49 protein-coding genes, 2 tRNA genes and 4 pseudogenes (2 of these 55 running past the window's edge) are annotated in these 57224 nt (G+C 70.2%); 29 read left to right on the top strand and 26 right to left on the bottom strand.

Annotation, left to right across the window (positions count from 1 at the left end; translation table 11 throughout):
- The 3 genes and pseudogenes from AB0I98_RS09175 to AB0I98_RS09165 all read left to right on the top strand — a co-directional run.
- Window positions 1-966, top strand: the 3' end of a protein-coding gene (locus AB0I98_RS09175; RefSeq protein WP_362937563.1) for an ABC transporter permease. Its footprint begins 1581 nt before the window's first position; only the last 966 of its 2547 coding nucleotides appear in the window; the start codon falls outside the window, past its left edge; its stop codon occupies window positions 964-966.
- Between the two features lie 29 nt (window positions 967-995).
- Window positions 996-2381 carry a penicillin-binding transpeptidase domain-containing protein gene (locus tag AB0I98_RS09170; protein ID WP_362937560.1) on the top strand — a complete coding sequence of 462 codons (1386 nt, stop codon included), beginning with the start codon at window positions 996-998 and terminating at the stop codon, window positions 2379-2381.
- A 113-nt stretch (window positions 2382-2494) separates the two neighbouring features.
- A pseudogene (locus AB0I98_RS09165) lies at window positions 2495-3364 on the top strand (MFS transporter); the annotation flags it as partial.
- Window positions 3365-3508: 144 nt separating this feature from the next.
- Here AB0I98_RS09165 and AB0I98_RS09160 read toward each other — a convergent pair.
- The 7 genes from AB0I98_RS09160 to galU all read right to left on the bottom strand — a co-directional run bounded on the left by AB0I98_RS09160 (window position 3509) and on the right by galU (window position 9161).
- Window positions 3509-3582 (bottom strand) — tRNA-Ala (locus tag AB0I98_RS09160).
- A 127-nt stretch (window positions 3583-3709) separates the two neighbouring features.
- Window positions 3710-4993 carry a gephyrin-like molybdotransferase receptor GlpR gene (gene glpR / locus AB0I98_RS09155; protein ID WP_362937557.1) on the bottom strand — a complete coding sequence of 428 codons (1284 nt, stop codon included), beginning with the start codon at window positions 4991-4993 and terminating at the stop codon, window positions 3710-3712.
- A 184-nt stretch (window positions 4994-5177) separates the two neighbouring features.
- Entirely contained in the window at window positions 5178-5813 is a 636-nt protein-coding gene (locus AB0I98_RS09150; protein WP_362937554.1) for a GNAT family protein, read from the bottom strand.
- Between the two features lie 20 nt (window positions 5814-5833).
- On the bottom strand, window positions 5834-6340 hold the full coding sequence (locus tag AB0I98_RS09145; RefSeq protein WP_362937551.1) for a MogA/MoaB family molybdenum cofactor biosynthesis protein: 507 nt from the start codon (window positions 6338-6340) through the stop codon (window positions 5834-5836).
- On the bottom strand, window positions 6337-6849 hold the full coding sequence (gene moaC, locus AB0I98_RS09140; RefSeq protein ID WP_362937548.1) for a cyclic pyranopterin monophosphate synthase MoaC: 513 nt from the start codon (window positions 6847-6849) through the stop codon (window positions 6337-6339). Before moaC ends, AB0I98_RS09145 begins: the two co-directional genes overlap by 4 nt.
- An 84-nt stretch (window positions 6850-6933) precedes the next feature.
- On the bottom strand, window positions 6934-8253 hold the full coding sequence (gene glp / locus AB0I98_RS09135) for a gephyrin-like molybdotransferase Glp (protein ID WP_362937546.1): 1320 nt from the start codon (window positions 8251-8253) through the stop codon (window positions 6934-6936).
- Window positions 8254-8258: 5 nt separating this feature from the next.
- Window positions 8259-9161 carry a UTP--glucose-1-phosphate uridylyltransferase GalU gene (gene galU, locus AB0I98_RS09130; protein ID WP_362937543.1) on the bottom strand — a complete coding sequence of 301 codons (903 nt, stop codon included), beginning with the start codon at window positions 9159-9161 and terminating at the stop codon, window positions 8259-8261.
- A 132-nt stretch (window positions 9162-9293) separates the two neighbouring features.
- Here galU and AB0I98_RS09125 point away from each other — a divergent pair, with 132 nt between their 5' ends.
- Window positions 9294-9875, top strand: coding sequence for a 5-formyltetrahydrofolate cyclo-ligase (locus AB0I98_RS09125; protein WP_362937541.1), 582 nt, complete (start codon window positions 9294-9296; stop codon window positions 9873-9875).
- A 61-nt stretch (window positions 9876-9936) separates the two neighbouring features.
- Here AB0I98_RS09125 and AB0I98_RS09120 read toward each other — a convergent pair whose 3' ends face one another.
- Window positions 9937-12729 carry a penicillin acylase family protein gene (locus AB0I98_RS09120; protein WP_362937538.1) on the bottom strand — a complete coding sequence of 931 codons (2793 nt, stop codon included), beginning with the start codon at window positions 12727-12729 and terminating at the stop codon, window positions 9937-9939.
- 244 nt (window positions 12730-12973) lie between these two features.
- On the opposite strand from AB0I98_RS09120, the gene AB0I98_RS09115 reads away from it, so the two are divergent.
- The 6 genes from AB0I98_RS09115 (at window position 12974) to mscL (ending at window position 18710) form a co-directional block, all read left to right on the top strand.
- On the top strand, window positions 12974-14512 hold the full coding sequence (locus AB0I98_RS09115; protein ID WP_362937536.1) for a potassium/proton antiporter: 1539 nt from the start codon (window positions 12974-12976) through the stop codon (window positions 14510-14512).
- Between the two features lie 234 nt (window positions 14513-14746).
- Window positions 14747-16039 carry an MFS transporter gene (locus tag AB0I98_RS09110; RefSeq protein WP_362937533.1) on the top strand — a complete coding sequence of 431 codons (1293 nt, stop codon included), beginning with the start codon at window positions 14747-14749 and terminating at the stop codon, window positions 16037-16039.
- Between the two features lie 67 nt (window positions 16040-16106).
- On the top strand, window positions 16107-16433 hold the full coding sequence (locus AB0I98_RS09105) for an FmdB family zinc ribbon protein (RefSeq protein WP_328362960.1): 327 nt from the start codon (window positions 16107-16109) through the stop codon (window positions 16431-16433).
- 107 nt (window positions 16434-16540) lie between these two features.
- Entirely contained in the window at window positions 16541-17374 is an 834-nt protein-coding gene (locus AB0I98_RS09100; protein WP_362937530.1) for an S-methyl-5'-thioadenosine phosphorylase, read from the top strand.
- Window positions 17375-17543: 169 nt separating this feature from the next.
- The gene (locus AB0I98_RS09095; protein ID WP_362937527.1) at window positions 17544-18113 is read left to right on the top strand and encodes a hypothetical protein; all 570 of its coding nucleotides are present in this window, start codon (window positions 17544-17546) and stop codon (window positions 18111-18113) included.
- Between the two features lie 138 nt (window positions 18114-18251).
- Window positions 18252-18710, top strand: a complete 459-nt coding sequence (gene mscL / locus AB0I98_RS09090; protein WP_362937525.1) for a large conductance mechanosensitive channel protein MscL — start codon at window positions 18252-18254, stop codon at window positions 18708-18710.
- A gap of 100 nt (window positions 18711-18810) precedes the next feature.
- On the opposite strand, the gene AB0I98_RS09085 is transcribed toward mscL, so the two are convergent.
- Window positions 18811-18993 carry a hypothetical protein gene (locus AB0I98_RS09085; RefSeq protein ID WP_210576529.1) on the bottom strand — a complete coding sequence of 61 codons (183 nt, stop codon included), beginning with the start codon at window positions 18991-18993 and terminating at the stop codon, window positions 18811-18813.
- A gap of 137 nt (window positions 18994-19130) precedes the next feature.
- On the opposite strand from AB0I98_RS09085, the gene AB0I98_RS09080 reads away from it, so the two are divergent.
- From AB0I98_RS09080 to AB0I98_RS09065, 4 genes are all read left to right on the top strand, one after another.
- Window positions 19131-20369, top strand: a complete 1239-nt coding sequence (locus AB0I98_RS09080) for a low temperature requirement protein A (protein WP_362937522.1) — start codon at window positions 19131-19133, stop codon at window positions 20367-20369.
- A 40-nt stretch (window positions 20370-20409) separates the two neighbouring features.
- Window positions 20410-21435: a P1 family peptidase gene (locus AB0I98_RS09075; protein ID WP_362937519.1), complete on the top strand. Its 1026-nt coding sequence runs from the start codon at window positions 20410-20412 to the stop codon at window positions 21433-21435.
- Between the two features lie 198 nt (window positions 21436-21633).
- Complete coding sequence (locus tag AB0I98_RS09070; RefSeq protein WP_362937516.1) at window positions 21634-22869, top strand: Ig-like domain-containing protein; 1236 nt, start codon at window positions 21634-21636, stop codon at window positions 22867-22869.
- Between the two features lie 186 nt (window positions 22870-23055).
- On the top strand, window positions 23056-23802 hold the full coding sequence (locus AB0I98_RS09065) for a DUF6227 family protein (RefSeq protein WP_362937513.1): 747 nt from the start codon (window positions 23056-23058) through the stop codon (window positions 23800-23802).
- A 126-nt stretch (window positions 23803-23928) separates the two neighbouring features.
- Here AB0I98_RS09065 and AB0I98_RS09060 read toward each other — a convergent pair whose 3' ends face one another.
- The 4 genes from AB0I98_RS09060 to AB0I98_RS09045 all read right to left on the bottom strand — a co-directional run bounded on the left by AB0I98_RS09060 (window position 23929) and on the right by AB0I98_RS09045 (window position 29801).
- Window positions 23929-26037: a fructose-specific PTS transporter subunit EIIC gene (locus AB0I98_RS09060; RefSeq protein ID WP_362937510.1), complete on the bottom strand. Its 2109-nt coding sequence runs from the start codon at window positions 26035-26037 to the stop codon at window positions 23929-23931.
- A gap of 328 nt (window positions 26038-26365) precedes the next feature.
- The gene (pfkB, locus tag AB0I98_RS09055; protein ID WP_362937507.1) at window positions 26366-27313 is read right to left on the bottom strand and encodes a 1-phosphofructokinase; all 948 of its coding nucleotides are present in this window, start codon (window positions 27311-27313) and stop codon (window positions 26366-26368) included.
- Window positions 27310-28071, bottom strand: a complete 762-nt coding sequence (locus AB0I98_RS09050) for a DeoR/GlpR family DNA-binding transcription regulator (protein ID WP_301981732.1) — start codon at window positions 28069-28071, stop codon at window positions 27310-27312. The genes pfkB and AB0I98_RS09050 overlap by 4 nt, the downstream gene beginning before the upstream one ends.
- Window positions 28072-28286: 215 nt before the next feature.
- A complete protein-coding gene (locus tag AB0I98_RS09045; RefSeq protein WP_362937505.1) occupies window positions 28287-29801 on the bottom strand; it encodes an MFS transporter in 1515 nt (504 codons plus the stop codon).
- A 62-nt stretch (window positions 29802-29863) separates the two neighbouring features.
- Between AB0I98_RS09045 and AB0I98_RS09040 the strand changes: the two genes are divergently transcribed.
- The gene (locus tag AB0I98_RS09040) at window positions 29864-30829 is read left to right on the top strand and encodes a WYL domain-containing protein (protein WP_362937502.1); all 966 of its coding nucleotides are present in this window, start codon (window positions 29864-29866) and stop codon (window positions 30827-30829) included.
- Between the two features lie 66 nt (window positions 30830-30895).
- Here the strand turns inward: AB0I98_RS09040 and AB0I98_RS09035 are convergent, their stop codons facing one another.
- Both AB0I98_RS09035 and AB0I98_RS09030 read right to left on the bottom strand, forming a co-directional pair.
- Complete coding sequence (locus AB0I98_RS09035; RefSeq protein WP_362937757.1) at window positions 30896-31543, bottom strand: TetR family transcriptional regulator; 648 nt, start codon at window positions 31541-31543, stop codon at window positions 30896-30898.
- 465 nt (window positions 31544-32008) lie between these two features.
- Window positions 32009-33004 (bottom strand): sigma-70 family RNA polymerase sigma factor, encoded by a 996-nt coding sequence (locus AB0I98_RS09030; protein WP_362937499.1) that lies wholly within the window; start codon window positions 33002-33004, stop codon window positions 32009-32011.
- A 196-nt stretch (window positions 33005-33200) separates the two neighbouring features.
- Here AB0I98_RS09030 and AB0I98_RS09025 point away from each other — a divergent pair, with 196 nt between their 5' ends.
- Entirely contained in the window at window positions 33201-33719 is a 519-nt protein-coding gene (locus tag AB0I98_RS09025) for an N-acetyltransferase family protein (RefSeq protein ID WP_362937496.1), read from the top strand.
- Window positions 33720-33744: 25 nt separating this feature from the next.
- Here the strand turns inward: AB0I98_RS09025 and AB0I98_RS09020 are convergent, their stop codons facing one another.
- Window positions 33745-34536 carry a class III extradiol ring-cleavage dioxygenase gene (locus AB0I98_RS09020; RefSeq protein ID WP_362937493.1) on the bottom strand — a complete coding sequence of 264 codons (792 nt, stop codon included), beginning with the start codon at window positions 34534-34536 and terminating at the stop codon, window positions 33745-33747.
- A 131-nt stretch (window positions 34537-34667) separates the two neighbouring features.
- Between AB0I98_RS09020 and AB0I98_RS09015 the strand changes: the two genes are divergently transcribed.
- A complete protein-coding gene (locus AB0I98_RS09015) occupies window positions 34668-35195 on the top strand; it encodes a MarR family transcriptional regulator (RefSeq protein ID WP_362937490.1) in 528 nt (175 codons plus the stop codon).
- Between the two features lie 128 nt (window positions 35196-35323).
- On the opposite strand, the gene AB0I98_RS09010 is transcribed toward AB0I98_RS09015, so the two are convergent.
- Entirely contained in the window at window positions 35324-36865 is a 1542-nt protein-coding gene (locus AB0I98_RS09010; protein WP_362937487.1) for an MFS transporter, read from the bottom strand.
- 137 nt (window positions 36866-37002) lie between these two features.
- Window positions 37003-37650 carry a TetR/AcrR family transcriptional regulator gene (locus tag AB0I98_RS09005; RefSeq protein WP_362937484.1) on the bottom strand — a complete coding sequence of 216 codons (648 nt, stop codon included), beginning with the start codon at window positions 37648-37650 and terminating at the stop codon, window positions 37003-37005.
- A gap of 254 nt (window positions 37651-37904) precedes the next feature.
- Here AB0I98_RS09005 and AB0I98_RS09000 point away from each other — a divergent pair, with 254 nt between their 5' ends.
- The 6 genes from AB0I98_RS09000 to AB0I98_RS08975 all read left to right on the top strand — a co-directional run bounded on the left by AB0I98_RS09000 (window position 37905) and on the right by AB0I98_RS08975 (window position 44873).
- Window positions 37905-39209, top strand: coding sequence for a M6 family metalloprotease domain-containing protein (locus AB0I98_RS09000; RefSeq protein WP_362937481.1), 1305 nt, complete (start codon window positions 37905-37907; stop codon window positions 39207-39209).
- 184 nt (window positions 39210-39393) lie between these two features.
- Window positions 39394-41079 (top strand): IclR family transcriptional regulator C-terminal domain-containing protein, encoded by a 1686-nt coding sequence (locus AB0I98_RS08995; protein ID WP_362937479.1) that lies wholly within the window; start codon window positions 39394-39396, stop codon window positions 41077-41079.
- A gap of 173 nt (window positions 41080-41252) precedes the next feature.
- A complete protein-coding gene (locus AB0I98_RS08990) occupies window positions 41253-42257 on the top strand; it encodes a sugar ABC transporter substrate-binding protein (RefSeq protein ID WP_362937476.1) in 1005 nt (334 codons plus the stop codon).
- Window positions 42258-42471: 214 nt separating this feature from the next.
- A complete protein-coding gene (locus tag AB0I98_RS08985) occupies window positions 42472-43443 on the top strand; it encodes an ABC transporter ATP-binding protein (RefSeq protein ID WP_362937473.1) in 972 nt (323 codons plus the stop codon).
- Window positions 43440-44291: an ABC transporter permease gene (locus tag AB0I98_RS08980; protein WP_362937470.1), complete on the top strand. Its 852-nt coding sequence runs from the start codon at window positions 43440-43442 to the stop codon at window positions 44289-44291. Before AB0I98_RS08985 ends, AB0I98_RS08980 begins: the two co-directional genes overlap by 4 nt.
- 509 nt (window positions 44292-44800) lie before the next feature.
- Window positions 44801-44873 (top strand) — tRNA-Arg (locus AB0I98_RS08975).
- Between the two features lie 264 nt (window positions 44874-45137).
- Here AB0I98_RS08975 and AB0I98_RS08970 read toward each other — a convergent pair.
- Window positions 45138-45497, bottom strand: a pseudogene (locus AB0I98_RS08970) (hypothetical protein); the annotation flags it as partial.
- 32 nt (window positions 45498-45529) lie between these two features.
- Here AB0I98_RS08970 and AB0I98_RS08965 point away from each other — a divergent pair.
- Window positions 45530-45772: a hypothetical protein gene (locus tag AB0I98_RS08965; RefSeq protein WP_362937467.1), complete on the top strand. Its 243-nt coding sequence runs from the start codon at window positions 45530-45532 to the stop codon at window positions 45770-45772.
- A gap of 336 nt (window positions 45773-46108) precedes the next feature.
- On the opposite strand, the gene AB0I98_RS08960 is transcribed toward AB0I98_RS08965, so the two are convergent.
- From AB0I98_RS08960 to AB0I98_RS08950, 3 genes are all read right to left on the bottom strand, one after another.
- Window positions 46109-46873: an IclR family transcriptional regulator gene (locus tag AB0I98_RS08960; protein ID WP_362937464.1), complete on the bottom strand. Its 765-nt coding sequence runs from the start codon at window positions 46871-46873 to the stop codon at window positions 46109-46111.
- A gap of 143 nt (window positions 46874-47016) precedes the next feature.
- The gene (locus AB0I98_RS08955; protein ID WP_362937461.1) at window positions 47017-47658 is read right to left on the bottom strand and encodes an NAD(P)H-dependent oxidoreductase; all 642 of its coding nucleotides are present in this window, start codon (window positions 47656-47658) and stop codon (window positions 47017-47019) included.
- 80 nt (window positions 47659-47738) lie between these two features.
- Window positions 47739-48260 (bottom strand): SDR family oxidoreductase, encoded by a 522-nt coding sequence (locus AB0I98_RS08950; protein WP_362937754.1) that lies wholly within the window; start codon window positions 48258-48260, stop codon window positions 47739-47741.
- 333 nt (window positions 48261-48593) lie between these two features.
- Between AB0I98_RS08950 and AB0I98_RS08945 the strand changes: the two genes are divergently transcribed.
- Window positions 48594-49031, top strand: a complete 438-nt coding sequence (locus tag AB0I98_RS08945) for a MarR family transcriptional regulator (RefSeq protein WP_362937458.1) — start codon at window positions 48594-48596, stop codon at window positions 49029-49031.
- 250 nt (window positions 49032-49281) lie between these two features.
- Here the strand turns inward: AB0I98_RS08945 and dmpG are convergent.
- From dmpG to AB0I98_RS08925, 4 genes and pseudogenes are all read right to left on the bottom strand, one after another.
- A pseudogene (gene dmpG, locus AB0I98_RS08940) lies at window positions 49282-50301 on the bottom strand (4-hydroxy-2-oxovalerate aldolase).
- Window positions 50302-50303: 2 nt separating this feature from the next.
- Window positions 50304-50684: pseudogene (locus AB0I98_RS08935) on the bottom strand (acetaldehyde dehydrogenase (acetylating)); the annotation flags it as partial.
- 76 nt (window positions 50685-50760) lie between these two features.
- The gene (locus AB0I98_RS08930) at window positions 50761-52044 is read right to left on the bottom strand and encodes an MFS transporter (protein WP_362937456.1); all 1284 of its coding nucleotides are present in this window, start codon (window positions 52042-52044) and stop codon (window positions 50761-50763) included.
- Between the two features lie 290 nt (window positions 52045-52334).
- Entirely contained in the window at window positions 52335-53276 is a 942-nt protein-coding gene (locus tag AB0I98_RS08925) for a LysR family transcriptional regulator (protein ID WP_362937453.1), read from the bottom strand.
- A 130-nt stretch (window positions 53277-53406) separates the two neighbouring features.
- On the opposite strand from AB0I98_RS08925, the gene AB0I98_RS08920 reads away from it, so the two are divergent.
- The 4 genes in view from AB0I98_RS08920 to AB0I98_RS08905 are tightly spaced (at most 23 nt apart) and all read left to right on the top strand, a layout consistent with a single transcriptional unit that may run on beyond the window.
- Window positions 53407-54405: a fumarylacetoacetate hydrolase family protein gene (locus AB0I98_RS08920; protein WP_362937450.1), complete on the top strand. Its 999-nt coding sequence runs from the start codon at window positions 53407-53409 to the stop codon at window positions 54403-54405.
- Complete coding sequence (locus AB0I98_RS08915) at window positions 54402-55373, top strand: cyclase family protein (RefSeq protein WP_362937448.1); 972 nt, start codon at window positions 54402-54404, stop codon at window positions 55371-55373. The genes AB0I98_RS08920 and AB0I98_RS08915 overlap by 4 nt, the downstream gene beginning before the upstream one ends.
- A gap of 23 nt (window positions 55374-55396) precedes the next feature.
- Window positions 55397-56518 carry an FAD-dependent oxidoreductase gene (locus AB0I98_RS08910; RefSeq protein WP_362937446.1) on the top strand — a complete coding sequence of 374 codons (1122 nt, stop codon included), beginning with the start codon at window positions 55397-55399 and terminating at the stop codon, window positions 56516-56518.
- Window positions 56515-57224, top strand: partial view of an amidohydrolase family protein gene (locus AB0I98_RS08905; protein WP_362937443.1) — the 5' portion only. Its footprint extends 367 nt past the window's final position; 710 of the gene's 1077 nt are visible here — the first part of the coding sequence; its start codon is at window positions 56515-56517; its stop codon lies beyond the right edge, outside the window. Before AB0I98_RS08910 ends, AB0I98_RS08905 begins: the two co-directional genes overlap by 4 nt.

Raw genomic sequence — 57224 nt, 5'->3', positions numbered from 1 at the left:
CTGGACGCGGCGACCGTGCGGCGGCTTCGGGAGGTGCCCGGGGCCGAGGTGTCCCCGGTCGCGTCGAGCGCGGTGTACGTCCTCGAGGACGGCGTCGCCCTCATCAAGTCCGAGGCCCACGCGGTCGATCCACACCGACTCGCCGCCACCGCACGCCTGCCACTCACCGACGGCCGCGTCACCGACCTCGACGACGACTCGATCATCGTCAACGAGGAGTGGTCCCAGCACCGAGTCGGCGAACACGTACCGGTCTGGCTCGGCGACGGCACCCGACGGTCCCTGCGGATCGCCGGGGTAATGCCGGTGGGGACCGGGGACAACGGGGTCTACGTCACGGCGGCGAACGCGCCGGGGGCGGTGGTGGAACGGGTGGATGTGCGGGTGCGGGAGGGGGCGGACAGGGCGGGTGTGGCGGGGGCGTTGCGGGAGGCAGTGGGGTTGCGGGAGACGGTGGGATTGCCGGAGGCAGTGGGCGGCCGAAGGCACGCGGCGCACGCCGACGTCGTCACCTCCGACGACTGGCTCCGGACGGCCTTCCCCACGACCGGCCTCGCCGACACCGACCGAACCACCCGTCTCGGCATCCTGCTCGTCCTCGGCATCGCCCTCCTCTACACCGGCATCTCCCTCGCCAACACCCAGATCATGGCGGCCTCCGACCGCGCACGAGAGCTGACAGCACTACGCCTGGCCGGCGCCACCCGCACCCAGGTGCTGCGCCTGGTCGCCGCCGAGGCCCTGACGGTCGTAGCGATCGGCGCTCTCCTGGGCCTCCTGGTGACCACCCTCAACCTGCTCGGCATGTGGAGCGCCCTCACCCTGCAGTCCGTCTGGTCGCCGATCCGACTCCCCTGGGCAGAACTCGGCACGGCAACGGGCGCCTGCGCCCTGCTGGCTGTGGCATCCGCGGTACTCCCGACGGCGGTCGCACTGCGCCCCCGCTCAAGACGAATACGTCACTGATTCCGGATCAGTTCTCTACCCTGTCCTTCATGCACTCGACAATCAGGGGGGCGCTCAGCGTCTCGGGTGTTCTCGCCGTGCTGGCCGCTCTCTCGAGCGGCTGCAGCAATGGCGGCGCACAGACTGACTCCGCCGACAAGCCCAATGCCAAGCCACACCGCGGCCTTGGCAACATCCTCGTCGGGGGTCAGCCCGTCACAGGTTCGAAGGCCACTGGCAACAAGAAGGTGCCCTACCAGCGCACTTACACCGACGGCGCGCTCTACGCGCCGGTCACCGGCTATCGGTCGATGGGGTACGGCAGCGCGGGACTGGAGGCCGTGTACGGCGATGTCCTGGCCGGCACCGCGTCCGGTACCGCATCGGGCGACGTCGTGACGACCATCGATCCCAAGGCCCAGAAGGCCGCATTCGACGCGCTGGGTGACCGACAGGGCGCCGCGGTGGCGCTCGACGCCGAGTCCGGGAAGCTTCTCACGGTGGTCAGCACGCCCTCGTACGACCCGGCGACGTTCAGCGGACATCGGCCGGCGGACGAGAAGGCGTGGAAGGCGGCCAACGCCGACGAGCGCTCCCCCATGCGCAACCGGGCTCTGCGCCAGGCAAGCGCCCCGGGCGGGACCTTCAGCATCGTCGTCGCGGCCGCCGCGCTGGAGGCAGGGCTGTACAAGACGGTGGACGACAGGACCAACAGCCCCCTCCCCTACGTACTCCCCCTGACGACGACCTCTGTGACCGGCGCGTCCCCCCAGTGCAAGGACGCTTCGATCAGGCAGGCGCTGCGCCACTCCTGCGACAACGTCTTCGCCAAGATCGCCGCCGACCTCGGTGCGGCCAGGCTCCGGTCGACGGCGGAGAGGTTCGGCTTCAACGACGACAGCCTGGCCGTGCCCGTGAAGGTCTCCAAGAGCAGCTATCCCCAAGGGGACGTGTCAGCCCCTGAAGCAGCGCTCACGGGCATCGGACAGGGCACGCTCACGGCGACTCCGCTGGAGATGGCGAGGGTCGCGGCAGTGATCGCCAATGGGGGACGGCTGGTAGCCCCCCAGATGGTGGAGCGGGTGGAGAAAGCCGACGGCAGCACTGAGAAACCCAAGACCTCGGGCGGCCAGGTCGAACAAGTCGTCTCCCGCGATACAGCCGATGCACTCCGGTCGGCGCTCAGGACCGCGGCCAGCGACGTGCTGTCCCAGGGCTCGGAGGGGACGGAGTCCGGCATCGGCGGAAAAACAGGACAGGTCACGGAGACTCAGAACTCTGCCACCTCGTGGTTCACCGCGTACGCAGACGGGGCAAACGGACGGCGGATCGCTGTGGCTGCCTGCGTCGAGGGCCCTCCCCCCTCCGGAGAAGGAGAGAAGGGCACCGAGCAGGCGGTTGCGGTAGTCGAAGAGATTTTGGCGAGTATGTCCTGACTACGGGGAGTCTCCGCCCTACGAAGCCTGCACGCGTTCCCGAGCCAGGACTCGGGAAGCCGCAGTTCGCCACTGAACGGGGATATTGGCCCCCTCGATCGCAGCCCGGCCCCATGACCTGCTGCACCACGCTGATCGGCGACTACTACAGCGGCCGGGTACGGGACCGCTACCTCGCCCTCCAGACCATGTGCGCCTCCGCCTCCGCGACCGCGTTCTTTGTCATCGGCGGTGCCGCGGGGTCGGCCGGCTGGCGGACCCCGTTCTGGATCTACGCCGTCAGCCTGCTCATCGCCCCGCTCATGGCCATCGGGCTGCCGAAGCCGACCACGGCCACCGGTGCCGCCGCCGAGGACGGGGATGGAGACGGGGAGAGCACGGACACCGCGGTCGCCCCGAAGCGCCCCTTCCCCTTCCGGCAGTTGGCCGGGATCTGCGGACTCACCGTGTTCGGGGCCCTCGTCTTCTACACCGTCCCGGTGGAGATGTCCTACCTGCTGGACGACCTCGGCGTGACGGCGACCAGCGTGATCGGGCTGGCCACAGCCATCGCCAGCGCCGCCACCGTGGCCGGCGCGATCACCTTCGCCAAGCTGCGCGGGGCCCCGGGGCCCCGGCTGCCACTCGTCTTCGCCCTGTGCTCGGCCGGGTTCGCGGTGATGTGGCTCGCGGACAGCGCGCCGCTGCTGATCGTCGGCGCCGTACTCAACTGCCTCGGCACCGGTCTTCTGCTGCCTTCCCTGCTCACCATCGCCATGTCCAAGCTGGACTTCGCCGACCGCGGCCGTGGCACCGGCCTGTGGACCGCGTCCTTCTTCATCGGCCAGTTCATCTGCCCGCTGGTACTGATCACGGCCGAGTCCGCCCTCGGCACCCTGGCCGCCGCCGTCGGCCTGCTCGGCCTGACCTCGGCCGCCGTCGCGGCAGCCCTCTTCCTGACCGCCCGGCGCAGGACCGCGGCCGTCGCACCGTTGCCCCAGTAGCAGGAGTAGCAGGAAGCCGCCCGCGACGCCTTCACCCCGAACAGGCTCGACCAAGCCCGGAAAACGACGAAGATCCCGACCGATCATGAAGATCAGCGGGATCTCGTCAACTACTCCCGAGCGAACTCAAGAACAGTCGTGCGGTGGACCTGAGGGGATTCGAACCCCTGGCCCCCTCGATGCGAACGAGGTGCGCTACCGGACTGCGCCACAGGCCCTTGCAACGAGTGAAACCTTAGCACCCCGATCCGGATGCTTGGAAATCCGTTCCTTGGCCGGTCGAAGGAGGGGGACAGGGCTGGTGGGGCGGGTGGGAGGTGGTGACGTCGGGCGGCGGCGCGTGGGCTACTCGTTCGCCGCGCGCGGCCGGTCCCCGTCCTCGTACTGGTCGAACAGCGGCGTGCGCCCCCGCTCCCGTGCCCGGCGGGCGGATGCGGCGCGGCGGGCGTCGCTGCGGCCGCCTTCTTCTTCCTTGCCGTCCGTGTGGGCGCCCGTCTCGTCGTGGTCGGCGGCCTCGCGTACGGCGGCGGAGTCGGCGCTGTTGCCACGCTCCCGCGTGCCGGCTCCCGCCTCGCCGTCCCGGGCGACCGAGCTGGAGCGTGCCGAGCTCCATGCGTCCGGTGCGCCGAGGTCCACGCCGGCGGTGGCTCGCGGAGCGACCGGCGCTGTCACATAGGTAGGCAGCGGCACCGGTACCGGGTCCCAGCTGTCGCCCTGGCCCGGCCGCCGTTGCCGCTCGCGCTGCTGGTCGACCCACTCGGCGTGGTCGGTCTGCTCGACGAGGGCGCGGCGGTCGGCGGCGAGAGCCGAGAGGCCGGCGTCCTGCTCCGGCTTGGGCCTTTCGTCGTGCTCGTCGGTTCCCGTGCCCGCGCCGGCTTCGGCGGAGGTACGCCGACGCGGCTGGCGGCTGCGCTCGCGCAGTCGCTGCGCCGCGGCCTCGGCCCGGCGCCGGTCCATCTGGTAGGCGAAGCGGCGGCGTTCCTGGGCGCGGAGATACACGATGTACGCGCTGAGCATCACGGCGGGCACGCCGGGCGCCCAGAGGAACGCGAGCCCGCCGACCGCGGCGACGATCGCACCGAGGGTGAAGGCGAGGAAGAGGACCACCGTGGTGCGCCGGCGGCGCGCGAGGACCTTCGAGCGCCGAGCCCGTGCTTCGGCCGCCTCCGCGTCGGGGGTGCGCCGGGCGGCCGGAATCCGCTTGCGCGGCGGCGCGGCGGCGGGGTCGGGCGCGGGCTTGGCTTCGGGCGCGGATGCGTGGGTGGATTTGGGCTCCGGCGCGGGCGCCTGCTCGCGCGCCGGTTCCGAGCGCCCTTGGGCCGGTGCCTGAACCGCCGCGCGCGCCTGTGGGCGGCTCGGTGGCATGGCGAAGGCCCGGACGTCCACCGAATCGGTGACCGTGCCCGGGTCGTCGGCGCTGGGCTCCCCCTCGTCGGCGGAGCGCGCCCGCAGGTCCTTGGCGTATCGGCGCTCCATCGCCGCCCGTCCGGACAGCAGCCGGATGGCGGTGCTGAAGCGTTCCGTCGGACGGGCCTCGTTCAGCTCGTCCTGCCTACGGAGCCACATCGGCACCAAGTAGGCGGCCCAGGCCCCGACAATGACTGCGTAGATGAGGCCGCTGCTGCTCACGCCTCACACGGTAGAGGGGTTTGCGTGAGGCCATCTGCCAATTGAGCCGGTGTGTCGCACGATCTGGCTGATATTTCGAACTTTTTTTGTGACCGATGCGATCAGCAGGCCGCTGAGGGTGCGAATTTATTGCCTTGAGCCGGTCATCGGGCGAACAATTTCGAACACTTATTCAATTTCCGGGCTAGGCGGGATTCCCCTGGGTGTTCTGCGGGTTCGTACGCGGCGCTTTCTGCGAGCGCGACCGGCGCCAGCGGCTCAGCAGCCCTTCGGGCACCTCTTCCGCAGTGAGCGCGAAGACGAGGTGGTCGCGCCAGGCTCCGTCGATGTGGAGATAACGCGGACGCAGGCCCTCCTCGCGGAATCCGAGTTTCTCCACGACCCGGCGGCTGGGCCCGTTCTCGGGGCGAATGCAGACCTCGATGCGGTGCAGACCAACGGTCCGGAAACAGTGGTCCACGACAAGCGCCACAGCCGTCGGCATCACCCCGCGTCCTGCCACGTCCTCGTCCACCCAGTAGCCGATGTGCCCCGAGCACATCGAACCCCAGGTGATCCCGGCGACCGTCAACTGCCCCACCAGCCGCCCCTGGTACTCGATCACGAACGGCAGCATCCGGCCCGCGTTCGCCTCGGACCGCAGATGGCGCACCATCTGGCGGTAGGTCGGCCGGTGCGCGATCGGCCCGGTCGGCGTGGGCGGCGGAATCGTCGCCTCCCAGGGCCGCAGCCAGTCGCGGTTGCGCCGGTTGACCTCACGCCAGGCGCGCTGGTCGCGCAGCTTTATCGGCCGGAGGACGACATCGCCGTCCACCAGCACGGCCGGCCAGGATGGGCTGTTCAGCTCGCACCCCCACTACCGGCGCCGGGTCTGGGGTGGTCCCCGCCGCGGATCTGGTCGACGGCGTGCGCCAACAGCGGCTGCAGGACGGCCAGTCCGTCCCTCACCCCGCCGCTGGACCCGGGCAGGTTCACGATCAGCGTCCGCCCCGCCACCCCGGCCAGACCGCGGGAGAGCGCCGCCGTCGGCACCTTCTCCCGTCCGAACGCGCGGATGGCCTCCGCGATGCCCGGCACCTCGTGGTCGATCACCCTGCGGGTCGCCTCGGGTGTGCGGTCGGTGGGCGAGATGCCGGTGCCGCCGGTGGTGACGATGGCGTCATAGCCGGCCTCGACGCCCGCGCGCAGGGCGGCCTCCACGGGGTCGCCGTCGGGGACGACCTGCGGGCCGTCGACCGCGAAGCCGAAGCCCTTGAGGCCCTCGGCGATCAATGGACCGCCCTTGTCCTCGTAGACCCCGGCGGCCGCCCTGTTGGAGGCGGTGACCACAAGAGCGCGATACGTCATGCCCGGCTCCAGTCGCCCGACTTGCCGCCCGTCTTCTCCTCCACCCGTACGTCCGTGATGACCGCTCCCTTGTCGACCGCCTTGACCATGTCGATCACGGTGAGCGCGGCGACGGAGACCGCGGTGAGCGCCTCCATCTCGACGCCCGTGCGGTCCGTCGTCTTCACGGTGGCCAGGATCTCCACGGCGTCGTCCGCGACCGACAGATCCAGTTTCACACCCGACACCGACAACGGATGGCACAGCGGGATCAGATCCGGCGTGCGCTTGGCGCCCATGATGCCCGCGATCCGCGCGGTGGCCAGGGCGTCCCCCTTGGGAACCCCCTCGCCGCGCAGCAGCTCGACCACGCGGGGTGAGACGAGGACACGGCCGCTGGCACGGGCGGTGCGCGCGGTCACGTCCTTCCCGGATACGTCGACCATGCGCGCGGCGCCCGCGTCGTCAATGTGCGTCAGTCGGTCCTGCACAGAGGGTCCGGGGGTCTCCCCCCGGGAAGGCACAGTCATGGCGTGTGGCGCTCCCGGTCCGGGCCCGCCGCAGTACGGCGCCGGGCCAGTTGTGCGCGACACGGTACCCCCAACCTGGGGCGCTCAGCGGAGCAGGACCACCTCGACCTCGGCGCCGGGCTCGACGGACTCCACGTCCTCGGGGACCACGATCAGCGCGTCCGCGTGTGCGAGGGCCGCGACCAGGTGGGATCCGGCCCCGCCGACGGGGGTCACCTCGCCGTCGGCGTACGTCCCGCGCAGGAACTGTCTGCGCCCCTTCGGCGAGGTCAGCGCCTCGTCCGCGGTGAGCGTGGCCCGGGTGGTGGGCCGGTGGACGTCGTCGAGGCCCATGAGGGTGCGGATCGCGGGGCGGACGAACAGCTCGAAGGAGACGTACGACGACACCGGGTTGCCGGGGAGTGCCAGCAGCGGTGTGTGGTCGGGGCCGATGGAGCCGAAGCCCTGGGGCTTGCCGGGCTGCATGGCGAGCTTGCGGAAGTCGATACCGCTGCCCGCCTCGTCCTCGTCCCCGACGTGCGACAGCGCCTCCTTGACGACGTCGTACGCGCCGACGCTCACCCCGCCCGTGGTGACCATGAGGTCGGCGCGGACGAGCTGGTCCTCGATGGTGGACCGGAGCGTCTCGGCGTCGTCCGCGACGGCGCCCACCCGGTAGGCGATGGCGCCGGCGTCGCGGGCGCAGGCGGTGAGGGCGAAGCTGTTGGAGTCGTAGATCTGGCCGCTGCCGAGCTCCTGGTCGGGCTGGACGAGTTCGCTGCCGGTGGACAGGACGACGACGCGCGGGCGCGGGCGCACGCGTACCGAGCCGCGTCCGATGGCGGCGAGCAGCGCGATCTGCGGTGGGCCGAGGACGGTGCCGGCTTCCAGGGCGCGGTCGCCGGCCTTCACATCGCTGCCCATCGCGCGTACGTGCGCGCGTGCCTCGGCCGGCCGGTACACCTGCACCTGCCCGTCGGCGCCCGCGGGGGCCAGGCTGCGTGCGCGCATCCCCGTCACCGGGCCCTCGCCGAGGCCTCCGTCGGTCCACTCCACGGGGACGACGGTCTCCGCGCCGGGCGGCAGCGGGGCGCCGGTCATGATGCGGGCGGCCTGGCCGGGCCCCACCTGGAGCAGCTCGGCCTGGCCCGCCGCGACATCCCCGACGACCTCCAGGACCGCCGGGAACTCCTCGCTCGCGCCCGCGACATCCGCGACCCGCACCGCGTACCCGTCCATGGAGCTGTTGTCGAACGGCGGCAGGGACACCGGCACCGTGACGTCCTCGACCAGGACACAGCCCTGGGCATCGAGGAGTTGCAGCTCGATGGGTTCCAGGGGGCGGACGGTGGCGAGGATGTCCTCCAAGTGCTCGTCCACCGACCAGAGGTGGTCCTGACCGGCGGTGCGGGGCGCGGCGCTCAACGTTGCTACATCTCCTCGGCTACGTAACTGCGAAGCCAGGTCCGGAAGTCCGGGCCCAGGTCTTCACGTTCGCACGCGAGTCTGACAATGGCACGCAGATAGTCACCGCGGTCGCCGGTGTCATAGCGGCGGCCCTTGAAGACGACGCCGTGCACCGGGCCGCCGACCTTCTCGTCCTGCGAGAGCTGCTGGAGGGCGTCGGTGAGCTGGATCTCGCCGCCGCGACCGGGCTCGGTCTTGCGCAGTATGTCGAAGACGTGCGGGTCGAGGACGTAGCGGCCGATGATGGCGTAGTTGGACGGAGCGTCGGCCGCGGCCGGCTTCTCGACCAGGTCCGACACCTTGACGACGTCGCTGTCCTCGGTGGTCTCCACGGCCGCGCAGCCGTAGAGGTGGATCTGCTCGGGCGCGACCTCCATGAGCGCGATGACGCTGCCGCCGTGCTGCTCCTGCACCTCGACCATCCGCTTGAGCAGCGGGTCGCGCGGGTCGATCAGGTCGTCGCCGAGGAGGACGGCGAAGGGCTCCTGGCCCACGTGCGGGGCCGCGCAGAGCACGGCGTGGCCGAGGCCCTTGGGGTCGCCCTGGCGCACGTAGTGCATGGTGGCGAGGTCGCTGGACTCCTGCACCTTGGCGAGCCGGCCGGCGTCGCCCTTCTTCTGAAGGGCCGATTCCAGCTCGTAGTTGCGGTCGAAGTGGTCCTCGAGGGGGCGCTTGTTGCGGCCCGTGATCATGAGGACGTCATCGAGGCCCGCGGAGGCGGCCTCCTCGACCACGTACTGGATCGCCGGCTTGTCGACGACCGGCAGCATCTCCTTGGGAGTGGCTTTGGTGGCCGGCAGGAACCGGGTTCCGAGGCCCGCTGCGGGAATGACAGCCTTGCTGATCCTTGGGTGCGACTGAGTCATGCCCGCAACCTTATCCGGTGCCTTTGTGGAGAATCTGTGGCTCCGGTTAATTGGCTCTCATATGAGCGCAATAGAAGGGTACGGGTGCGACCTTTGAGTCACATCGGACGTCCGGCTGAGCCTGACAAGCGAATGTTGCGGCGAGGGTTCATCTCGGTGAGAAGCAGGTTGACCGCGGATGACCTGCGGGAAGCCGCCGAGGCTCTGGGCGAGCGCGCGCTCGAGCTGCCCGAGTTGGCACAGGCCCGCACAGTGGCGGCGTACGTCTCCGTCGGGAGCGAACCCGGAACGCTCGCGCTGCTGGACGCGCTGCGCGCGCGGGGCGTACGTGTGCTGCTCCCGGCGCTCCTGCCGGACAACGACCTGGACTGGGGCGCGTATTCCGGAGCGGACTCCCTCGCGCGCGTCCAACACGGCGGCAGAATGGCCCTCTTCGAACCCACCGGGGAACGGCTGGGCCCGGACGCGGTGACCGGCGCCGACGTCGTCCTGCTGCCCGGCCTGGCCGTTGACGCGCGCGGCATGCGGCTGGGGCGCGGCGGGGGATCGTACGACCGGGTCCTCGCCCGCCTGGAGAGCGCGGGCGCGCATCCGGCGCTGGTGGTGCTCCTGTACGACTCGGAGGTAGTCGAGCGGGTGCCCGCGGAGGCTCACGACCGGCCGGTGCACGCGGTGGTGACGCCGTCGGGCGTACGTCGCTTCAGTCGGCCGTGAACAGGACGCCCATGAACAGGAAATGCCCCTCCACGCGCGCGTGGAGGGGCATTTCAGTGCCTCAGGGCTTCAGCACCAGCGTGTCACTGGTGTTCTCCTCGACCGCCTTGTCCGAGAAGGACCAGTCCAGCAGTTCGCCCTTGGCCCATTTGTTCGTCTGGTCGGTGTAGTGGGAGCTGTAGGCATGCCCTGACGCGCCGGTGAGGTTGATCCACTTCGACTTGTCGAGGTCGCCGAGGTTGACCACCATGCGCATCGACGGCACCCAGATGACGCCGTAACCGCCGGCGGCGTTCCAGCCGGTCGCGTTGACCGTCGCCTCGCCGCCGCTGAGCCTCCAGGGGCCGCGGTTGAGGGCGTACTGCAGGAAGCCGGGGCCTTCGGTGCCCAGGGTCTGGTTCTTCAGGAACAGGCGGTGCAGCCGGCCCCAGTTCCAGGTGTCGATGTCCTTTCCGAGCTTGGCGGTCAGCTCCCAGCGGGCGTCGATCATGGCGCGCTCGAACAGCTTGTCGCGGTTGTCGGCGGCCGGGCGGGTGCCCGAGCGGGGCGTCTTCCACCAGTCGCTGTCCGGGTCGTCCATGAGGCTCCGAACGACCTCGAACCAGCGGTCACCGCCATCCGGCTGCGCCTGGTCGGCTTCGCGCTGGCCGCACTCGCGCACCTTCTCGGTCTCGTCCGCGGGGCCGGTGGTGTTGACCGGGTCGACCCACAGGCACTGGCCCTCGACGCGCAGTTCCTTGGGCAGCTTGTTGCCGAAGGCGAGCTTGAGGATGTTGCGCCAGACCGCGTTGAAGTAGGCGGCCGCCGCCGAGTCGGCGTCCTGGGTGTAGTCCCAGCCCTCGAGGAGCTTCTGGGCCTCGCGGACGTCCTTGTCGGCGATGTCGATCTTCAGCAGTTGGGGCACGAGCAGCTTGGCGATCTCACTGCTGTTGTCGAGCTGCATCTGGCGCATGTCGTCGGTGGAGATCTTGCCGCCGTCGTCGATCTTCGACTGGATCAGGTCGGTGATCCGCTGGCTGCGGGCGCCGTAACCCCAGTCCGTGGTCAGCGTGTAGGGGTAGTCCTGATCGACGACGGCCTGGTTGGCGGTGACGATGTAGCCACGCTTCGGGTTGAGCTCGAAGGGCAGTTCGTCCTGGTCGACGTAGCCGGTCCATTCGTACTTGGAGTCCCAGCCCGGCGCCGGGAGCCTGCCGTCGTCGTCCTTGTCGCGCGCGGGGATCTTTCCGGGCAGCGTGTAGCCGATGTTGCCCTGGGTGTCGGCGTAGACCAGGTTCTGCGAGGGCACCTCGAACAGCGCGGCCGCCTCGCGGAAGTCGTTCCAGTCGGCAGCCTTGTCCATGGCGAAGACGGCGTCCATGGTGGTGCCCGCGTCCAGGGCGGTCCAGCGCAGTGCGATGCCGTAGCCGTCCCCGCGGTCGGGGGCCGCGGCGTCGACGGTGGCCTTCTTGCCGACCTTCACCAGCTCGTCGTCGCGGTCGGACAGCAGCGGCATCCCTGGCAAGGTCTCTCCGCCCTTGATCTTCTCGTCCTGGGTCTCCCGGACGATGATCTTCTTCGATGCGCCGCCGACGACCTTGATGGTCTCCTCACGCGAGGAGAACGGCTTGACCGTGCCGTCGAACAGGTAGCCGTTGCCAGTGAGTTTCTGCAGGTAGAGGTCGGTGACGTCGACGCCGGAGTTGGTCATGCCCCAGGAGATGTTCTGGTTGTGGCCGATGACGACGCCGGGCATGCCCGCGAAGGTGTAGCCGCTGACGTCGTACTGGCACTTGCTGGAGACGGTGCGGCAGTGCAGGCCCATCTGGTACCAGACGGACGGCAGCGAGGCCGACAGGTGCGGGTCGTTGGCCAGCAGCGGCTTGCCGGTGATGGTGTGCTCGCCGGAGACGGCCCAGGCGTTGGAGCCGATGCCGTTGCCGTTCACGCCGACGGCCGTGGGGAGGTCGTCGAGGACGTCGTAGAGGCCCGTCAGCTGGGTCTGGAGGGCCGAGGAGGCCGTGCCCGAGGAGGACTGGCCCGTCGTGCCGCCCGTGGACGTTCCCGACGCGCCGCTCGCGCTGTCGCTCTGCTCGAAGGTCGCCGTGAGGTCGTCGTACTGACCGTCCTGGACGATCGGCTTGTTCCGGCCGTACGGGTAGGCCGGGTACAGGTCGTCGATCTGCTTGGGGCCCAGGCGGCTGGTCATCAGGGCGCGGTCGATCTCGTCCTGCATGTTGCCGCGCAGGTCCCAGGCCATCGCCTTCAGCCAGGCCACCGAGTCGACCGGGGTCCACTTCTCGGGCTTGTAGTCGTTGCTGAACCCGAGAGCCGCGTACTCCAGGGAGATTTCCTCGCCTTCCTTGCCCTCCAGGTAGGCGTTGACTCCCTTGGCGTACGCCTGGAGGTACTTCTTCGTGGCGGGCGACAGCTTGGTGTCGTACTCCTCCTTCGCCACGCGGTCCCAGCCCAGGGTGCGCAGGAACTCGTCGTTGTCGACCTGGCCCTTGCCGAACATCTCCGACAGGCGGCCGGAGGTCATGTGCCGGCGCACGTCCATCTCGTAGAACCGGTCCTGCGCCTGGACGTAGCCCTGCGCCATGAACAGGTCCTCGTCAGAGGAGGCGTAGACCTGCGGGATGCCATTGCCGTCACGCTTGACGTCGACCGGTGCCGACAGGCCGTCGAGCGAGATGGAACCCTTGGTCTGCGGGAAGGAGGCACGGACGGTGCTGATGGACCAGTAGCCCCCGTAGGCAACACCTCCGACGAGGGCCAGCACGAGGACGAGGACGATCAGACGGCCTCTGCGCCCCTTCTTCCTCCGAGACTTGCCGGGCTGCTGACCCGATGAGGCGGTGGTATTGGGGGGCATCGCTGTCCTTGCTGTCCTTACGCGAGCGGCAGGGCCGGCTGTCCTTTTGAATGAGCGCTGGAGCAACCATAGGCGCAGGGCCCGGCGCCCCTTGACGCGGAGTGGGGAACCGGGACGGACGGGCGTTCGATCTCACCCCCGGAACGTCAAGAAATCGTCAAGAGTTAGGTAAGGTAACGAAGTACTTGGGCGCGAAGCACCATGCCTTCGTGTCAGATGTACATGAGCCCACGCCCACGCGCGCGTGCCGTGCGTGAGCAAGGAAAGGGAACGGCCGCTGACAGTCCACGATCTCAACGAACTTCTGCTCGTCTGCTCGCTCGTCCTGCTCGTCGCCGTCGCAGCGGTCCGGATCTCCTCGCGCAGCGGGCTCCCCGGCCTGCTCGTCTACCTGGGCATCGGCGTCCTCATGGGCCAGGACGGCATCGGCGACATCCACTTCAACGATGCCGAGCTGACGCAGGTGATCGGCTATGCGGCGCTGGTCGTGATCCTCGCCGAGGGCGGTCTCGGCACGAAGTGGAAAGAGATCAAGCCCGCGCTGCCGGCCGCCACCATGCTGGCGCTCGTCGGGGTCGCGGTCAGCGTCGGGATCACGGCGACGGCCGCGCACCATCTCATCGGGCTGGAGTGGCGTCAGGCACTGATCGTCGGCGCGATCGTGTCGTCGACGGACGCGGCGGCCGTCTTCTCGGTGCTGCGGAAAATCCCCCTCCCCGCGCGCGTGACGGGCACGCTGGAGGCCGAGTCCGGCTTCAACGACGCCCCCGTGGTCATCCTGGTGCTCGCCTTCTCCACGGCGGGACCGATCGAGCACTGGTATGTGCTGGTGGGCGAGATACTCCTGGAGCTGGCCATCGGCGCCGCCATCGGTCTCGCGGTGGGCTGGCTGGGCTCCTGGGGGCTCAGGCATGTGGCGCTGCCCGCCTCCGGCCTCTACCCGATCGCCGTCATCGCCATCGCCGTCACGGCGTACGCGGCGGGCGCCATGGTCCACGGCAGCGGCTTCCTCGGTGTGTATCTCGCCTCGATGGTCATGGGCAACGCGAAGCTGCCGCACTGGCCCGCCACGCGCGGTTTCGCCGACGGGCTCGGCTGGATCGCGCAGATCGGCATGTTCGTCCTGCTCGGCCTGCTGGTCACCCCGCACGAGCTGGGCGACGACATCGTGCCCGCGCTGGTCATCGGACTGGTGCTGACCATGGTGGCGCGTCCGCTGAGCGTGGTGCTGTGCCTGGTGCCGTTCCGGGTGCCATGGACGGAGCAGACACTGATGTCCTGGGCCGGGCTGCGCGGCGCCGTGCCCATCATCCTGGCGACAATCCCCATGGTGGAGGGCGTCGAAGCCAGCCGCCGCATCTTCAACATCGTCTTCGTCCTGGTCGTCGTCTACACCCTGATCCAGGGGCCGACGCTGCCGTGGCTGGCCCGCAAGCTGCATCTGGGCGATGAGACCGAGGCCGCCGACCTCGGCATCGAGTCGGCGCCGCTGGAGCGGCTGCGCGGGCATCTGCTGTCCCTGTCGATCCCCGAGGGGTCGAAGATGCACGGCGTGGAGATCAACGAACTGCGGCTGCCGGCCGGGGCCGCCGTCACGCTTGTCGTACGCGACGGGAAATCGTTCGTACCACTGCCGACGACCGTGCTGCGACGCGGGGACGAACTGCTCGTGGTCGCCACCGACCCCGTCCGGGACGCGGCGGAGCGGCGGCTGCGGGCGGTGGGGCACGGCGGCAAGCTGGCCGGATGGCTGGGGACCAACGGCGACAACAATCACAGGTGAACGCCACTATGGTGCTCACTTTCACAGGTGCGCCACTCACTGATCCCTGTACGATGAAGGCGCACTTTGATCGAACCAACTCTGTCTGACGCAGAGCTGGCGCGACCGTATGGCGGCCGTGACGCCCCCCGCAGTGGGCGCCGGTATCTACCGCAGTTCCGCGCAAGAGGACAGCTCTCGGCGCCGCCCCCCACCTGCGGGGGCGCGCTACCAGGCGGCAGAAAGGCACGGGCCGTGGCATCCACGGTCACCACCGAGCCGTCGAAGAACTCGCCGGCCTCCTCCCGCCCGGGCTACGGGCAACTGCTGCGTACCCGCGGCGCCTGGACGTTCCTGCTCCCCGGCTTCGCGGCACGCCAGCCGTTCGCGATGCTCACCCTCTCCATCGTGCTGCTCGTGCAGCACACCACCGGCTCGTACGGCGCCGCGGGCGCCGTCGCGGCGGCCACCGGTGTCGCCATGGCCGTGTTCGCCCCCTACAGCGGGCGCCTCGCGGACCGCTACGGACAGCGGGCCGTGCTGGTCCCCGGCGTGCTGGTGCACACGCTGTCGGGCCTGACCCTGACGGCCCTCGCGCTCACGGACGCCCCGCTGTGGGCACTGTTCGCGGCGGCCGTGCCCACCGGCGCCTCCGTGCCGCAGATCGGGCCGATGGTGCGGGCTCGCTGGGGCGTGAAGCTCCAGGACTCGCCCCTGATGACGACCGCGGCGGCCTTCGAGTCCGTCACCGACGAGCTGACCTTCGTCGTCGGACCGCTGCTGGCGACCGCCCTGTGCACGGCCGTCGACCCGGCCGCGGGCCTGGTGACCGAGGCGGCACTGACGCTCATCGGCGGTCTGCTGTTCGCCGCGCAGAAGAGCACGCAGCCCCGCGTCACGGTGAGCGGGCACGCGCGCGTGGAGCACGTTTCCGCGCTGCGCATCCCTGGAGTACGTGTTCTGATCGTGACGTTCCTCGGCATCGGCGCCGTCTTCGGCGGGATGCAGGTCTCGCTGGCCGCGTTCAGCGAGTCGATCGGCGAGCCCGGCCTGAACGGCGTCCTGTACGGCGTCTTCGCCGCGGGCAACATGCTCTCCGGCCTCGTCTGCGGCGCGATCGCCTGGAAGGTCGCCCCGCAGCGCCGCCTCGTGGTCGCGTACGGCGCGCTCGCGCTGACGGCATCCGGCCTGTGGGCCGCGCACTCCGTGCTCGTCCTCGCGGGCCTTGGCCTGCTCGTGGGCATGTGCATCGCGCCCGCGCTGATCACCGGCTACACGCTGGTCGAGGGCCTGGTCCCGGCCGGCGCCCGCACCGAGGCCTTCACCTGGCTGACCGGCGCGGTGGCCCTCGGACAGGCGGCGGCCGTCACGGTCGCCGGACAACTCGAGGACCGCTTCTGGGACGGTGCCGGATTCCTCGTGCCGATGGGCGGCACCGTGCTGGCCCTGGCGACGCTTATTGCGCTGCGCTCGAGGCTGGCGACGCGGCCCCGCAGCCGCACCGTCGCACGTGGCGTCGGTCACCGCACACCGGTCGCAGTGGACTGATCCCGCGGAATACGTCACTATGGACCGTCGTTAGCACTCATCGAGTGAGAGTGCCAGGAGGAAGACAGTGCCCACCTACCAGTACCAGTGCACCGAGTGCGGCGAGGGCCTCGAGGCGGTGCAGAAGTTCACCGACGATGCCCTGACCGAGTGCCCCAGCTGCCAGGGCCGCCTCAAGAAGGTGTTCTCCGCGGTCGGCATCGTCTTCAAGGGCTCCGGCTTCTACCGCAATGACAGCCGTGGCTCCTCGTCGAGCAGCGCCCCGGCATCGTCGAAGCCGTCGACGTCCTCCTCGGACTCCTCGACCACGTCGTCGTCCTCGGACACGAAGTCGTCGAGCACCGGCACCTCGTCGAGTTCCGGCACCTCGTCCAGCAGCAGCTCCGCCGCGTAGGCGCGCAAAGCCTCGCTCACCGGACCCTGTCGTCGTACGACGGCAGGGTTCCCGGCTTTTCCGGAGCCCCTCTCTGCGCCCGGCCGGGGCCAGCTAGTGTGCTGGTCATGGCCAACGCAGAGATCGGTGTAATCGGGGGCTCCGGCTTCTATTCGTTCCTCGACGACGTGACCGAGATCCAGGTGGACACCCCTTACGGTGCGCCCAGTGACTCGCTCTTCCTCGGCGAGATCGCCGGGCGGCGGGTCGCCTTCCTGCCCCGGCACGGACGCGGCCACCATCTGCCGCCGCACCGCATCAACTACCAGGCCAACCTGTGGGCACTGCGGTCGGTCGGCGTGCGTCAGGTCCTCGGCCCGTGCGCGGTGGGCGGCCTGCGCCCCGAGTACGGACCCGGCACGCTGCTCGTGCCGGATCAGCTGGTCGACCGTACGAAATCCCGGGCGGGGTCGTACTTCGACGGGCTTCCGCTGCCCGACGGGACCCTGCCGAACGTGGTGCATGTGTCCCTGGCCGACCCCTACTGCCCCACCGGGCGGACGGCGGCGCTGAAGGCGGCGCGGGGGCGCGACTGGGAGGCGGTGGACGGCGGCACGCTGGTGGTGATCGAGGGGCCGCGCTTCTCGACCCGTGCCGAATCGTTGTGGCACCGGGCGCAGGGCTGGTCCGTGGTGGGCATGACCGGGCACCCCGAGGCGGCGCTGGCCCGTGAACTCGAGCTCTGCTACTCGTCGTTGACCCTGGTCACCGACCTCGACGCGGGCGCCGAGACCGGCGAGGGCGTCTCGCACGACGAGGTTCTGCGGGTGTTCGCGGCGAATGTGGACCGGCTGCGGGGCGTGCTGTTCGACGCCGTCGCCGCGCTGCCCGCCACCGAGGAGCGGGACTGCCTGTGTACGACGGCGCTGGGCGGGATGGATCCGGGGTTTGAGCTGCCGTAGCGGAGGGGGCAGCGTGCTCAAGAGGGCGGACTGAAGGGCGGAACTTCCCGTTCGGGTGAGGGAGTTGTCCACAACCGGCCAGTAGCGCACGGGCCTCAGCGAGCGGCGGCGCAAAGCCTCATCGTGGCGGGGAAAGCCGATTCCTCGTCACGCACAGGTGGTGGTCCGCATGTCCTTCGCACCTTCTCCCTCTCCCTCGTCCTCTTCCTCTCCGTCCTCTCCCTCTCCGGTTTCGCCTCGTCCGCTCGGCACCGACGCTCCCGCCACCTGCGAGGTGCCGCACTTCGCTCCCGTCCGGGTGCGCGGTGGTCGCGGTCAACTGGGCCGTCTCGTACGGCACCGGAGGCGGGCCGTGGCAGCCGGGCTCGCCGTCACCGCGGCGGCGCTCGTGGCGGCGGGCCCGCGGGAGGCCGACCGGGCGCGCGGGCACCCGGTGTCCGAGCCGGTACGTCAACACCGCACCGTCGAGCGGGTGTCCGCGCCGGTGCGGATCGCCGACGGAGAGACGGTCAGGCTGCTGCGGCCCGGCGACCGGGTCGACGTCATCGCCGCCGAGGAGACCCCCACGGGCGGTGAAGCACGTGTGGTCGCTCGCGGGGCGCGGGTGACGAAGGTGCCCGAGCCTGTGGACTTTGCCGGTGAGAGCGGGGCGTTGGTCGTTCTGTCGGTACCGCGGTCCACGGCGGCGGGTCTCGCCGGTGCCAGTGCGACGGCGCGGCTGGCGGTGACGCTGTGCTGAGCCGGGTGGTTCGCCTTCTGCGCACGCTGGTGTCAAGTCGCTCGTTCAAGCTACCCAACTGGACATGGCGGCCTCGGGCTGACGTAGGTTGCGGATCGTTTGATTCCACAGCCTGTGTGCGCGAGGAGAGGCTCCCCGGTGAGCGAGAAGAAGGAACCGAGCATCTGGGAGGGCTTCAAGACCTTCCTGATGCGCGGGAACGTGGTCGACCTGGCGGTCGCGGTGGTCATCGGTGCCGCCTTCACCAACATCGTCAACGCGGTGGTGAAGGGGCTCATCAACCCGCTGGTCGGAGCGATCGGCACGAAGAACCTCGACAACTACAGCTCTTGTCTGAGCGACAACTGCCAGGGCGATCAGGGCATCCGGCTGCTGTGGGGCTCGGTCCTCGGCGCGACGCTGAGCTTTGTGATCACCGCGGCGGTCGTCTACTTCCTGATGGTGCTGCCGATGGCGAAGTACCTGGCCCGCCTGGAGGCCCGCCGGAAGGCGAAGGAGGGCACGCACGAGGTCATGGAGGTGACCGAGTTGGAGGTGCTCAAGGAGATCCGCGACGCCCTGGTCGCACAGCGCGGGTCGGGTCACAACGAGCCGTAGCGGCAACGGTAGGGCCGCGACCAGCGGTGACCGCGGAGGTTCGGGAGGTCCGGCGGGCGAGGGCCTGCCGGACCCCGGGGGCCTGCTGGACCCGTCGGACTCAGAGGTGGTGCGGCGGCTTCTCGTCCAGGAAGCGCTTGAGGTCGGCCGCGCTGCTGCCGTCGGCGCCGGGCCGCTCGCCCCAGCCGCGGTCCGTGTCGTCCGCGGACTGCTGGTCCAGCGGGTCGTCGAAGATCAACGCGGGCTTCGGGGCGGGCTGCTCGGGGTCGGGGCCGGTGCTCATGCCTTCAGGGTACGGCCGCGGGCGGCCGCTTCCGCCCGCGCCTCGGCTGACCTGGTCTTTCACCGGCTCTCCGGGGCCCCCGGTTCTTGTGAGGCCTTCACAAGAATTTCGGCGGGTTATCTGCTGTGCTTGGACTCATGACATCCAGCCCGACTCCGGCATCCACCTCCCCCGACCCGCCAGAACGCCGACGACCGCTGCGCAGCCTCACCGCCCGCGGTCGCGACGAGGCGCACCGGGTCGCCACGCCGCTGGAGCTCTTCTTCGACCTGTGCTTCGTCGTCGCCATCGCGCAGGCGGGCCTCCAACTGGTGCACGCCGTCGCCGAGGGGCATGCGGGCGAGGGGATCCTCTACTACGCGATGTCCTTCTTCGCCATCTGGTGGGCCTGGATGAACTTCACCTGGTTCGCCTCGGCGTACGACAACGACGACGTGCTCTACCGGGTCGTCACCCTGATCCAGATCGCGGGAGTCCTGGTCCTGGCGGCCGGGGTCTCCCGGGCCTTCGAGGACCACGACTTCCTGGCCGTCACCCTGGGCTACGTGATCATGCGGCTGGCCCTGGTGACACAGTGGCTGCGGGCCGCGCAGTCGGCCGACGGCCCGGAGAGAACGACGGCCCGGCGGTACGCCGGCGGGGTGCTGTTCTGTCAGATCGGCTGGCTGGTGCTGCTGGCCGTGCCCGGCGACGCCCTGCCCTGGGGCTTCCTGGTCATGGCGATCCTGGAGATGTGCGTACCGCCGTACGCGGAGAAGGACTTCACCACGTCCTGGCATCCGCACCACATCTCCGAGCGATACGGGCTGTTCACCATCATCGTGCTGGGCGAGACGATCGCGGCGGCCACGATCGGGGTGAAGACCGGAATCGACGAGAACGACGCACTGGGCGAACTGGTGCCGATCGCCGCGGGCGGGCTGCTGATCATCTTCGCGGCCTGGTGGATCTACTTCGTGGTGCCGATCCACGGCCATCTGCGGAACAACGGACAGGCGTTCCTGTGGGGGTACGGGCACTACCTGATCTTCGCGTCGGCGGCGGCGATCGGCGCCGGCCTGGAGGTGGCGGTCGAGCAGTCCGTCGGCAAGGCGCATATCTCCACGCTGGCGGCGTCGGCCGCGGTGACACTGCCGGCGGCGCTGTATCTGCTGACGGTCTGGGCGCTGCATTCCCGCCACTTCAAGGTGGGCATCGCCCAGCAGTTGGTACTGCCGACGGCCGCCCTGCTGGTGATCCTCTGCACCTTCCTGGGCGACTGGGCGGTGCTCGCGGCAGGCGTCGTGATGGCGCTCACGGTGGCGACCGGGGAGACGATGACGGCGCGTCTGAGCGCGCGGGAAGGCAGGGAAAGCGCGACGACCCCGGCGGCGTGAACCGGCCGCGGGTGCGGACGCACGGGCGAGACTGGGTCCCATGACAGTTGACGCATTGACGGACGTGGCCGGTGTGCGGGTGGGACACGCGACGCGTACCGGCGGCGGTTGGCTCACCGGCACCACGGTGGTCCTGGCCCCGGAGGGCGGGGCCGTCGCCGCGGTGGACGTGCGCGGCGGCGGGCCCGGCACCAAGGAGACCGACGCGCTGGACCCGCGCAACCTGGTGCGCAAGGTCGAGGCGATCGTGCTGACCGGGGGCAGCGCGTACGGGCTCGACGCCGCGTCCGGCGTGATGGCCTGGCTGGAGGAGCGGGGGCGCGGGGTACGCGTGGGCGCCGATTCCACGCATGTCGTGCCGGTGGTGCCCGCCGCCTGTGTCTTCGATCTGGGGCGGGGCGGCGACTTCCGGGCCAGGCCGGACGCGAGCACCGGCCGGGCCGCGGTCGAGGCCGCCGCGGGGAGCGAGCCCGGCGCGCGGGTGGCGGAGGGATGCGTGGGCGCCGGTACGGGCGCCACGGTCGGTCCGGTCAAGGGTGGCATCGGCACCGCGAGCACGGTCCTCGACTCCGGGATCACGGTCGCGGCGCTGGTGGTGGCGAACGCGGCGGGTTCGGCGGCGGATCCGGAAACGGGGGTGTTGTACGGGGAGTTGTTCCAGGGGCGGGTGAGCTACCCGGAGGCGCGGGTCCACGAGGCCGCGCGCCGGCGGCTCGCCGAGATCGCGGCCAAGAACGCGCCCCCGCCGCTCAACACCACGCTCGCGGTGGTGGCCACGGACGCGGACCTGTCGAAGGCGCAGGCCCAGAAACTGGCCGGCACGGCGCACGACGGCATCGCGCGCGCCGTGCGGCCGGTGCATCTGCTCAACGACGGGGACACGGTGTTCGCGCTGGCGACAGGAGAGCGCGCCCTGGACGCCGAGCACCCGCTCGCCCTGAACGAGGTGCTCGCGGCGGGCGCGGACACGGTGACGCGGGCCATCGTACGGGCCGTGCGCGCCGCCGAGTCGGTGGACGGGCCGGGCGGGACGTGGCCGTCGTACCGGGAGCTGTACGAGCGGTGACTCCGAGGGCCGTCCAAGAGGCGACTCCGGCAGTCGTTCCAGAGGCGACTACGACAGCTGACTGAGAGGTAACTCACAGGGCAGTACGCGGGATTGTCCCGGTTCTGTCACGTGATGGCGTTCACGGCGCTCGACGGGAACCCGACCGGGGGCCGATCCCCTCTTTCTCCACGGACTGGAGCGGATCACGCACATCACATGAACCTGGAGCAGCTAGTGACAACGCCGGACATAGCAGCACGGCGCGCACTGGGGGCCAGTGCCGTCCTGATGGTCGGCGCCCTCACTCTCACCGCGTGCGGCGGCAGCGCGAACGCCAGCAACGACGGCAAGGGCGGCGAGGACAACCCGAAGACGTCCACCGCGAAGATCGTCATCTCGGCGAAGGACGGCTCGACGAGCGCGTCGATCAACACGACCGGCGTGAAGGTGAGCGACGGCAAGCTGACCGACGTGAAGATGACGGTCGCGGGCGCGGGGACGGCCGTACCGGGAGAGATATCCGCGGACGGCTCCGTCTGGAAGCCGAAGGAGCAGCTGGAGCGGGGGACGAAGTACCAGATATCGGCGACCGCCAAGGACTCGAAGGGCAAGACGGCCGCCGCCAACTCCATCTTCACCACGGTCAGTTCGGCGAACAGCTTCATCGGGACGTACACGCCGGACGACGGGAAGACGGTCGGTGTCGGGATGCCGGTGTCGTTCAACTTCGACAAGGTGATCAGCGACAAGAAGGCCGTGCAGTCGCACATCACCGTGACGTCGAGCAGCGGGCAGAAGGTGGTCGGGCACTGGTTCGGGGCGCAGCGGCTCGACTTCCGGCCCGAGGAGTACTGGAAGGCCGGTTCCAAGGTCACGATGAAGATCGACCTGGACGGCGTGGAGGGCGCGAACGGCGTCTACGGGGTACAGAAGAAGACCGTCACGTTCACCATCGGCCGGTCGCAGGTCTCCACGGTCGACGTCAACACGCAGACCATGACGGTCGTACGGGACGGCAAGACGATCAAGTCCGTGCCGATCTCGGCGGGCAGCGCCCAGAACACCACGTACAACGGGCAGATGGTGATCTCGGAGAAGTTCACGCAGACGCGTATGAACGGCACGACGGTCGGCTTCGGCGGTGAGTACGACATCCCGGACGTGCCGCACGCGATGCGACTGACGACGTCGGGCACCTTCATCCACGGCAACTACTGGTACAACAAGGGCAATCCGCCCTTCGGGCGTGAGGGCACCAGTCACGGCTGTGTCGGTCTCGCGGATGTGCAGGGCGCGCAGGGAGACACCCAGGCCAAGTGGTTCTACGACAACTCGCTGGTCGGGGACGTGGTGATCGTGAAGAACTCCCCCGACAAGACGGTGGCGCCGGACAACGGGCTCAACGGCTGGAACATGACGTGGAGCCAGTGGCTCGCGGGAAGTGCCGGCTGACCACGGCGGGCGGCATAACTTGTTGCTGACCAGCCTGTTTTGACGGAGCATCGGGCCGCGTGGGAACTTCCCACGCGGCCCACGCGTTTTCCGTGCGCACGTTTTCTCGGTTCCCGGACATGATGTCCGACCGAGGGGCTACGGTATGCACCCACAAGGTGACATGCAGCAACGCCGGGAGAAACCTTGAGCGTTCCGTACGAGACGGCAGCGTACGAACCACCCGAGTCGCCCGAGTCTCCGGAGGAGCACCTCGCGCGACTCCTCGGCCGTGCCCTGAACTCCTTCGAGCTGCCCGACGAGACCATACGGCGGCTCGACTGCGCGCTGGCGCACGACAGTTCGCTGCACTCCGCGCACCACAGCGCGGGACTGCACCGCGAGACGTACCGGCACACCTGGCTGCTCGCCGACGGCTCCGCGCTCACCCTCTGGGAACTCGTCCACAACACCGCCCCGGGCCGCGACCCGCAGCACGAGGTGTACGTCGACGAGGAAGAGCTGCGCGCCGCCACCGCCCGGCTGCCGCTGCCTGCGGACGCCCCGGACTTCGAACTGCCGGTGACGGTGCAGCTGTCCCCGATCCCGGTGCCCCGGCACACGTACATGCACGACGACTCGGCGGACCACGTGCGCCGGCTGCTGCGCCGCGCGGAGAACCCGGACCGGCCGGGAGCGGACACGGCCGCACTGCTGACCACGGCCTTCGCGTACCAGATCACCCAGGCCTTCGGCCGCCCGTGCCGCGCGGGCCGCGCGGGACTGGGTTACGCGCTGTACGAGCACGCGTTCCTGCTGCACGACGGCGAGGAGATCTCCCTCTGGGAGGTCGAGCACACGGCGACGCCGGACGGCCGGCACATGTGCGAGGTCTACGTCACCGAGGACGCGGCCCGCGACGCGATGGAGCGGCGGGCGGCGCGGGTCTCCTGAGGCACGACGCGGGTCTCCTAAGTCACGTAACGCGTCACACGTGTGCGGTCGGCCGCGAGCCTCCGGAGAGGACCGCGGCCGACCGCACCGTGCCGTGTGCGCCGCTACACCGCCGCTACCCCGCCGTTACGCCGCCACCGGCTGCTTCGCCTCCGCCGGTGCCGTGGGCGCGCCCGCTGTCTCGGCGGTCACTGTGCCCGGGACCGTCTTGCGCAGGCCCTTGAGGATGATCACCAGGGCGGTCGTGACGCCCACGCCCGCGGCGACGGCAACCAGGAAGAGGAACGGGTTGCCGATCAGCGGGACCACGAACATGCCGCCGTGCGGGGCGCGCAGCGTGGCGTGGAAGGCCATCGACAGGGAGCCGGTGACCGCGCCACCCACCATGGACGCGGGGATCACGCGCAGCGGGTCGGCCGCGGCGAACGGGATCGCGCCCTCGGAGATGAAGGAGGCGCCCAGGACCCAGGCGGCCTTGCCGTTCTCGCGCTCGGTCGGGGTGAAGAGCTTCGCCCGAACCGTCGTCGCCAGTGCCATGGCCAGCGGCGGGACCATACCGGCCGCCATCACGGCCGCCATGATCTTCATCGCGGAGTCGCTGGGGCTCGCGACCGCGATGCCCGCCGTGGCGAAGGTGTACGCGACCTTGTTGACGGGGCCGCCGAGGTCGAAGCACATCATCAGGCCGAGCAGGGCGCCGAGCAGGATGGCGTTGGCGCCGGAGAGCCCGTTCAGCCAGTCGGTCATGCCCTTCTGGGCCTCGGCGATGGGCTTGCCGATCACCACGAACATCAGGAAGCCGACGATCGCCGAGGAGATCAGCGGGATCACCACGACCGGCATGATGCCGCGCACGGCCGCGGGGATCTTGACCCTCTGGATGGCCATCACCACGCCACCGGCGATCAGACCGGCGGCCAGACCGCCGAGGAAGCCCGCGTTGATGGTGAGGGAGATCGCACCGCCGACGAAGCCGGGCACCAGGCCCGGCCGGTCGGCCATGCCGTAGGCGATGTAGCCGGCCAGGACCGGGACGAGGAACTGGAAGGCCACGCCGCCGATCTGGAAGAGCAGCGCGCCCCAGCTGTCGACCTGGCCCCAGTCGAAGTGCTCCATGACCGACGGCGCCTTGTTGACCTCCCAGCCGCCGATCGCGAAGCCGAGGGCGATCAGCAGACCGCCCGCGGCGACGAACGGGACCATGTAACTCACGCCGGACATCAGCCACTTGCGCAGCTTGGTGCCGTAGCCCTCGCCGGAGTCACCGGCGCGATCGACCGGCGTGCCCGCGCCGGAGGACGCCGCCGCGGTCTTCTCACCGCGCGCCGCCTTCCCGCGCACCTCGGTGATCAGCTCGCCGGGCCGGTTGATGCCCGCCTTCACGCCGACGTCGACGGTCGGCTTGCCGGCGAAGCGGTCCTTCTCCCGTACGGGTACGTCGTGGGCGAAGATCACGCCGTCCGCCGCCGCGATGACCGCCGGATCGAGCCGGGTGAAGCCGGCCGAGCCCTGCGGCTCTACGACGATCTCGACGCCCGCCTCGCGGCCCGCGTTCTCCAGCGACTCGGCCGCCATGTAGGTGTGCGCGATGCCGGTGGGGCAGGAGGTGACGGCGACGATACGGAAGGGGCGCTCGCCGGAGTCGGACGAGGTGGCCGGCTCCGTGCTGACCGCTGCGGCGCCGACGGAGGCCGCCCCCGGCGCCGCAGCGGTGTCTTCGGAGGCGCTCTCAGCGCCGTGCGCGCCCCCCACGCCCTCGGACGCGCCCTCCGCGCCACTCGCCACCGCCGGCACCTCGTCCCCACGGATCAGCGCCGCCGCCGACTGCGCATCGCCCACCGACCGCAGCGCGTCCGTGAACTCGGTGTTCATCAGCTGCCGGGCCAGCGACGACAGGATCGTCAGGTGGGCGTCGTCGGCGCCGGCCGGCGCGGCGATCAGGAAGATCAGGTCGGCCGGGCCGTCCGCCGCACCGAAGTCGATGCCGTCGGCGCTGCGCCCGAAGGCGAGCGTCGGCTCGGTGACGTGCTCGCTGCGGCAGTGCGGGATGCCGATGCCGCCGTCGAGGCCGGTCGGCATCTGCGCCTCGCGGGCGGCCACGTCGGCGAGGAAGCCCTCGAGGTCGGTCACCCGGCCCTGGGCGACCATGCGCTCGGCGAGGGCTCGGGCCGCCGCTTCCTTGGTATCGGCGGACAGGTCGAGATCGACCAGGTCCGCGGTGATCATGTCGCTCATCGCGGGCTCCTTCGCACGCGTATCGCCCGGGGACTGCGGTGGGCGCTTCTGGGGACGGGGATGCTGTGGGGGGCTTCGGGGGGTGCGGAGGCGGGGCCGGGGAAACCCCGCCTCCGCCGGTCGGCAGGGCGGCTCAGGATGCCCTGCCGACCGTCGGCTGCGGCGAGTAACGGGGTGCTTCGCCGCTTCAAGGCCGGTCCATACGGTGTCGCCGATGACGCCATAGCCGGAGCCAAAGCCGTGGATGTAGCCCTAGCCGCAGCCGCCATCGTCGTAAAAGTCATCAACGCGGCAAAAGTCGTGAGCGGCATGAAAGACATCACATCGGTCATGACACCGGCTCCTTCAGTACGCGGTCCACCGGCACCTCGGCCGTGACCGTGACCGCGGCCGGGTCCAGGTCGCCCGGTGTCGGCATCACGCTTCCGGGCAGCTGGACGGCGGCAGCACCGTGTGCGACGGCGGAGGCGAGGGCCTCCGGGCCGCTGCCGCCTGCGATCAGGAACCCGGCGAGCGAGGAGTCGCCGGCGCCGACGTTGGAGCGCACGGCGTCCACGTGCGCGCTGCCGAACCAGGCGCCCGCGCTGTCCACGAGCAGTTGCCCGTCCGCGCCCAGGCTCGCCAGCACGGCCCGCGCGCCCATCTCGCGCAACTCCTCGGCCGCCTTCACCGCGTCGCCCACCGTCGCCAGCGGGCGTCCGACGGCCTCCGCGAGTTCCTCGGCGTTCGGCTTCACGACGTCGGGCCGCTCACGCAGCGCTGCCAGCAGGGCGGGCCCGGAGGTGTCCAGCGCGATCCGTGCGCCCATGGCGTGCGCCCGCGCAACCAGCTCGGCGTACCACGACGGCGCGAGCCCCCGCGGCAGGCTCCCGCAGCACGCGATCCACGCGGCGTTGTGCGACTGCCTGCGCACCGTCTCGAAGAGCAGCTCCTGCTCCTCGGCCGACAGCTCCGGACCCGGTGCGTTGATCTTCGTGAGCACTCCGTCCGCCTCCGCGAGCGCGATGTTCGAGCGGGTGGGCCCGGCGATCGGGACCGGCGCGACCTCGATGCCCTGCGCGTCCAGCAGATCCGCCACGAGCGCGCCCGGCGCACCACCCAGGGGCAGCACCGCCACCGTGCGCTGCCCGGCTGCCGTGACGGCGCGCGAGACGTTCACGCCCTTGCCGCCGGGGTCCATGCGCTCGCCGGTGGCGCGGATGACCTCGCCGCGCTCCAGCGAGGGGACCTCGTAGGTGCGGTCGAGGGACGGGTTGGGGGTGACGGTGAGGATCATGCGCGCACTACTTCCGTGCCGCCGCGCTCGATCGCGGTGGCGTCTTCGGGGCTCAGCCCGCTGTCGGTGATCAGCAGGTCCACATCGCTCAGGTCGCCGAACCGGGCGAAGTGCTCCTGGCCGTGCTTGGAGGAGTCGGCGAGCAGCACCACGCGGCGGGCGGCGGCGAGGGCCGCGCGCTTGACCGCGGCCTCGGCGAGGTCGGGGGTGGTCAGACCGTGGTCGGCGGAGAAGCCGTTGGCCGCCACGAAGAGGACGTCCGCCCGGATCTCGCCGTATGCGCGCAGCGCCCAGGCGTCCACGGCGGCGCGCGTACGGTGCCGTACGCGCCCCCCGACGAGATGGAGCTGGATGCCGGGGTGGTCGGCGAGGCGGGCCGCGATCGGCAGGCTGTGCGTGACGACGGTGAGGGACGCCTCCAGCGGGATGGCCGCGGCGAGCCGCGCCACCGTCGTACCGGCGTCGAGGATCATCGTGCCCTCGGTCGGCAGCTCGGCGAGGGCCGCCTTGGCGATGTGGTCCTTCTCGTCGGCCGCGGTGGTCTCGCGCTCGGCGAGGTCCGGCTCGAAGTCGAGACGTCCGGCCGGGATGGCCCCGCCGTGCACCCGGCGGACCAGGCCGGCGCGGTCGAGGGCCTTCAGATCGCGCCGGATCGTCTCGGCCGTGACCTGGAACTCCTCGGCCAGCGACACCACGTCCACGCGCCCGCCGTCACGGGCGAGGCGGAGGATCTCCTGCTGCCGCTCCGGTGCGTACATGCCCGTTCACCTCCGACTCATGCCCGACCTTGTGGTTTCAGTCGGAGGCTACGCCCGGATTTCCGGAAAGTAAACAGGGTCGGACCTGATTCGGGCATGAACGGACTTCCCCCCTTGTCGCATGTGACATAGCACTAAGCCATATGTGACATAGCACTAGGAGGGGCCCGGCGCCGACAGCGACACCGAGCCCCTCCGACCGGACAACCTCCCACCTACGACACCAACTCGGGCTCCCGCTCCGTCACCCGCACCTCGGCCTCCGCCCCCTCCACATGCTGAGTCGGCCGCTTCGGCAGCGCGAACATCAGCAGGAAGATCGCGCCCATCACCGCGGCCACCCACACCAGCGCGTACTGGAAGGCGTCCACGAACGCCGGGCCCACCTCGGCCGGCACCAACTGCTCGCTGATCCGCCCGAAGAACACGACCGACACCAGCCCGAGCCCCAGCGCGTTCCCCATCTGCATCACGGTGTTGATCAGCCCCGACGCGGAACCGGCGTGCTCGCGCGGCACCTCCGACAGCACGGCGTCGGTCAGCGGGGCGAAGATCAGGCCCATGCCCGCGCCCATCACGATCAGGGGCAGCGCCATCTGCCAGGAGGCGATCCCGAGGCCGTACCGCTCGGACTCCCACAGGTAGAGCAGGACACCCGCCGCCATCGTCAGCGCGCCCGCCTGAAGCACCTTGCGCCCGAAGCGCGGGACCAGCTTCTGCACCGACATCCCGGCCGCCACCGACACCGCGATGGAGAACGGCACACCCGTCAGCCCCGCCCGCAGCGGGCTCCAGCCCAGCCCGGTCTGCATGTACAGCGTCCACACCAGGAAGAAGACACCGAGACCGATCCCGAACACGGTCTGCACGGCGATACCGGCCGCGAAGCTCTTCACCTTGAACAGCGACAGCTCGACCAGCGGGGAGCCGTCCCGCGCGGTCTTCCGCTTCTCGTACGCCACCAGCGCCGCGAACACGACGAGCGCGCCCGCCATCGACACGTGCCCCCACAGCGGCCAGCCCAGCTCACGGCCGCGGGTCAGCGGGTAGAGCAGCATCAGCAGACCCAGCGTGACCAGGCCGACGCCGGCGAGGTCGAGCTTCAGCGCCCGCGGCGCCTTGGACTCGGTGATGAAGCGGCTGCCGAGGATCAGACCGATGATGCCGACCGGCAGGTTGATCAGGAAGATGGGCCGCCATTCGAGCCCGAACAGGTTCCACTCGGTCAGCAGCGCGCCCAGCAGTGGACCGGAGACAGCTCCCAGACCCACGATCGCGCCGAACAGCCCGAACACCTTGCCCCGCTCGTGCGCCGGGAACGTCGCGTGCACGATCGACAGCACCTGCGGCACCATCAGCGCCGCCATCGCGCCTTGCAGGATCCGCGCGGCGACCAGCATCTCCGGGTTCGCCGCGAAGCCGCACAGCGCCGACGCGAGTGTGAAGCCGCCGATGCCGACGAGGAACACCCGCTTGCGGCCGTGAATGTCGCCGAGCCGTCCGCCGGTGATCAGGCCCGCGGCGAAGGCCAGCGCGTAACCGGCCGTTATCCACTGGATCTGGCTCCAGGAGGCGCCGGCTTCCTGCCGGATCGACGGGATGGCGATATTGACGATCGTGACGTCGACGAGGTCCATGAAGGCCGCGGTCATCACGATCGCGAGGGCGAACCAACGGCGGCGGTCTGCCGGAGCGGCCGGCACCTGCGGTGAGGTCTCGGTGGAAGTCATGACCTCAAGTTAGAACCGCAGTAGGTCAGATCATGTCCTAGTTCTGCGGCATCCTCGAACTCATGACGACAGACACTCCGGCCCGGCTCCTCCAGCTGCTCTCCCTGCTCCAGACGCCCCGCGAATGGCCCGGCGGCGAGCTCGCCGACCGGCTCGGCGTCTCCCGCCGCACGGTCCGCAGGGACGTCGACCGGCTGCGCGAACTGGGCTATCCGGTACAGGCGACCATGGGCGCCGACGGCGGCTACCGGCTGGTCGCGGGCAAGGCGATGCCGCCGCTCGTCCTCGACGACGAGGAGGCGGTGGCGATCGCGGTCGGGCTGCGGGCGGGCGCGGGGCACGCGGTGGAGGGGGTCGACGAGGCCTCCGTACGGGCGCTGGCCAAGCTGGAGCAGGTGCTGCCGTCCCGGCTACGGCACCGCGTCTCCACCCTCCAGGCCGCGACCACACCGCTGACCAGCGGAGACGGGGCGAGCATCGCCCCCGAGACGCTCACCGTGATGGCGTCGACCGTGGCCGGGCGGGAGCGGCTGCGGTTCGCCTACCGGGCGAAGGACGGCACCGAGTCGCGACGGCTGACCGAGCCGTACCGGCTGGTGTCGACAGGACGCCGCTGGTACCTCGTCGCCTACGACCTCGATCGCGCCGACTGGCGTACGTTCCGCGTCGACCGCGTGAGCGAGCCCTTCGCCACCGGCGCGCGGTTCGCTCCGCGGGAGCTGCCGACGGGGAGTGCGGCGGAGTACCTGCGGCAGTCGATCCGGGGCCAGCAGGACACCTACGCCTTCATGGCCACGTTCGCCGACTCCGCCGAGGCGGTGGGCGCACGGCTGCCGGCCTGGCTCGGGCCACCCGAGCCACTGGGCCCGGACCGGTGCCGGCTGCAAGCCACCACGAGCGATCCGGTGGAGTGGCTGGCGGTACGGCTAGCGATGCTCGGAGTCGACTTCACGGTACAGGCGCCCTCGGAACTCATGGAATGCGTAAGGGAGTTGGGCGGACGGCTGAGCCGGGCGGGCGGGGCGTGAAGCGCCCCGAAGGGGCGCGGGGAACTGCGCGACCAGCCACGACGGCGCCGCAGACGAACAAACGGCCTACCAAAACCCCCGCACCGCCTCCAAGTTCCGCAACGCCAACGCGGCCGGCCCCTCCGGCCCCGTCGCCGGCGCCTCGCCCGACGCCCAGGACTCGACCGCCACGCGCACCGCCGCGCCGGCGACGGCAGCGGCGTAACGGAGTTCGGGGGACATCACAGGGCGCTCGGCAACGTTGTCGTCACCCTCAGCCACCGCTGGGCCCCCGGCAACCCCACCCCGCTCCCCCAGCACCACAGCCAGCGACGTCTCCGACGCCAGACACACCTCGCCCCACACCTTCCGCAGCGCGGGGCTGGTCATGGCCAGGCGGACCAGCGTGCGCACCCACTCCCAGGACGCGGCGGAGACCCCCGTACCCGGCGTCAGGGTGTGCCGTACGGCGTGTTCCAGGGCCTCGGGGAGCGGTAGTTCGGCCGGAGCCTCCCGTACCGCCTCGGCCCAGCGTTGGGCGCCCGTGGTGTAGAGCGGGGCGACGGCCTCCTCCTTGGTCGCGAAGTAGCGATAGAAGGTGCGGGGCGCGATGCCCGCGGCCTGGGCGATGTCCTCGGCGCGGGTGGCCCGCAGACCCTGGGTGACGAAGAGACGGGCCGCCACCCTGGCGATCTCCATCCGGGTCTCCGCCTTGCGTCGCTCGGTCAGCGACATCGGCGCGGGCCCGGAGGGCGCTGTGGACGCGGCCCGGTTCTGTGCGGGGGTGGGACTGCTCACACTCGGCAGGCTATGCCCCTGTGACACAATCTGCCATTCGGCGGGCCACCCCGTGGTTCAGGTACGGGGTGGCCTGCCGTCCAGCATGCCCTGGCGGGGGGAGGCCGGGGCAGAGCCGGGCCCCGGCGCCCGGGGGGAGGGGCACCGGAACCCGGCTCGGGGAGAGTCCCGGCGCCGGGGGGAGGGCGTCGGGACTTGGTTCAAAGGGGGTCGCTGGTCTTGTTCCCGCGACCCCGCGGGTTGAAGCGGCGTTAAACACGCCATGTTTGCGCGGTCTTTCGCCACCAGCGCACGCGCCTCCCAAGGCCGTACGCCTCCCAGCCCACGCAGCGTCCCACGCGCGCCGGACTCGAAACAGTCTGTCCTACAGGTCTCTTACAGGTCTCTTACGCCGCAGCTCTCTTACGCCGCCGCGTCGAACCCGGTCTGGCGCGCCAGCTTCTTCAGCTCCAGCAGGGCGTGCTTCTCGATCTGCCGGATCCGCTCGCGGGTGAGGCCGTGCTCCTTGCCGACCTCCGTCAGCGTGCGCTCCCGGCCGTCCTCGATGCCGTACCGCATCTTGATGATCGAGGCGGTGCGCTGGTCGAGGCGGCTGATCAGCTCTTCCAGGCCCTCGCTGCGCAGCAGCGTCAGCACCGACTGCTCGGGCGAGACCGCGGAGGTGTCCTCCAGCAGGTCGCCGAACTGGGTGTCGCCGTCGTCGTCCACCGACATGTTGAGCGAGACCGGGTCGCGGGCCCAGTCCAGGACGTCCGTCACGCGCTCCGGCGTCGAGCCGAGCTCGGCGGCGATCTCGGCGGGCTCCGGCTCGCGGCCGTTCTCCCGGTTGAACTCGCGCTGGATGCGGCGGATCCGGCCCAGCTCCTCCACCAGGTGGACGGGGAGCCGGATGGTGCGGGACTGGTCGGCTATCGAGCGGGTGATGGCCTGGCGGATCCACCAGGTCGCGTACGTCGAGAACTTGAAGCCCTTGCGGTAGTCGAACTTCTCCACCGCGCGCACCAGACCGGCGTTGCCCTCCTGGATGAGGTCCAGCAGGGGCAGGCCGCTGCGGGGGTAGCGGCGGGCCACGGCGACGACCAGGCGGAGGTTGGAACGGATGAAGACGTCCTTGGCCCGCTCACCCTCGGCGACCAGTGCCTCGAGCTCCTCGCGGGTGGCGTCCACCTGGGACTCCGCCTCGCCGTCGAGGACCTGTCGCGCGAACACACCCGCCTCGATGGTCTGAGACAGCTCGACCTCCTTGGCGGCGTCGAGCAGCGGTGTACGCGCGATCTCGTCGAGGTACATGCCGACCAGGTCGCGGTCGGCGATCTCGCCGCCGTGGGCGCGAACACTGCGTGCCGCGTCGGTCCCGCCCTTGGCGGACTGACGACGGGCGACGGCACCGGTTGCCATGCGTGCTCCCTTGCGATGGTGAGGTCAGCGGGTGGTCCCTTGGATGCCCGGTTCTACGCCTCGGGTGACTCTTCTGTTCACTCCTCGGGTGCCCTGCATCCGATGGAAACAACGACTGGAATCAGGACAGAATTCCCAACCCGCCCCTCTATTTTTCTGATCATGCAGTACCCTGTGCCGCCACATAGGAGGCGTGATGTCGTCGGAACGTACAGAGGTGCAGGTCAGGCCGGGAGTCGAGAGCGACCTCGAAGCCCTCACCGACCTCTACAACCACTATGTACGTGAGACGGCCATCACATTTGACACGGCTGCCTTCACTCCGGAAGAGCGCCGCCCTTGGCTGCTCTCCCACCCTGAAGACGGCCCGTACCGGCTGAAGGTTGCCGCGGCGGTGGACTCACAGGAAATTCTGGGCTACGCCACATCCAGCCCTTACCGTGCGAAGCCCGCCTACGCGACCTCCGTCGAGGTCACGGTGTACGTCGCCCCCGGCGCGGGCGGCCGTGGCATCGGCACGCTCCTCTACAAGGCCCTCTTCGACGCGCTGGCCGGCGAGGACCTGCACCGGGCCTACGCGGGCATCGCCCGGCCCAACGAAGCGTCCACGCGGCTGCATGAACGCTTCGGATTCCGGTACGTCGGCACGTACCGCGAGGTGGGCCGGAAGTTCGGCCGCTACTGGGACGTCGCCTGGTACGAGAAGGATCTGTAGGCCACGCAGGCCACTCGGACCGAGGTCACCCGAACTGAACGGACCGCTTCGCCATTCCCATCCAGAACCCGTCGATCACCGACTTCTGCGCCTCCAACTCACCGGCCGCGTCCGCCGCGCCCAGCGTCACGAACAGCGGGGCGAAGTGCTCGGTGCGCGGATGGGCGTAGCGGCCGGCCGGAGCCTTGTTCAGGAAGTCCAGCAGGGAGTCCACGTCATGGGACTCCAGCGCGCGCCGGCCCCAGTCGTCGAACTCCGAGGACCAGCGCGGCACTCCCCCGCCGGTGTGCCGCAGCGCGGCCAGGTTGTGGGTGAAGAAGCCGGAGCCGACGATCAGTACGCCCTCGTCGCGCAGCGGCGCGAGTGTGCGGCCGATCTCCATGAGCCGGACCGGGTCGAGGGTCGGCATGGAGACCTGAAGGACCGGGATGTCGGCCTCGGGGAACATCTCCACCAGCGGGACATAGGCGCCGTGGTCGAGGCCGCGGTCCGGGACGTCCTGTACGGGCATGCCCGGCGCGCGCAGCAACTTCCGTACGGACTCGGCGAGTTCGGGGGCGCCCGGGGCGTCGTACCGCACCTGGTAGTAGTGCTCGGGGAAGCCCCAGAAGTCGTAGACGAGCGGGGCCGGTTCGGTGGCGCCGAGGGCGAGCGGGGCCTCCTCCCAGTGGGCGGAGACCATCAGGATCGCCTTGGGGCGCGGCAGGTCGGCGGACCAGGCGGCGAGTTCGCCGGGCCAGATCGGGTCGTCCGCGAGCGGTGGGGCGCCGTGGCTGAGATACAGGGCGGGCATGCGCTCCTGAGTGGCGGCGGACATGACGGCGACTCCCTCCGGAGAAGTGCTGCGAACTGCTGCTCGAAGCTATTGCTTAAAATCTAAAACATCCCTTCTGAATCCTACGCCTCGTTTGTTTAACCTTCAAGGAGAGCCCTCGTACAGTGGAGTACATGAACACGGCACCCGCATCCACCGAAGTAGCGCCCGCAGCCGAGGAGCCCCGCTGGCTCACCGCTGACGAGCAGCGCACCTGGCGCTTCTACCTGCACGCCACCACGCTTCTCGAGGACCACCTCGACCGCCAGCTCCAGCGTGACGCGGGCATGCCGCACATCTACTACGGCCTTCTGGTCGCCCTTGCCGAGTCCCCCCAGCACCGGTTGCGGATGACCGAGCTGGCCATGAATGCGAAGATCACCCGGTCCCGGCTCTCCCACGCCATCGCGCGTCTGGAGAAGAACGGGTGGGTACGGCGGGAGGACTGCCCCTCCGACAAGCGGGGGCAGTTCGCGGTGCTGACGGAGGAGGGCGCGGAGGTGCTGCGCCGCACCGCGCCGGGTCATGTCGAGGCCGTACGCCAGGCCCTGTTCGACCGGCTCACCCCGGAGCAGCAGAAGTCCCTCGGCGAGATCATGCAGATCATCGCGGAGGGACTGCAGCCGAGCGAGGCGGGGGCAGATCTGCCCTGGCTCCGCTGAGCCACAAAAGGGTGCGGACCTGCCCCCGGCTCCGGTGCGCGGAGTCGGGGGCAGGTCCTGGGAGTCGTACGTACGAGAGCGTCCCCTCCCCCGTACGTACGAGTCGGTCCCGAAGGGGTGTCGTCGGCTCAGTGGGCGACGACGGGTACCGCCACCTCATCCTCGACGCCTTCGGCCGATCCGGCCACCGCAGAGGTGTCGGGCTTGCCGGCGTTGACGAGGACCATGACGAGGACCGCGGCGAGGACCAGCATGCCGACGGCGAACCAGATGGCGTTGGTGTAGCCGTGCACCTGACCCTGCAGTTGGACCAGCTGCTGCTGGGAGCTGGAGGTCGCCGAGCCGATGTGGTCCGCGATGTAGGTGGTCGTGGCCGACGCGGCGATCGTGTTCAGCAGAGCCGTACCGATCGCGCCGCCCACCTGCTGCGAGGTGTTGACCATCGCGGAGGCGACACCGGAGTCCCGGGGCTCGACGCCCAGGGTGGCCAGGGACATGGCCGGCATGAAGGCCGTACCCATACCGAGACCGAGCAGCAGCATCGCCGGCAGGATCGTCGAGTTGTACGACGAGCCGATCTCCAGCTGCGTCATCAGGAGCATGCCGATCGCGGCGACCAGGAAGCCGGGGCCCATCAGCATCCGCGCCGGGACGCGGGTCATCAGACGGGTACCGATCTGGGTCGAGCCGACCATCATGCCGACGATCATCGGCATGAAGGCGAAGCCGGTCTTGATCGGCGTGTAGCCCTTCACGATCTGCAGGTAGTAGGTGAGGAACAGGAAGGTGCCGAACATCGCGATGATCGCGATACCGAGCGAGAGGTAGATCCCGCCGCGGTTGCGGTCGGTGATCACGCGCAGCGGCAGCAGCGGGGCCTTGACCTTGGCCTCGGTGATGACGAACGCGATCAGCAGGACCACCGACGCGACGAACATGCCGACGGTCACCGAGTCGCCCCAGCCGTCGGACTCGGCGCGCGTGAAGCCGTAGACCAGCGCGACCAGGCCGAGGGTGGAGAGCAGGACGCCGGGGATGTCGAGCGGGTTGCGGTTGCGGCCGCCCTCCGGCTCACGGATGACGAAGTACGCGCCGAGCGCGGCGACGATCGCGAACGGGATGTTCACGAAGAACGTCCAGCGCCAGTCCATGTACTCGGTCAGCACACCGCCGAGGATGAAGCCCACGGCACCGCCACCACCGGCGATCGCGCCGTAGATGCCGAACGCCTTGGCGCGCTCCTTGGCGTCCGTGAACATCACGGCGAGCAGGGAGAGCGCGGCGGGCGCGAGCAGTGCGCCGAACACGCCCTGGAGGGCACGGGCGCCGAACATCATGGCCTCGTTGGTGGCCGCACCGCCGAGCGCGGAGGCCGCGGCGAAGCCGATCAGACCGACCACGAAGGCGCGCTTCCGGCCCCACAGGTCGGCGACCCGGCCGCCGAACAGCAGCAGTCCGCCGAAGGCGAGGGCGTAGGCCGTGACGACCCACTGCCGGTTGCCGTCGGAGATGCCCAGGTCCTGCTGGGCGGAGGGCAGCGCGATGTTCACGATGGTCGCGTCGAGCACGACCATCAGCTGGGCGAGCGCTATGAAGACGAGCGCTTTCCAGCGGTTGGCGTCGCCGGACGAGGCCGGGGCGCCGGGAGCCTTTGAGGCTGTTTCAGACATGGGGATACCCACTTCGGGACTTCGGGACGGAAAAACGGTGAAGTAAGGGAACGACTGGTCAAGGGAACGGCTCGTCGTCACTGACGGCCGGAAGCTGTGTGTCGTGACTGACTGGCGCGAGGCGCTGAACTAATCGGTCAGGCTGGGCTCCGCAGGTCCTCCATCGTCGATGCCACCCCCGGCAGGACCGAGCGAGCCGGGGCCCGCAGTCCGTCCAGGAAGAGCTGCAGGTGCCGGTGGACGAAGCGGTCGAGGCTCATACAGCCGACACCGGCCGGCGGCCGGCTGAGCTGGGCCACGGCGAGCATCACGTCGCCGACGGCCACATCGGGGCGGAGCTGGCCCGCCTTCTGGGCGCGCTCCATGACCTCTTCGATGAGCTGCTCGACCCGTTCCCGCGCCGCCACCAAGTCGGGGTGGTGCTGGTCGAAGGCGCTGGAGATCATCGGGCACAGCGCGCTGATCCGCTCGTCGGCGGCGGCGTGCACAAAGCGCTCCAGCGCCTCGAAGGCGTCCCCGGTCTCCGCGAGCGCCTGGTGCGCGGCCTCCGCCGTACGGTCCATGACCGAGCAGACGACCTCGCGGACCAGCGCTTCGCGGTCGGGGAAGTTGCGGTACACCGTGGCGTTGCCGACGCCGGCCCGGCGGGCGATCTCATCGAGCGGCACATCAGGGCCGAACTCGGTGAACATCTCGCGGGCGGCGGTGACGATCCGCTCCCGGTTGCGCAGGGCGTCGGCGCGCGGCCGGGTCACCTTCTTCTGCACGGGGGTCGCGGTCTGCACGGCGTACTCCTCGATTGACTCTGTGCGATCCGGGGAGGCTTTCCCCGTTTCGCGCGGACACAGGTCTAAACGGGGAAACGATCCCCGGTTATTTCCCGCTCTCGAGGAATCTTCCTGTGACCTGAGTCACATCCCTACCGGCGGGAAACGCACGTTCGGCCCCTCCAGCGCGCGCCCGCCCCACCCCCCGCCCCAGGGTGATCGAAAGGGCGCAGTCCGTGACCTGTGGCTGCCCGGAGCGAAGGGGGCCGTGCATGCCGCAGCCGACCGCCATCCGTCGGATACGCCCGCGCCGCCTGGCCGCCCTCGCGTCCGTGACCGTCCTGACCTTCGCGGTCAGCAACTCGGCCGGTACGGGGCACCTGGCGGCGACCCCGACGACGGTCGGCGCCGGCTCGATCGCCCTGGCCCGCTCCGCCGCCCACGGCCCCTGCATGATCACCGGCGGCCCCCAGGTCCAGATGTCGGAGGGCGTCCCGACCCCCCGCGGCTACTCCCGCTCCACCGGCACCGTCCGCGCCCTCACCCTCATGATCGACTTCTCCGACGCCCCCGGCCAGGGCACCGCGCTCGACCGCTACGCCGAGTTCTTCCCGCAGACCCAGGAATGGTTCCGCACCAGTTCCTACGGCCGCCTGGACTACCGCCCCGCGACGCCCATACGCCAGTGGCTGCGCATGCCGAAGCCGTTCCGGGCGTACGGCATAGAACGCGGCGCCCCCTTCGACCCCGGCTACCGCGAGCTGGTCCAGGACCTCGTCGCCGCCGCCGATCCCAAGGTCGACTTCACGTCGTACGACTTCCTGAACGTGCTGATCACCCCGAACGCCGGCCCCTCCGCGCTGGACACCGTCCTGTCGGTGACCTTCGCCGGCAACACCGAGGCGCCCGTCGCGGACGGCAGGCCGGTGGCGAACGCGTCCTTCGTCTACTCCCGCCAGGACGACGGCTCCGGCACCTACGGCAAGACCGGCTACCGCGTCCTGCCCCATGAGAACGGCCATGTCTTCGGCCTGCCCGACCTCTACACCCAGGAAGGCGGGGCCGCGGTCGGCCACTGGGACATCATGAGCGAGGACTGGGGCGCCAACAACGACTTCCTCGGCTGGCACAAATGGAAACTGGGCTGGCTGGACGCCACCCAGGTCAGCTGCGCGGCCGACACCGGCACCAGCGACCACACGCTCACCCCCCTGTCCCGCGCCGGCGGCCCCAAGCTGGTCTTCGTCCCGCTCGACGCCCGCACCGGCTACGCGGTCGAACTGCGCACCCGCGGCGGCAACGACGAGGCGGTCTGCCGACCCGGCGTCCTGATCTACAAGGTCGACGCGACCGTGGACACCGGCCGCGGACCGGTGACGGTGTACGACTCACGCCGGGACAGCGGCGGCTGCACCCGCAGCCCGAACGTCCACGCGGAACTCTCCGACGCGCCCTTCACCCAGGGCCAGGACTTCCGGGACCCTCGACACGGCATCCGGATCGCGGTGACGGAAGCGGATCCCGGCGGGGAGCACCGGGTGCGGGTGACACGGGGCCCACGGCCGACGCGGAAGTGACGGAAGTCCCGCGCCCCAGGGGCGCGGGGAACTGCGCGACCAGCCACGACGAACCCGCAGACGACCGACCACCCATCGCGGAACTCTCTGCCTGCGGGGCTGGGGGAACGGAAACGCGCACGGGGCCGGAAGAAACGGGCGCGGATTACCGTAGGCCTGCCGCGACCGCCGTACCGGAGAGCCGATGCCCGCGAACACCACGACCGCCGCCCTCGGGGCGACCGGCCAGCCCGCCGCCGTACCGGCCGAGGCGGTCACCCCGCTGATGCGCGGGATCGCCGTGCTGCGGCACCTGACCGAGGCGGGCGGCACACTGAGCCCGAGCGGCCTGGAACGGGCCACCGGACTCGCCCGCTCCACCATCGACCGGATCACCTCGACGCTCGCGCGCATGGGGTACGTCCGTCTCGACGGCCGGGAGGCGGTCCTCACCCCGCGCCTGATGGAACTGGGCAACGCGTACCTGTCCGCCCTGCGCCTGCCGGCCCTCCTCGCCGTCCGCGCCGACGAACTCGCCGACGAACTCGACGAGTCGGTGTCGCTCGCGGTGGGCGACCGCGACGGCATCCGCTTCATCCACCAGGCCACCCGCCGCCGCGCGATGTCCCTCAGCTTCCGCATCGGCGACCTGCTCCCGGCCGAACGCACCGCGCCCGGACCGCTGTTCGCCGCCGAGTGGAGCGACGACGACTGGGCGCGCTGGCGCGCACGCCGGGCGGCGGACCCGCAGGACCAGGCCTTTCCCGCCGTACCGCCACGCGAACACACCCACCCCGACGAGGAGTTCGAGCACCGGGCGGCACAAGCGGCGGCGGACGGCTGGGCGCTGGACGACCAACTGATCGAACCGGGCCTGGTCGCGGTGGCCGTACCCGTACGCGATCCCCGCACCGGCCAAGTCGCCTGTGTGGCAAGCGTGGTGAGCCACACCAGCCGCCATACCGCCGCCGGTCTGCGCGACACGCTCCTGCCCCGGCTGCGGGCGGCGGTGACGGACATGGAACGCGAGCTGCGCGAGTCCCCGCCGCCGGAGCCGACCGCGCCGCCGTCGGGGCTTGCGACCTGGACGGGGGCGTCGAAGCAGGAGCTGGGGAGGGAGTTCGTGGAATCCCTGGCCCGCGGCCTGACCGTCCTGACGGCCTTCGGCGAGGGCCGCGCGGAGCTGACCCTGACGGAGGTCGCGAAGGCGACGGGCCTGGCACGGGCGACGGCCCGCCGGGCGCTGATCACATACGAGCATCTGGGGCTCGTACGGCCGGGTCCGCACCGCACGTTCACGCTCACCCCGAGGGTCCTCTCCCTGGGCTTTCCGCCCCTCTCCCGCACGACCCTCTCCCAGATCGCGACCCCGCACCTGGCCGACCTCTCCACCCGGGTCCACGAGTCGGCGTCCCTGGCCGTCCTGTCGCCGTCGGGCGAGGAGATCCAGTACACGGCCAGGGTGGCCACGATCCGGGTGATGAGCGTCAACATCACGGTGGGGACGCGGCTGCCGGCGTACGCGACCTCGATGGGGCGGGTGATGCTCGCCGACGTACCTGAAGAGGCGCGCGCACTGGGCGAGTTGAGGGCCCTGACTCCGCGCACGGTCACGGGCCCCTCGGCGCTCTCCGCGATCCTGGACGAGGTCCGTGCGCAGGGCTACGCCCTGGTCGACGAGGAGCTGGAGGAGGGCCTGCGCTCGATCGCGGTGCCGGTCCGTGACCGCACGGGCCGGGTGGTGGCCGCGGTGAACGTCGCGATGCACGCGGCCCGGCACACCGCCGACGAATGCGTCCACGACATCCTGCCCGAGCTGAGGGCGACGGCGGCGGGCATCGAGGCGGACCTGCATGTGGCGGGGAGGTTCACGCGGGTGTCGGTGGCGTGAGGGGCACGCACACCACTCGCTCCCCTTCCGGCCTAGTAGAGACCCTTGTAGAGACGTCCTGACATATCCATTGACAGCCCTCGAGGGCGGCCTCATAGTACGTGGCACTTGGCACTAGAGCGCGCTAATAAAGCGCTCTAGTCACCCGGACCGCACAGCGAGGTGCATGGGACATGCGCAGACACCAACGAGCCGCCACACTCACCGCCACCGCACTGGCCGGCGTCCTGTTCGCCGCGGGCTGCTCCAGCAGCTCGGGCGGCAAGAAGTCCGAGGAGGAGGGCGCGGCCGCCTCGGCGGGCAAGGCGAACACCCCCCGGATGACGGTGGCCATGATCACCCACGCGTCGCCCGGCGACACGTTCTGGGACCTCATCCGCAAGGGCGCCCAGGCCGCCGCCGCCAAGGACAACATCAAGCTCGTCTACTCCAGCGATCCCAGCGCCGGCAACCAGGCCAACCTCGTGCAGAACGCCATCGACCAGAAGGTCGACGGCATCGCCCTCACCGCCGCCAAGCCGGAGGCCATGAAGGACGTGGTGGCCAAGGCCGAGGCGGCCGGCATCCCGGTCGTCGGCTTCAACTCCGGTGTCAGCGACTGGAAGGAGCTCGGCATGCTCGAGTACTTCGGCCAGGACGAGAACATCGCCGGCCAGGCCTTCGGCGAGCGGCTCAACGAGTTCGGCGCGAAGCACGCCGTCTGTGTCATCCAGGAACAGGGACAGGTCGCCCTGGAGGCCCGCTGCGCCGGCCTGGAAAAGGGCTTCAAGGGCAAGACCGACACCCTCTACGTCAACGGCACCGACATGCCGTCCGTGAAGTCGACGATCACCGCCAAGCTCAAGCAGGACAGCTCCATCGACCAGGTCGTCACCCTCGGCGCCCAGATCGCCCTCACCGCCGTGCAGTCCGTGTCCGACGCGGGCACCGACGCCAAGGTCGCGACCTTCGACCTCAACAAGGAGCTCGTCAAGGCCGTCCAGGACGGCACGGTCGAATTCGCCGTCGACCAACAGCCCTACCTCCAGGGCTACCTGTCCGTCGACGCCCTCTGGCTCTACAAGACCAACGGCAACTTCAGCGGCGGCGGCACCGCCCCCGTCCTCACCGGACCGGCCTTCATCACCAAGGACAACGTCGACGAGGTCGCGGACTTCGCGGCGAAGGGGACGCGCTGACCGATCCCGAGGGGGATCACGGCGGCGGGAGGCAGCCTCGTCCGCGATGAGTGGGGCAGCCTCGCCGCCGCTCTCATGTATCGGCACGCAGGTAAACGTTAGGTAATGTGTTCGACCGGGTAGGGCCCGGACAGTCGCTGCGAGGCGGCCACGACCGGCCGCAGACGATCGTGGGTGACGACCGCGAGAAGACAGACTGACCGGGGGAACACCTATGAAGACCGCTCACGCCCTGTCCGGGGCCGGGAGCAGTCCACCGCCGGAGAACGACACGGTCATCGACGTACGCGATCTGCGGATGCGCTACCGCAGCCAGGACGTACTGAAGGGGGTCGGCTTCTCGGCCCGTCGAGGGGAAGTCGTCGTACTGCTCGGCCCGAACGGCGCGGGCAAGACGACCACGATCGAGATCCTGGAAGGCTTCCGGATGCGCTCGGCCGGTGACGTGACCGTCCTCGGCACCGATCCGGCTCGCGGGGACGAGCGGTGGCGTGCGCGCCTGGGCATCGTGTTGCAGTCCTGGCGCGACCACGGCAAGTGGCGGGTGCGGGAGCTGCTGGCACAGCTGGGTTCGTACTACGCGCCGTACTCCACACCCCTCGTACGGCGGCCGTGGGACATCGACGACCTCATCGCCGCCGTGGGGCTCACGGAGCAGGCGAACAAGCGGGTCGGGACCCTGTCGGGCGGGCAGCGCAGACGTCTCGACGTGGCCATCGGCATTGTCGGCCGACCCGAGCTGCTGTTCCTGGACGAGCCGACGGCCGGTCTGGATCCCGAGGCCAGGATCGAATTCCACGGCCTGGTGCGCGGGCTCGCGGACGAGAACACCACGGTTCTGCTGACCACGCACGACCTTGCCGAGGCGGAGAAGCTCGCCGACCGGATCCTCATTCTGGCCGGTGGCCGCATCGTGGCCGACGGCCCCGCCGAGGAGCTGTCCCGGCAGGCATCGGCCGAGGCCACCGTGCGCTGGACCCGGGACGGGAAGCCCTACGAGCAGGCGACGGCCGAGCCGACCTCCTTCGTCCGCCGGCTGTTCGAGGAGCACGGCGAGGCGATCGGCGGGCTGGAGGTGCGCCGGGCGAGCCTGGAGGACACCTACCTGACGATGGTGCGCGAGTCGGAGGCGGGGAGCATCTCCGGCGAGCGCGCGGCACAGGCCTTCGGGGAGGGATCGCGATGAGTCCGGTGTGGAACGCGGCGCGAGCGGGAGTACGGCGTGGCTGCACGGAACTGCGGCAGACCTTCACCACCGGCCAGGACGTGTTCGGATACGTCCTCTGGACGGTCCTGCTCATCGTGCCGCTGTTCCTGGTCAGGGACGATCAGCTGAAGGGTGCCAGCATCTCGGTCGGCGCGTTCATGCTGCCGAGCATGGTGGGGATGACGCTCGCCTTCACCGGCATGATGACCACCGCGCAGCTACTGGCCACCGAGCGCGAGGACGGCACCCTGCTGCGGGCCAAATCCGTGCCTCACGGCATGGTCGGCCACCTGGTCGGCAAGATCGTCATGGTGTCGGGTACGGCCCTCGCCTCCATGGCACTAGCCCTTGCCGCCGGCGTGTTCCTGGTCGAAGACGTTGCCCGGCAGGGCGGCGGAGCATGGCTGACGCTGCTCTGGGTGGTCCCACTGGGCCTCCTGGCCACCCTGCCCATCGGCGCCGTCATCGGCTCCCTCGTCGACAGCCCCCGCACCATCGGCTTGCTGATGCTTCCGGTCATGGGCCTCATCGTGATCTCCGGAATCTACTTCCCCCTCTCAAAGCTGCCCGAGTGGCTCCAGACCGTCGGCCAGATCTTCCCCGTCTACTGGCTCGGCCTCGGCCTCCGCTCGGCCCTCCTCCCGGCCGCCGCGGTCACCGCCGAGCTCGGCGAATCCTGGCGCCACCTGGAGACAGCCGGCGCACTGGGCGCCTGGGCGGCCGCCGGGCTACTCCTCGCACCACCCGTACTCCGAAGGATGGCCCGCCGAGAGTCCGGCTCCGCGATGGCGGAACGGCATCGGAAGGCGATGCAGCGGGTCAGCTAGGGCCTGCCCGGCGGATCAGGCCGGCTGCAAGGAACGGCACCTCGTCAGTGCAGGTGAGCGGGGGCGATGGGGGTACCTCCCGCGCGAGCCGAGCGAAGCCGGTTCGAGCGTGGGGGAGCGTCCAGCTGCAAGGCGGAGGAGGGAGTCGACGCGATGGGGGTCCCCCCGCACGAGCGAAGTTCGAGCGTGGGGGAGTCGGTAACCGACGACAACGCCGCAGATGGGCGTGCCAGACCCCGCGACGCCGGCATGATCCGCCGGACCGGCCCTAGTGGCGTACCGGGGGCGTTGACCGGGTCCGGGCGCAGGCGCGCCGGATTCGGGTCGGTCGGCGAGTGCGGGTGCCTCGGGGTGGCGGGCGCCGACGGTAGCGCCGGCGTGGGCATCCGGCACAGGGCCTCGGCCGGCCTAGCCCTGCACGGGGCGTCTTCTGGCCTGCGGAAACGAGGGACTGCCCACTGCCGATCCCTTATCCGCTAGGCTAGTCGCCGGATCTCGCGGAGATCCTCGCCTTCGTAGCTCAGGGGATAGAGCACCGCTCTCCTAAAGCGGGTGTCGCAGGTTCGAATCCTGCCGGGGGCACAACGCATTTACCGCTCTGACCTGGGGTTTCTCCTCCAGGGAGGGGTTCTCCTCGGCCTCGGACTTCTCGTCCGGGGCCGTTTGCGTGAGCGGACGGAGAGTTGATCTACCGGATATCGCCCGACGGATCAGCATCATCCGACGGCGATGGGAAGTCCTTCAACGCGGGGAACAGCCGTAATGTGCCTGCACTCCCAGTGTGTCCACGTAATGCGGCCCAAGGGCACCGAGAGACTGGGCGGGGTCGGCTGAGGCTGCAATCGCTCAGGGGCTTGCGAGGCTCCCCCGGATCACACTGTCACTGGCCCGCAGAGCAGCCGTCAGTTCTTTCAGCGCATCCGGGGTGGCCGCCGTCCCGAGGGCACAGGAACGCACCAGAGCGCGGCAGTCCTGTACTTGCTGGTCCGTGGCGATCGCAGTGAACAGAGGGTGCGCCAGGTTCTCGCAGGCCGCAGCCGCATAGCCGTCTTCGGTATCTGTCGCCCTGCGGTGGAGGTCCTCGACGATGCGTTGCGCGGCGGGCACCACTGCGGAACCAATCGCGTCGAGGACCGTGAGGCCGAGCCGGATGTCGAAGACGGTCATCCCAGGATCGGCCTGGCGCTCAAGATAGGCGGCTGCCAGTCCCCTTCGCCGCTCTCTACTACGACACCGCGATGGCGGCCACGCCGAACGCGCTCGGCCCCGCGCTGGCCATCACCTCCCCCGACCACATCGTGTACGGCTCGGACTTCGGCGCCCCCTGCGCGAGCGAACCGGTGCTGCGGCAGACGATGACCTCGTTGCTGACCTGTGGCGTGCTCGGCCCCGATGTCGCGGCCGGCGTGGGAGGCCACGCGCATGCGGTCTTCCCGCGCGCCGCCGCCCGGCTGGCTCCGACCGAGAAGGCGACCTCATGACATCGCAGAAGCTCCGTTTCCACATGTGCCCGCACCTCGTGAGCGAGACGGGACTGCACTTGTTCCACGTTGACGCACACCATCGGTGTGGTGGTCAGGCCACCAGCGCGGCCTCGTAGTCGGCGAGACTGCGGTATGCGCTCGGTGCACGTTGTACCCGTCCTCGATCCGCTCAAAGATCGCGGTGTGGGCAGCGGCCCTGCTCGGCGAGGACCGGGTGCCGGTCAGCTGGTTCTTCAAGGCAGCGAAGAACGGCCCGGTCAGTCCCCATCAGCTGCTCAGCGGCGTTCGTGATCACTTCGCAGGCGGAGGAGCACCGCCCGGCGATCGCCCCCGTCACGTCAGGACACCCGGCAGTGCCCTGACGATCGACGACACCGTCCGCCGCAGGGGTGGCACGAACACATCAGCCGACCCGTGTTCGGTGGGGAAACCGATCGACACCGCCGCCACCGCCTCGCCGCCGAGGACGATCGGCATGGCCACACACGACCGTCCGGGCACCGCCTCCTCGACGTCGGTGGCGACCCCACGCTGCCGGACACGTCGCAGCTCACGACGGAGTAGCGCCGGATCCCGTACCGAGGCCGCGGTGAGCGCGCGCAGACGGCCCGTGGTGGTCGCCTCGACCAGGTCGGGGTCCGTGTAGGCCAGCAGTGCCTTGCCCACACTCGTGCAGTGAGCGGGCAGAGCCATCCCGACCTCCGTGGCGAACAACCGCGCCCGCGGCGTGTACAGCTTCTCCACGTAGACGACCTCCGGGCCGCGCAGGACGCACAGATGGATGGTGTGCCCGACGGCCCGGTGCAGATCCAGCAGGCACGGAAGCGCGACGTGGCGGACCGCTCCTTCGGGCGACGCCGCACCGAGGGCCATCATCCGGAACGCGATCCGGTAGCCGGTGCCCTCATGTTCCACCGCCCCCACCTGGACGAGCATCCCGAGGACGCGGTAGGCCGTCGACTTCAGCAGACCGGCGCGGCGCGCCACCTCACTCAGCGTCAACACGCGGCCGTTACGGAACACTTCCAGCAGATCGAACGCCTTCTGCATGACCGACGACGGAACGGCCGTCTCCCGCACTGCGGCTGCATTGCCCATGTGCAGTCCTTTCGAGAACGCCTTGAGAACGATCGTTCCAGGGTCTGTCTCGCGGAGCAGTGCGGTGGCGAGCGGCCGTCCGCGTGGTGCCGCGTGGGGGTGCGCGCAGCGCGCGATGATCTACGAGACAGACCCTGGGGTGGTCAGGCCCTGCTCAGCTTGGCGATCCGCAGCCCGTGCTCGGCGGCCTGCTCGTACCCCGTCTTCATCGACTCTTCGGCCAGCCCTAGCAGGTGCGCCATCTCCGGATTCCAGAACGCGTGGGTCAGCTCCGCCTCGGCGATCTGCAGGTCGAGGCCCAAGACGTCGGCCAGGATCGTGCGCATGTAGGGCGTGGCGTGGTCCCAGCCCTCCTTCGGGGTGCCGGGCCCGTAGCCGCCGCCCCGGCTCAACGTCAGGAGCGCCGGCTTGCCCTTGAGCGGCCAGTCACCGTGCACCCCCACCCGGGGGTGCTTCAGGATCAGGTCGATCCAGGTCTTGACTTGTTCCGGCACATTCCAGTTGTACATCGGCACCGCGAACAGGAACGCGTCGGCCTCGAGCAGTTCCGCGCCGAGACGGTCGAGGAGCTCGTGCGCCTCGGCCGGGGCCGGTGCGGCCGGGTTGACGACTTCGTGGGCGAGCGCCGTCCACGCGTCCCCGGGCAGCGGCTGGACCCCGAGGTCGCGCCGGGTCACGACGCCGCCCGGGTGCTCGGCGAGCCACGCCTGCTCGGCGGTGTCGGCGAGGGCGCGGCTCACCGATCCTTCGGTACGGATGCTCGCGTCGAGACGGAACAGGTTCATGGTGCCGGTACCTCCATAGTTCGGCTGTGATGCAGATAGTATGTACAACAGAACATCTGCTTTCAAGAAAAGTGAGCTGACTAACAGCCCGGCATGACGCGGGTGCCGGTGGTTCGCGACGAACTCCAGTCGAATCTCGGCTGGGCGCCGGGGTCGCGCTTCGCGCCTACGCCAAGGGGGCCGGGCGCATCACCACAGGCATCCCCGGCGGCCTCGCGGCTACCAAGCCCTCGCCGCCGCCTCCCGAAACGGCGCAGCCAGGGGCGAGGGCCCGACGACATCGGCGATTTCGCTCCGGGCCCCCCGGCACGCCCTCGCGTGTTTGTCCCATCGGGCACGGCCGCGTGCCCGCCGAGCATCGCCGCCGCTCCCTCGACGTGGACAGTTGTCAGGGAGACCGCATTGACTCGCACATCCGACGGACCGAACTCAATCGCCCAATAGCGAGCAAGCATCTCGGTGCCGGCCTTCGAGGCGCCGTAAGCCGCACCGACCGCAGCCGGGATTCGCGCCGGGCCCGACCCGATCAGGACGATCGATCTGTTCTGTCGCCGCACCACTCCGGGCACCAAGGCCGCTACCAGCAGGAACGGGGCCCGCATGTTGACGGCGATCTGCCGGGTCGAAACTCGCGACGCCAGTGTGCGCCGTCGGGACGAACTCATCGCCCGATCCCCGACGTCGCTTAAGCCACCAGGGCGTTTCACCCTGCCAACTCGTTACTGACGGCCATGGCACGTCTCCTTGTCATAGTCGGGCCGCGACCCGCCACCCGCTGCGTCATCGCGGAGCCAGAGTGCCCCGCCTCACAGAAAACTATGCAAACAAGATGTTCTGCATGCAAGACTATCTGCCGTCCTGCTGAAAGGTGCTACGGTGATGTGATGTCCTCTGAACCCCGCGGCCGAGCTGGCGAAAGCGCCAAGTGTCTTACCTTGGACAACGACCTGGTATGGGCCATTCGCATGATCTCGGGGGCGCTTCGGCGCGCCGCGGCCGACGCCTCAGAGACGCTGCCCGGAGGATCACGCGCCTACTTGGTGCTCATGGCATTGGCCGAGGCCGGGGACAAACCCCCCACGCAACTCGAACTGGCCGGCCAGGTCGGTCTCGACCGAACGGTGATGACCTACCTTCTCGACGACCTGGAGGGGCAGGGTCTGCTGTCGAGACGCCCGAATCCGCAGGACCGGCGGGCTCGCCACGTGATCCTGTCGGACGAAGGCCGATCGCAGCTGCAGCGCATGCGAACTGATGTCGCGGCCGCTGAAGCACGGCTGCTTGGGGAGCTGAGCGAAGAACAGCGGGCCCAGTTTCGAGACCTCCTGACCCGGGTTGCGCTCACCGCTCAGCGGGGCACTGGCAAAGACTGAGGTGCGTGCATCCTGATTTCCGGCGCACCACACTGGAGCCCACGCTCCAAAGTGTGGGCGGAACAAGGGTCAGGGGCCTGCCGGTGCGCTCACAGTCCGGTGGTGCGGAACGTTCGCGGGGAGTCATCGCAGGCCGCGAGGACTGTCGGCGCCCGGCGGGCCTTCTCCCGCGCCGACCGGTCTCCCTCCCTGTGCATGCGGGAGCGGCCGGTGCGCCGTCGGCGCACCGGCTCCTCCTCGGCTCCGCGCGTCAGGATGCGGTTTCCGCCTGCGCGGCCAGATCCAACGCGATGTCGGTGATCATGTCCTCCTGGCCGCCGACCATGCGCCGTCTGCCGGCCTAGACGAGGATGCTGCGGGTGTCCAGGCCGTGGCGCGCGGCGGCGGTCTCGGCGTGGCGCAGGAAGCTGGAATACACGCCCGCGTAGCCGAGGCTGAGCGTCTCGCGGTCCACCCTCACCTCGCGGTCCTGCAGCGGACGTACGAGATCGTCGGCGGTGTCCATCAGCGGGAACAGATCACATCCGTGCTCGAAGCCCATCAGGTCGGCGACCGCGATGAAAGCCTCGAGCGGGCAGTTGCCCGCGCCTGCCCCCTGACCGGCGAGCGAGGCGTCGACGCGGACAGCGCCGCTCTCGACGGCGACGACGGTGTTCGCTACGCCCAGGGCGAGGTTGTGATGGGCGTGGATGCCCAACTCCGTGGCCGGGTCGAGGACATCACGGTAGGCGCGGAAGCGGTCGCGGACATCGTCCATGGTGAGCCGGCCGCCGGAGTCGGTGACGTAGACGCAGTGAGCGCCGTACGACTCCATGAGCCGCGCCTGGCGGGCGAGTTCGGCCGGTTCGGCCATGTGGGACATCATCAGGAACCCGGCGACGTCCATCCCCAGCTCCCGCGCGGCGGCGATGTGCTGGGCGGAGATGTCGGCCTCGGTGCAGTGCGTGGCGACGCGCACTGAGCGGATGCCCAGGGAGTGCGCCTGCTTGAGGTCGTGGACCGTTCCGATGCCGGGCAGGAGAAGAGTCGTGGGGACGGCCCGGCGCACGGCGCCCACCACCGCCTCGATCCACTCCCAGTCCGTATGGGCGCCGACGCCGTAGTTGATGCTGGAGCCGGCCAGACCGTCGCCGTGGGCGATCTCGATCGCGGTCACCCCGGCGGCGTCCAGGGCGGCGGCGATCGTAGCGGCCTGGTCGACGGTGTAGCGGTGCCGGACGGCGTGCATGCCGTCCCGCAGAGTGACGTCCTGGACGTACAGGCGGGCCATCTTCAGGCCACCTCCGTGGAACGGTGTGCGGCCATGCGTTCTGCGGTGCGCAGCGCGGCCGAGGTCATGATGTCGAGGTTTCCTGCGTAGGCCGGGAGGTAGTCGGCGGCGCCCTCGACCTCCAGGAAGACGGAGACCTTGAGGACCTCGCCCGCGCCCGGGGCGAAGGTGCGCAGCGGGTCGTCGGCCGCCACCTTCGCGAACTGCACCTTCTGCTTGAGCCGATAGCCGGGCACGTAGTCCTGCACGAGCGCGACCATCTCCTCGACCGACGCCCTGACGGACTCGGTGGCGCAGTCGGAGACCAGGCAGTGCATGGTGTCCCGCATGATCAGCGAGGGTTCCGCCGGGTTGAGGATGATGATCGCCTTGGAACGCGTGGCGATCGGCATCGCGGGGAAATCCGCGATGCCGATCTCGACGGGTGTGTGGTTCTCGTGGTGGATCGGGGCCGCGTGGTCAGCCCGCCGTCTGCTGCATCGGTTCCGGGGTGGCCGTCCGGTGGCGCCGGGCGGCGAGGCCGAGTGCGGCGGTGGCGGCGGCCCCGGCGAGGGCGAGTACGCCCAAGGCGTTCGCCAGGGTGCCGACGGCGGAGGCGAGCGCGAGGACCACGAGCGGGCAGATGAACTGGCCGAGGAAGAAGAAGCCCGTCCACAGGCCGGTGCCGCGGCCGCGGTCGGCGTAGTGGAGCTTGGACATGGCGAGGGTGAGCAGGCTCGGCAGCATGATGCCGCTGCCGAGGCAGTTGATCACCGCGCCGGCGGTCAGTACGACGGGGGTGGGGGCGAGCCAGATCACCGCGAAGCCGAGGGCGGACAGGCCGAAGGCGGTGGGCAGCCAGGCTTGCGGGCTGCGGCCGGCCTTGGCGAAGACGGCGGCGCCGATCACGACCGCGGCACTGGAGCCGGCTGTGGCCAGTCCGATCACGCCGGGGTTGCTCACGCCCATGTCGTTCAGGAGGAATGCCATCTCCACCTGGACGGTGTAGAAGAGGATGGCGCCGAAGAGGGTCAGCGCGCAGGTGCCGGCCAGCGGACGCCAGGGGAAGGGTCTCTTGGCCATCGGTTCCGAGGCGGTGAGGGAGGGCTCGTCCGCGTGGTCCGCCAGCCGGGGCCGCGGCAGGAAGGCGGCCATGGCCGGGGCGAGCAGCAGGCTCACCGCGTAGGCCCAGAACGGTGCGCGCCAGCCGGCCGATCCGGCCGCGCCGCCCAGCACGAAGAAGGCCGTCGCGGAGATCGAGGCGCACATCGTCTGCATCGCGAGGTAGCGGTCGCGTTGCCGGCCGGAGTAGTAGTCGCCGATCAGCGTGGTGCTGCAGGTCATGATGGCGGCTTCGGCGACACCGACGAGGGCGCGGCTGGCGACGATGGCGCCGAGGGAGTCCAGCCACAGGGGGGCGGTGCCGAGGATCGCGTACAGCACGGTCGAGACGACGAGCAGGCGTTTGCGGCCGAGGCGGTCGACGAGGACGCCGGCGAACGGGGCCAGCAGCGCCAGGGAGAGGGCGGGGATGGTCAGGGCCATGGGGACGAGCGCGGCGACGCCCGGCACGTCGGCGAAGTGGGCCTGCATCTGCGGCAGGACGGGGGCGATGAGTACGGCGCCCAGGATGGGCAGGCAGCTTCCAGCCATCAGCAGAGTGAGGCGAAGCCGGTGGCCGGGGCCGGAGACGGTCTGCTCGGGTCGGTCGTCTGCGACAGCTTCGGACGGCGGGGAAGGGAGCGGTGGCACGGATGCAGGCATGCGGGAACTCCACGTGGCGGGTCGGGAGGGGGACGGGGCGGTGCGGCCGTCGTGGTCGGGCCGCCCGGTACCCGTGGCAGGTTCGGAGCGGGGTGCCGATGACTGCCGGGCGTCGCGGCGGGCCGGCTCGCCGGGCGCCTGCGCGGTCCCGGCAGCGGGGGATGGTGTGGCTCCGGCGCCGGGTGGAGACGACTATGGGCCAACGGACAGGTCCTGCCTAGCCCTCATCCGATCGATATCGAAGATGTGGATCATCCGGACCTTGGATGCCAGGCACCTGCACGGACCCGCTATCTCGATGCGACCGTGGCGATACGGCCGGGATCGGAAGCGGCCAGCTCCGCCCCCACGCGGGCCGCGGTCTCGCGCAGCCAGATGTGGGCCGCGTCGTGGGTGTGCACCGGGTGCCACCACAGTGCCTCCTGGAGAGGCACCGCCCCGTAGGGAGGTTCCATGAGGCGTACGGCGGCCACGCCGCGCAGCAGCTCGGCCAGGCGCTGCTGCACCAGAGCGATCCGGCGGGTGCCGGCGACCAGGAAGGGCAGCGCCTGGAAGCTGTCGACGGAGATCTCCACGTGGGGATCGACACCGAGCATGCTCAGCTGCCGGGCGGCCGGAGCGTCGTAGGCGCGCTGGTAGATGACCCAGGGCAGCCGTGCCAGGTCGTCCATGGTCAGCTGGTCGCCGACCTCGTCGTTCGTCTCGGCCACCAGGAAGGCCCAGCGGTCGGTGAACAGCTCGACGGCGGGGAAACCGCCGATGATGCCGCGCGGCATCAGCAGCCCGTCGGCCGTGCTGAGCAGCGGTGCGGTGTCCTCCGTGACGTCGATGGGCGTCCGCTGGAAGCGCAGCCGTACCCCCGGGGCCTCGGCGTGCACGGTCCGGGCGAGCTCGGCGCCGAACACGGCGAGGGCGTAGTCGGAGGTGAGCAGGGTGAACTCGTGCTCCTCGCTGCCCGGGGCGAAGTCGGCCCTGCTGCTGAAGACCCGTTCCAGCAGGTCGCAGGCGGTCGAGGTGCGGTCCAGCAGAGCGCGGCCGAGGGCGGTCAGTTCGTACTGTTTGCCGACGCGCGCGAGCAGGTCGTCGTCGAAGTGGCGGCGCAGGCGGGCCAGGGCCGCGCTCATCGCCGGCTGGCTGAGCCCGACGCGCTGCCCGGCGCGGGTGACGTTGCGCTCCTCCAGCAGGGCCCGCAGGGACAGGATGAGATTGAGATCGAGGCCGGAGAGGGACACGACGACTCCAGAGCGAGGCCGCTTGCGGCGGAGACATTTACCCGACAGATGATCAGCATCTGAAGAATCTATTTCCCAGATTACGCGGTGGAGGCCACATTGGTCCCACCGCAATCTGGAGGACATTCCCGTGAAACCCGCAGCCGCTTCCGCGTCCTTCTCCGGACCCTTCGCCCTTGGCGTTCTCTCCGCCCCTGACCAGGCGTCTTTCCCCGGTCTTGTGATCCCCGGGGGGCGCGTGCTGGATCTTCGCACAGCCCTCGGAGAGCCGGCCCTGACGACCCGGGGGATTTTCGAGCACTGGGACGAGATGCTCCCTCGCCTGCACGAGCTCGCGGCCGACGAGACGGCCGACTGGCGACCATTGGAGCACCTGCGGGCGCACGCGCCGGTCGAGCCCCGCCAGGTCTTCCAGTCCGGGGCCAACTACCGGCAGCATGTGATCGACCTGGAGGTCGCCCACCGCTCCTGCGACGACCCCCGCACCGTGGAGGAGGCGCGCGCGGAGATCGCCGCGGTCATGGACCGGCGGGCGGCAGAGGACCTGCCGTACGTGTTCATCGGCCTGCCGAGCGCGATCGCCGGCCCGTTCGACGACGTCGTACTTCCGGACTGGGCGCAGCAGCCGGACTGGGAGCTGGAGCTGGCGGCCGTCATCGCCAGGCCCGCCTACCGGGTGACGGTCGAGGAGGCCCTGGAGTACGTGGCCGGCTACACCATCGCCAACGACCTCACCGACCGCGCCACCGTCTTCCGCCGGGACATGCCCGCCATCGGCACCGACTGGCTGCGCTGCAAGAACGCCCCCGGCTTCACCCCGCTCGGCCCCTGGATCGTGCCCGCCGAGTCGATCGCCGACCCGGGTGACCTGCGTGTCACGCTGAAGCTCAACGGCGAGACCATGCAGGACGAGTCCACCAAGGACATGCTCTTCGGCATCGCCCGGCTGGTGTCGTACATCTCCCAGACCTCCCGGCTCCTGCCCGGCGACCTTGTGCTCACCGGCAGCCCGGCCGGCAACGGCATGCACTGGGGACGGCTGCTGCGCGACGGCGACGTCATGGAGGGTTCCATCACGGGTCTGGGCGCGCAGCGCACCCGCTGCGTCGCCGAGAGGACCGCGTCGTGACGGCCCCGCTCGACCCCACGGACGCCGAGAGCGCGATCGCCGAAGCCGCCAAGCGGTATTCCAATTGGGGGCGTTGGGGCGAGGACGACGTGCTCGGCACGCTGAACTTCCTCGACGAGGCCAAGCGCCGCGAGGGTGCGGCACTGGTCCGCCGGGGCGTGAGTTTCTCGCTGTCGCAGCGGTTCGACATGAACGGCCCGCAGAAGGGCTGGCGCCGCCGCACCAACCCCGTCCACACCATGCTGGACACGGGAACGGACGCGGCGCTGGGCAACCAGGGCTTTCCGCACGGCATCGGCGGCGCCGACGACGTGATCGCGATGCCGCTGCAGTGCTCCACCCAGTGGGACGGGCTCGGGCACATCTTCGACCACGGCAAGGCGTGGAACGGACGCGACGCCGCGAAGACCGTCACCTCGGACGGCGATCTGGTCACCGGCATCGAGCACATGGCCCCGTACGTCGCCGGGCGCGGAGTCCTCCTCGACGTCGGCCGGGTGATCGGCGACGAACGCGGAGAACTGCCGGACGGTTTCGCGATCACCGAGGAGCACCTGACCGCGACGGCCGAGGCGCACGGCGTGGCCGTCGGCCGCGGGGACATCGTCGTCGTCCGGACCGGGCGGCTGACGCGCGCCCGCCGCGAGGGCTGGGGCGACTACGCGGGCGGAGACTCGCCCGGTCTGTCCTTCACCACGGCCGGCTGGCTGCACGCGAGCGAGATCGCCGCGATCGCCACCGACACGTGGGGCTTCGAGGTACGGCCGAACGAGTTCGACGGCGCCTTCCAGCCGCTGCACCAGGTCGTCATTCCCAACATGGGCCTGTTGATCGGCGAGATGTGGGACCCCGACGCTCTCGCGGACGACTGCGCGTCCGACGGCGTGTACGAGTTCTGGCTCACCGCCGCGCCCCTGCCCATCACCGGAGCCGTCGGCTCCCCCGTCAATCCGGTCGCCGTCAAGTGACCTGCCCAACAAAGGAGTTGGTCGTGGAAGGAAAGAGAGTCCTGGTCATCGGAGGGGGCACCTCCGGCAACGTCATGACCGTGCTGCTGCGGCGGGCCGGCATCGACGTCGACCTCGTCGAGGTCAGGCCGGACTGGAACGTACGCGGCTCCGGCATCACGCTTCAGGGCAACGCCCTGCGCGTGCTGCGCGAGATCGGCGTCTGGGACGAGGTCCGCGAGCACGGCTTCGGCTTCGACGCCCTGGGGCTGACGACGCCTGACGGCACCGTGCTCCACGTCGGCGACGTCCTCCGCACCGGCGGAGACGACCTCCCCGCCACCCTGGGCATGCAGCGCCCGGTGCTCCAGCGCATCCTCGTCGACGCCGTCCGGGCATCCGGCGCGAACGTCCGGCTCGGCACCACCGCCGAGATCCTCACCCAGGACGACACGTCAGTGACCGTCCGGTTCAGTGACGGCACCGAGGGCCGCTATGACCTCGTCGTGGCCGCCGATGGCCTGCACTCCGCGACCCGTGCCGCCATCGGCATCGACGTCAAACCCGAGCCGACCGGCATGGCCATCTGGCGTGTCCCGGCGCCCCGCCCGGCCGGAGTGGAGCGCAGCGACCTCGCCCACGGCGGGCCCTGCTACATCGCCGGCTACACGCCCACCAGCGAGGACACGATCTACGCCTATCTGGTGGAGCCCAGCCGCGACCGTGCGACGATCCCGCCCGAGTCCTACGCGCAGGAGATGCGCCGCCTCGCCGAGGGCTACGGCGGTGCCTGGGACGAGATCCGTGACTCGATCAACGACCCGGCGCGGGTGAACTACACCTGGTTCGACCGGATGCTGGTCGAGGGGTCCTGGCACCGGGGCCGGGTCGTCCTCGTCGGCGACGCCGCGCACTGCTGCCCGCCCACGATGGCCCAGGGCGCGGCGATGGCCCTGGAGGACGCCTGGGTGCTGTCCCAGCTGCTGACCAGCGGATCCGCGTGGGACGAGGAACTGCTCACGCGCTACTACGAGCGGCGGATCGACCGGGTCCGGATGGTCGTCGAAGCGTCCGTGCAGATCGGGCAGTGGCAGCTCGACGGCGTGCCCGGTGATGTGCCCGGGCTGCTGGACGCCACCATGCCGGTGCTCAGGGAGCTGCCGTGACGGCCCTCCCTCCCCGGGCCACCGCTGGGAGGCGCCCCCAGCCCGACCACCGCCCCTCGCCGAGCGCTGACGCGCGCACTTCCCCGACTGTCGACGTACACGCGCACGTCCTGATCCCGGAGGTCGAGGCCCTGGTGGCCGACCTGCCGGGCCTGGCAAAGGCCAAGGCCCTCGACGCCCGACGCAACGGGCCCGCGGCCCAGGCCGTCAGCGGCCCCATGGTCGCCGAGCGCATCCCGAGGCTGACGGACGTCGCCGTACGACTTGCCGCGATGGACGCGCAGGGTGTGGACGTCCAGCTGGTCAGCCCGTCGCCCTCGCACTACCACTACTGGGCGGACGAGGAGACCGCGGAGAAGGTGTACCGGCTCGCGGGCGAGGCGACGGCCGCCCACTGCGCCCAGGCGCCCGGCCGGCTGCACGGTCTGGGCCTCGTCCCCCTGCAGCACCCGGAATCGGCGGTGCGCGCGCTCGAACTCGCCATGGGCATGGGCCTGTTGGGTGTCGAGATCTCCTCGCACGCGCCGGGCCGGGAGCTGTCGGATCCGGCGTATGAACCCTTCTGGACCCGGGCCGAGGAGACAGGGGCGATCCTCTTCCTGCACCCCTTCGGCTGCACGCTCGACGAGCGCCTCGACCAGTGGTACCTGTCCAACACCGTCGGCCAGCCCACCGAGAACGCCGTCGCGCTCTCGCACCTGATCTT

It is taken from the genome of Streptomyces sp. NPDC050211 (assembly GCF_040656035.1).
In the GTDB taxonomy this organism is placed as follows: domain Bacteria; phylum Actinomycetota; class Actinomycetes; order Streptomycetales; family Streptomycetaceae; genus Streptomyces.
The sequence above is the reverse complement of the archived record's forward strand: the minus strand, read 5'-3'. Positions and strand labels throughout refer to the sequence as shown.

Coding starts and splice junctions, on each gene's coding strand:
- AB0I98_RS09170 (WP_362937560.1), top strand. CDS start 996: ATGCACTCGACAATCAGGGGGGCGCTCAGCGTCTCGGGTGTTCTCGCC.
- AB0I98_RS09145 (WP_362937551.1), bottom strand. CDS start 6,340: ATGACGTATCGCGCTCTTGTGGTCACCGCCTCCAACAGGGCGGCCGCC.
- moaC (WP_362937548.1), bottom strand. CDS start 6,849: ATGACTGTGCCTTCCCGGGGGGAGACCCCCGGACCCTCTGTGCAGGAC.
- galU (WP_362937543.1), bottom strand. CDS start 9,161: ATGACTCAGTCGCACCCAAGGATCAGCAAGGCTGTCATTCCCGCAGCG.
- AB0I98_RS09125 (WP_362937541.1), top strand. CDS start 9,294: ATGTTGCGGCGAGGGTTCATCTCGGTGAGAAGCAGGTTGACCGCGGAT.
- AB0I98_RS09120 (WP_362937538.1), bottom strand. CDS start 12,729: ATGCCCCCCAATACCACCGCCTCATCGGGTCAGCAGCCCGGCAAGTCT.
- AB0I98_RS09100 (WP_362937530.1), top strand. CDS start 16,541: ATGGCCAACGCAGAGATCGGTGTAATCGGGGGCTCCGGCTTCTATTCG.
- AB0I98_RS09095 (WP_362937527.1), top strand. CDS start 17,544: ATGTCCTTCGCACCTTCTCCCTCTCCCTCGTCCTCTTCCTCTCCGTCC.
- AB0I98_RS09085 (WP_210576529.1), bottom strand. CDS start 18,993: ATGAGCACCGGCCCCGACCCCGAGCAGCCCGCCCCGAAGCCCGCGTTG.
- AB0I98_RS09080 (WP_362937522.1), top strand. CDS start 19,131: ATGACATCCAGCCCGACTCCGGCATCCACCTCCCCCGACCCGCCAGAA.
- AB0I98_RS09075 (WP_362937519.1), top strand. CDS start 20,410: ATGACAGTTGACGCATTGACGGACGTGGCCGGTGTGCGGGTGGGACAC.
- AB0I98_RS09070 (WP_362937516.1), top strand. CDS start 21,634: ATGAACCTGGAGCAGCTAGTGACAACGCCGGACATAGCAGCACGGCGC.
- AB0I98_RS09060 (WP_362937510.1), bottom strand. CDS start 26,037: ATGAGCGACATGATCACCGCGGACCTGGTCGATCTCGACCTGTCCGCC.
- pfkB (WP_362937507.1), bottom strand. CDS start 27,313: ATGATCCTCACCGTCACCCCCAACCCGTCCCTCGACCGCACCTACGAG.
- AB0I98_RS09050 (WP_301981732.1), bottom strand. CDS start 28,071: ATGTACGCACCGGAGCGGCAGCAGGAGATCCTCCGCCTCGCCCGTGAC.
- AB0I98_RS09045 (WP_362937505.1), bottom strand. CDS start 29,801: ATGACTTCCACCGAGACCTCACCGCAGGTGCCGGCCGCTCCGGCAGAC.
- AB0I98_RS09040 (WP_362937502.1), top strand. CDS start 29,864: ATGACGACAGACACTCCGGCCCGGCTCCTCCAGCTGCTCTCCCTGCTC.
- AB0I98_RS09035 (WP_362937757.1), bottom strand. CDS start 31,543: ATGTCGCTGACCGAGCGACGCAAGGCGGAGACCCGGATGGAGATCGCC.
- AB0I98_RS09030 (WP_362937499.1), bottom strand. CDS start 33,004: ATGGCAACCGGTGCCGTCGCCCGTCGTCAGTCCGCCAAGGGCGGGACC.
- AB0I98_RS09025 (WP_362937496.1), top strand. CDS start 33,201: ATGTCGTCGGAACGTACAGAGGTGCAGGTCAGGCCGGGAGTCGAGAGC.
- AB0I98_RS09020 (WP_362937493.1), bottom strand. CDS start 34,536: ATGTCCGCCGCCACTCAGGAGCGCATGCCCGCCCTGTATCTCAGCCAC.
- AB0I98_RS09015 (WP_362937490.1), top strand. CDS start 34,668: ATGAACACGGCACCCGCATCCACCGAAGTAGCGCCCGCAGCCGAGGAG.
- AB0I98_RS09010 (WP_362937487.1), bottom strand. CDS start 36,865: ATGTCTGAAACAGCCTCAAAGGCTCCCGGCGCCCCGGCCTCGTCCGGC.
- AB0I98_RS09000 (WP_362937481.1), top strand. CDS start 37,905: ATGCCGCAGCCGACCGCCATCCGTCGGATACGCCCGCGCCGCCTGGCC.
- AB0I98_RS08995 (WP_362937479.1), top strand. CDS start 39,394: ATGCCCGCGAACACCACGACCGCCGCCCTCGGGGCGACCGGCCAGCCC.
- AB0I98_RS08990 (WP_362937476.1), top strand. CDS start 41,253: ATGCGCAGACACCAACGAGCCGCCACACTCACCGCCACCGCACTGGCC.
- AB0I98_RS08985 (WP_362937473.1), top strand. CDS start 42,472: ATGAAGACCGCTCACGCCCTGTCCGGGGCCGGGAGCAGTCCACCGCCG.
- AB0I98_RS08980 (WP_362937470.1), top strand. CDS start 43,440: ATGAGTCCGGTGTGGAACGCGGCGCGAGCGGGAGTACGGCGTGGCTGC.
- AB0I98_RS08965 (WP_362937467.1), top strand. CDS start 45,530: ATGGCGGCCACGCCGAACGCGCTCGGCCCCGCGCTGGCCATCACCTCC.
- AB0I98_RS08960 (WP_362937464.1), bottom strand. CDS start 46,873: ATGGGCAATGCAGCCGCAGTGCGGGAGACGGCCGTTCCGTCGTCGGTC.
- AB0I98_RS08955 (WP_362937461.1), bottom strand. CDS start 47,658: ATGAACCTGTTCCGTCTCGACGCGAGCATCCGTACCGAAGGATCGGTG.
- AB0I98_RS08950 (WP_362937754.1), bottom strand. CDS start 48,260: ATGCGGGCCCCGTTCCTGCTGGTAGCGGCCTTGGTGCCCGGAGTGGTG.
- AB0I98_RS08930 (WP_362937456.1), bottom strand. CDS start 52,044: ATGCCTGCATCCGTGCCACCGCTCCCTTCCCCGCCGTCCGAAGCTGTC.